This window comes from Lentilactobacillus diolivorans DSM 14421 (genome assembly GCF_001434255.1).
GTDB classification, from domain to species: domain Bacteria; phylum Bacillota; class Bacilli; order Lactobacillales; family Lactobacillaceae; genus Lentilactobacillus; species Lentilactobacillus diolivorans.
Genome location: NZ_AZEY01000090.1, coordinates 115,344 through 157,781, shown reverse-complemented (window position 1 = coordinate 157,781; position 42,438 = coordinate 115,344). Strand labels below are relative to the sequence as shown.

Sequence of the window (42,438 nt, the reverse complement as noted above, 5' to 3'; positions counted from 1 at the left end):
CAGCGACCTCTTGATTAACAGTCAATTATTCTACCACTGAACTACGGAGCAAAAATGGAAAGTCTTAAAAACGACATATATATTTATAACATATTTTCTCAGAACATGCAAACTAAAATCTCATTTAATTTAATTAGCCAATATGGTTTTCTCTCAAAATAATCTCAATTTCCTTTTGCATCTCAGGTGTTTTTTTCCATTCTTCAAAATGATCCATATCCTCAGTCGGCATCGTATAATTTTCGTTAATATAATGCTCGTATTTGGTAACGTGAGGTGAATGGGGAATATTGAGCTGCAATATCCTTACCTGCTTGATAAAGCCTCTATCCGCCGCTAATTCGGCCCGACCATTTTGAACCATATTGCTAATTTCGATATATTTACTGCCATCGTTTTTAGTAATTTCTTCAATCAAAGTTAATGTTTCGTGACTTTTCAAAGTACTCTCCCCTTTCACATTATTTTCACTAGTGGTTAATCACAAAATACCATTATACACAAAAAAACTGATGGATAAAAGCCATCAGTTTTTTAAGAGAGAAAGAGAATTGATTAGAAGGTATTTATTTAGTACCCAAAACTAATATATCTAATTCTGTAAGCGCTGTCAATAGGCTGATTGAAAAAATCATCATTTTTGGCCAATTAATGATGATTAATTCAAGGCAAATTATTTTATTCCTGGTAAGCGTAGAATGTTCGAGGGATGCATAATCAGAGATGGATCACTGAGAACATGCCCAACCGAGTAACCGGAAACATTCACTAAACAGAAGAATATAACAACTAACAGGACGGCCCACGTTAACAACTGATTCCAAACTGACATCTTTTCACTAATGACCGAACCATAAAAAAGTTTATGAATTTTAGAATGAATATCTTTCTCTTCAGGATGTTGACTCTGCATTTCCTCAGTAATCTGTTTTTGATAGTTTTTAATGCTAAAGTTCTTTTGGATGCTTTTCCGTTCAGTTTCAAAAGCATGTTTTTCTTTTTTACTAAGTTGTTTAAACCACTTGGTAAATTCACGGTATTTGTTAGTAACCGTTTTAGTCTCACCGACCATTTTTAATTCGCCATAATTGATCCAGGCAACTTTATCACAAAGCATCTCAATTTGCTTTAAAGAATGGCTGACAAAAATAATTGTTTTGCCTTCTTGTTTAAACTCGGTAATCTTGTCAACACATTTTTGGTAAAACGTATCGTCACCAACAGATAACGCTTCATCAATAATTAAAATATCGGGATTAATGTGAACCGCAATGGCAAAACCTAAGCGCGAGCGCATCCCACTTGAATAACTCTTAACAGGTTGGTCTACGAAATCACCAATGTCTGCAAAAGCAATAATATCGGGCATCATTTCATCAATTTGCTCGTTAGTCATTCCCTGCATTAAGGATTTTAGCCGAATGTTTTCACGGCCAGTTAAATTATTTCTTAAACCAGCATGAATTGCAACGATTGAGGTATCACCACGAACATCGACGTAACCGGTAGTTTGAGGAATAATGCCTGAAATAATATTTGAAAGGGTTGATTTTCCAGACCCATTAACACCAATCAATCCCAACGTTTCCCCAGGTTGAATCGTCAGAGAAATGCCCATCAACGACCAAAAATGAGGAACTCGCTTCTTTGAAACTGAAAAGAAAGATCTCAGTTTTTCTGATTGTGTCTTAAATAAATCATATTCCTTTGTGACATTTTCAACTTTTACTTTGTAATCTTTTTCCATTTTTTCTCTCCTACGTTAAGAGATTCCAATTTCACGTTGTTTATTATACCAAATATTCTGCATAAAATAAGAACCCGCAACAAACTTTGCGGATCCTTAAAAATTATTTCTTAATGATCGTTCTAATGGGTAAATTAAAATCATTATCAGAATCTAGTGAGCCCGGCTGGGAAACTTTCGGATCTTTACTGAAGACAAAATTTTTAACAATCGGTTGATTAATATTTGTTATTTTGGAGGGAATATTTTTGGCTTCAGACTTGGGTTGAACCTTAGTAGCTGTCCCGCCAAGCTGTTTCTTTAGCTGTCGTTCAATTTGACTGTTAATATCTCCTGAATCACTCGCTGCACCAGATTGCTCGTCCAACTTATCCAAGTGATACTTGGTGATTACGGCGTTAAGTTTATTGCCATAAGCCATATCAGTCGCATACGTAGATGATAGTGCCATTGCAGCATCGGTTGCTGTAATAGCAGTAGTTGTCCACGTTCCAGAATAGTAATCAGGATCGGTTAACGTCCCGTGTCTTAACAGATAGGCATTATCCTTAATTGAAGCCAGCACATTTGGGTACTTCTTAAATTGGGCAACAGTTACATAATGCTTTCCCTTTGAACTATATTCGCCAGTACTCATATTGACATACTGACCGTCGTAACTGCCCTTAACACCAAAGTAATTATTAGCCTGAACAGACAGCCCCGATTGGCCAAAATCGCTCTCAACAATCGCTTGAGCCATCATAACTGAGGGATAGAGATGATTCTGTCGACTGACTTTTACAACAGGTGCCCTAAGGTGATTGATAAAATCAGTTTCAACACTTGCATTTACTTGACCTGCGCTAAGAAAAGTAAAACTAATCATGGCAACAAAGCATGCGATTACTTTTACGAAAATGTTTTTCTGATGCATCCTAATTCATAGTCCTTCCTATTATCAATTGCTAAAGAATTATTATACATGGTTCTTAGGCAGATTCAACTAACGACACCAATCATGACAAAAATTTAGAAGAAATCCAATATTTGGTATCAGTGTTTGGACAAATAATTCGGTACCATAATGATTTATCTTTGACTTTATACCCCAATTTATCAACCTTAACTTTCGTTCCAGCTCTTAAATCAACCTGAGCAAGCTTATAATGCTTCTGCATCGTGATTGCAGTTGTTGCATTATTGTACAAGTAACTTGAGTTTGCGGCCTCAGAAATTGTCTTGGTACCATTGGCATTCACCATGGCAATACTTGACGGAAACGATAAAACATTTGTGCCTTTAATCCACCCTTTCGTTTTACCATCTGCCAACCGATACCAAAGAACCGGACCGCTCTTGGTGGATTGAAGTGCTGTCTGATTAACTGAATAATGCTTTTTAGCTTTAAGCGATGTGAGTTTCGTAGTTTGTTTCGACAATGTTGGCGATCCAAGGATGTGTGTATATAACGAGCCACTGGCTGTCCGGCTTGGAACTAATTTGCCACTAGCAGCACCATAATATGTTTTAGCAAACGAAAGTGCCGGCGCGTAAACCCAAAATTTTTTCGCCTTAGTCGTTGGGTAGAATCTAAAACGATACCACGATCCAGAAGTTCCCTGTTTGGTTGCTTTCATGTCAAGATATACTTGGACTCGGTTTTTGACTCCAAGTGACGTCCAAGAATATCGTTTTTCATTTTGACTTGACCCTTTTACATGATTATAAACGTAATACTTATTATACTTTGCTGAAAGCGGAACTAAGTCTTTTCCAGAACCATGTGAATAATTAACTGAAACGGCTGCTTTTGTTGTCTGACTATTTGTTAAATCCGGCTGATTCGTACTTGCGCTTGAATCTGTGCTCGAGCTAGTTGAAGCAGAATCCTGTGAATCAGAAGAATCGGTTGTTGCTGTTGACGATGATGACGATCCATCTGACCTGTTTTCACCAAATATCTGATCAAGACTGTAAGTCTCGATAATTTTTATTAACGATGTCCCGTAATTCGGTGCGGTGGCATACTTACCGGTTAATGCATTGGCAGCTGCCGCATAATCACCCGCATTTTCTTTCCAGGTGCCGGAATAATAGTTGGTATTCCAACTTGTCCCGTTTCGCAATGTCGATCCATTGTCCGCAAAAGAGGCATATGCCGTTGGATACTTTTTAAAGTTTGCGGTTGTATTAGTCATTTGACCATTACTATTGTACTCGACTGTCGGCATCGAAACCGACTGACCATTGTAAGCTCCCTTAATACCAAAAAAGTTATTGGCATCTTGAGTCAACTCACTCTGACCCCAACCACTTTCCAAGCCCGCCTGAGCCATCATTACTGACCCGTATAAATTATATTTCGTAGATGCTTTTTTGACATCACTTTTATACTTCGTAATGAAACTACTTGCCGTTGAGGCTTGTGCCCGGACGTATGTACTAGACGGAAGTATCGATAAGAGAAACCCCATCCCCGTAATAACGACGGCCATTAATCCACACTTTATTACCTTTCTCAAATTGTCCACCCCTTATTAATTACTTGCTTCAATGTTTAATATCTTGTTGTATAAGAAATCACTAATTTGTAATTAATTCATAATAACCTTTAGACTTTCTTAAACATTCAATCCACTAACAATCATATATTAACACGAACGCTAACACAAAAATATTGTCTTAAGAAAATAAAAATGGTCATATTAAACAAAAAGGTAACAAATTCTTTATGATAAAACTAACTCTGCGTTTAAACAAACTCATTGAACAGGTAACATACGCTCATGAGGAATTGTATTTTGAGCTTTCAAGTAAAAGACAAGCCAGAAAAATAGTTTCCAAATTATATAAAAGAGTGGAACGAAACGCGGTTAACTTCCTGCCCACATTTTTGCTTGGCAATAGTCGTGATTGCAAAAAAGGGCCGGACAAAAATAATTTTGTCTCAGCCCCGCTTTGTGTAATCACAATTATTACCAAGTGAAAACGTGCGCCAGCAAGCAGACCCCGGCCATATAAGCCCCCTAACCTAACATTCCAAGATCGGAAATATCAGGTTAAGGGGCTTATATTCTGGGGTCTAACCGCTTACTGGCTCACTCTGTTTATTTATATCATTTGAACTAAATCTTCTGACCCACTCTTTACTCTACAGTGACGCTTTTAGCTAAATTTCTTGGACGATCAACGTCAAGTCCCTTATTCAAACTTGTAAAGTAAGCGATCAGTTGCGCTGGAACCACGCTCAATAATGGTGTAATCAATTCATCAACATCTGGAATGATTAACGTATCATCATCCTGTGCTAATCCTTTGCGAACAATAGTAAATGTTGCCGCTCCTCGAGACATTGTTTCTTGAAGATTACTGCGTGTAAGATTGGCCGTTCGTTTTTGAGTAATAATCCCAATAACCGGCGTCCCATTTTCAATTAATGCAATTGTACCATGCTTTAATTCACCAGAAGCAAATCCTTCAGCTTGAACGTAGGAAATCTCTTTGAGTTTAAGAGCTGCCTCAAGAGAAACCGTTTGATCAATTCCACGGCCAATATAGAAAGCTCGATTAGCATGAACAAAATACTTCTTAGCCAGCTGTTCAATTTCATCTTTATCATCAATAATAGCCTGCATCCCAGTTGCGACAAAACCAAGTTGCTGGCGAATATCAAATTCCTCAGCAATCACTTGCTCCTTAGCTTCGCCAAGTGCTTTTGCCAAAATTGCTTCGACCGCAATTTGAGCAGTGTAGGCTTTCGTTGAGGCTACTGAAATTTCAGGTCCCGCATGCAATAACATTGTATAAGTTGCTTCACGGAATAACGTAGAATTTTCAACGTTCGTGATCGTTAAACTTTCATAATCGTTTGCGTTAACATTTACTAAAACTTCACGACTATCGGCGGTTTCACCACTTTGTGATAGGAAAATAAAGAATGGTTTCTTTGACAGTAATGGATTCTCATAAGCAAATTCAGAAGCAATATGAACTTCAGTTGGCACATGTGCCAACTTTTCAAATAATTTCTTACCGACTAATCCAGCATGATAACTGGTACCAGCACCAACGATATAAATTCGGTCAGCTTGTTTCAAAGAATTAATCAAATTGCTGTCAATATTAGTTTTTCCAGATTCTTCGGTATATAAAGAAGCTAATTTACGCATAACATTTGGCTGTTCATCGATTTCCTTAAGCATATAGTAAGGGTATGGACCCTTATCTGTTTCCTGAGCATCCATATCAACGTGAAAACTATCTCGTTGAACTTTATTACCTTCAGCATCCTCGATTTGAACTGAATGCGGTTTAACAGTGACAACTTCGCCATCACGAATTACCAAAAAATCATGCGTCACGTTTAACATTGCTGGTGCATCCGAACAAACCACATTGCAGCCATCGCCCAATCCAATCAACAAAGGACTCTTATTTTTCGCTACATACAATGTTTCTGGATCAGTGCTATCAACGAGCACAAAGGCATAAGAAGATCCCTCCAATAAGCTTAGGGTCTTAACAAAAGCTTGTTTGGTAGTCAGGCCTTCACTTTGGACGAAACGATCAACCAGTTGGACAACAACTTCAGTGTCGGTTTGACTTTCAAAAGTCGTGTTGCTTAGATATTTAGCCTTTAATTCTTTGTAGTTTTCAATAACACCGTTATGAACAAGGTAAAAACGGTGATCTTCAGAATATTGGGGATGTGCATTAGCTTCGCTCACAACACCGTGAGTTGCCCAGCGAGTATGACCAATCCCGGCTGACCCGTGAACTTCAGGCCCAACAGCTGCCTCTAAAGCAGAAATTCGACCCTTACGCTTGATTAAGTAGTCTTTGCCCTTTAAATCATTCACATAAATCCCTGCAGAATCATAGCCACGATATTCCAGTTTTTCAAGCCCTTCCAGTAAAATAGAAACGGCATTATCATTTCCAGTTACTCCAACAATTCCACACATAGTTGTATTCTCCTCAACGTTTTTAAAATTGGTATATACAAAATTCGCCATTAATATATTTATATAACACGTATAATCTACACAATTACAACGTAAATGTCAACAGAATATCCTTGAATGGTATAGGAAACTAAAGTGTCTTAATAAACAATTAATATATCAACGTTTTGAAAGCAAAATGAAAAGACTAAGCATTTTTACACTTAGTCTTTTCATCCACTATTAGCTAAATCATTTATGTTATCGATTGAACACTATCATATAGTTGCTACTTATCAATCCCAATTTCTTCCTGAACAACATCAGCAATTTGTTGAGTATACGCATTGACTAAGTCCTGAGTTGGGGCCTCAGTCATGACCCGTAGTAAGGGTTCAGTCCCACTTGGACGAACCAGTACCCGACCATCACCATGCATTTGCTCTTCAACTTCTTTAATAGCTGCCTGAATCTTTTCATTGGACAATCCGGATTTCTTATCACGAACTTTAACGTTAATTAATTTTTGTGGATATTTTTTGACTTCACCAGCAAGTTCAGAAAGCTTCTTACCAGTCGCTTTCATCACGGATAATAATTGTAAACTCGTTAACATCCCGTCACCAGTTGTATTAAAGTCAAGGAAAATAATATGGCCTGATTGTTCACCACCGAGGTTATAACCATCCTGGTTCATTTTTTCAACAACGTAACGATCACCAACCTGGGTCTTAACGCTGGTCATTCCTTCACGCTCCATGGCCTTATACATCCCCATATTGCTCATTACCGTTGTAACAATCGTATTTTTCTTAAGTCGACCACGTTCAGCCATATATTTACCACAAATATACATAATCACATCGCCATCAACCAATTTACCATTCTCATCGACAGCAATACAACGATCGCCATCACCATCAAATGCAATGCCAGCAGAAACACCCTTATCCACAACAAACTTTTGAAGCTGTTCGGGATGTGTCGAACCAACATGATCATTGATGTTTAAACCATCTGGAGTCGTTGCAAGTGTTTCAAACTCAATTCCAAGATCAGCATATAGCGTTGTCACCAACTTGCTGGTAGAACCATTAGCGGCATCGACACAAACCTTCATTCCAGATAAATCTTCAGAAATCGTCTGCTCTAAGAAATGAATATATTTCTGGCTACCTTCAAGATAATCGCCAGCAACCCCTAATCCATGCGCTGCCGGGCGTGGCAGAATATCTTCAGAACGTTCCAAAATTGCTTCAATTTCTTCCTCAAGTTCATCAGAAAGTTTATAACCGTCTCCCCCAAAAAACTTAATTCCATTATATTCAACTGGATTATGGGATGCTGTAATCATGACACCCGCATCAGCTTCCTGATTGCGAACCAAGTAAGCAACCCCTGGCGTTGTAATCACACCAAGGTTCAAAACCTCAATGCCAACGGATAATAACCCGGCAATCAAAGCTTCTTGCAACATTTGACCCGAAATCCGCGTGTCACGGGCAACCAAAACCTGTGGTTGTTTACGTTCCGAGTGATGGGTTAACACATAACCACCAGCACGGCCACATTGGAAAGCGAGCTCTGGGGTGAGCTCCTTATTAGCAATTCCACGAACGCCATCAGTACCAAAATACTTCATCAAAAATTCCTCATTTCAAATTATTTATTAATTATTCCTAGTGATCTTAACCGAAATTCGATCTGGATCAAATCCCTTGACTCCGTTTAGCTTTGAATCCAACTCAACTTCCTTGGTTTTAGAGGTCTTTACGTCACTCGTATCAACCTCGACTTCAACGGAGTTTAACTTTTTAAGTTCCGAATTTGTGCCGAACACCCGAACTCGTTTGGTTCTTGATGACAGTGAAAAGTTTTCGTTATCATCTGTAATTCCCTTAGCTTCAAATTTTAAAGGTAGTTCCTTACTATTCCCTGGTGTAATTGGCAGGGTAACATCAGCTGTTGCAGGCGTTATCACAACGTTAACCGTATTCTGTTTGGCATCCAGAGCCTCAACAATCGCTTGGCTATTAATTGAAGACTTTGCATTTTGAGGAACGTTCAATTGGGCTACCACAGATCTAATTCGATTAATCTGATCAGAAGCACCTGTAATTTTGACATTCTTTACGTCAGCTGTTGCATTCCCTGCTTGGTATCCAGATGCAATATTTCCCTTCTGATATTTCACTTGAAGTGGATAGGTAACCGTTTTTCTTGGCTGAATATCAACCTTTATTGTAGCTGGTTCAAAGCGATATCTCAAATCATTATTTAAGCCTTCCTGTTGAATGCGGACAGTATGGGTTCCCACCCCCAATTTTGATAAATCAGCATAGGCTTTAAAATTCTGCGTGTTGGCAGTTGTTGTCACAAGTGCTGACGGGCCTGACAAATGAACAGAAACTTTTTCCGGATAACCGGTAACAAAATATTTATTACTATTAACTGTTAGAGATAAAGGAACCGAAAACGTTTTAGCCCGGTTAGACGTCAACTGGGTAGAGTTACTATTGTCACTCACTTGGTTTGAGGGACCAGATTGGGTTGTCCCAACATACCAGAACAAGAGAATTGCCAGTACAAGTGAGAGAACACGATAGGCCCAATTAGTCAGAAGAATTTTTTTCATCACTAATGGCCCCCTTTGAAGTGATCATCAATGAACCGCGAGATCGTACTGATCAAACTATTGTGATTTTGTTGATCATCGCTGGTCAATAACTGATCTCTGAAATATTTCAGGTAATCGTCCTGGGTCATTCCCCGCAACAATTCGTTATTTTGAGTGATTGAAACTTCGCCTGTTTCTTCCGAAATAACCACAGTTAACGCGTCGGTTAATTCGGAGATACCGACTGCAGCCCGATGGCGAGTTCCCAACTCTTTGGGGATTAAATTACTTTGAGAGAGTGGTAAGTAAGCAGCGGCAACAGCAATTCGGTTATTTTTAATGATCACAGCACCATCATGCAGTGGCGTGTTGGGAATAAAAATATTAATTAATAATTCACCGCTAACGTCAGCATCGACATCAATCCCGGTTTCGATATATTCTTCCAGGCCAGTATTCATTTGAATCGTAATTAGAGCACCGATTCGGCGCTTGGACATATATTGAATTGCCCGGTCAAGAGAAGAAATCAACTTCTTGGCAGCTTCATTTTCTTTTCGGCCACGGACGAACAATGATCCTCGACCGACCCGCTCTAAGCCACGACGAATTTCGGGTTGAAAAATGACAATGATGGCAATAACACCCCAATTGATAACTTGATCAACAATCCAAGAAACAGTTGATAACCCAAGTAATGAACTGGCAATTTTAATGATAAAGATAATGACGATCCCTCGCAGCAGTTGAACTGCTTTAGTCCCACGAACCATCAAAATTAATTTGTAGATCAAGAACCAAACGACACAAATATCGATCAAGCTTGTTAAATTATGTAATGTAAAAATTCCAGACCAGTTCATGCATTTCTCCCCTAAAAAGTTTTTCAGCCATATTATATCATTCTCACTAAGTGAACAACTAATCATAACAAATATTTGAAGATGTTTAAATAATTTATAAAAAAGCAAATTAAATCGAACAACTAATAGCTTTTACTCACCAAAAATAGTTTAATTAGTGTTGGAAGCGATGGGAGGTATTTTTTGTGAGTCGATCAAGTAAATGGGTAGTCAGGGCATGTTTTGCCGGCTGGCTCGTTTTTATATACACATATTTGCAACGTCCTCCATTCAATTTTTTGGTTCTCAACACACTGCTGGCATTTATCCCAATCGAACTAAGCTTTCATATTGATGTTGGTAAACCTAAAAATATGATTCTTTTCTGGCTGTTGATCATCGTCTGGATGCTTTTCTACCCCAACACACCATACCTATTGACCGATTTGTTTCATCTTTCGCTATTAAACCCATATGGCGTTAACGGGCTGCTGAGATTGGACGACACCATGTGGTTAAAATTTTCTTTACTCCTTATTTCAACTATTTTTTCAACACTGCTAGGAATGTGGGGACTGGATCGAATTGCCGCGGCAATTTCCGCTCGCTTCAAAATGAGTGATATGCCCGTATTTAAAGACTTGGTAATTATTATCTTAACCATTCTATCGTCGATTGGCATTTTCATCGGTCGCTTTCTCAGGATCCACACTATTTATTTATTTTTAACACCAGAAATGTTTATTCGGCCTTTACTCAATATGTGGAGTCACAGTGCCATTGTCTTTATTGTTTTACTAACAGTCGTCCAATTGGTGTTTTATTACACTTTAAAATTAATTAGTAGTCAAAAGGGGCTGGGACAATAGTCATTTATCCCAGCCTCTATTCGTGTAAACACGATTGTTACCGAGCAAAAACGCGGGACAAAAGGCAACTTCCGGCCGTGTAACCGAATTATCCAAATATTCAAGTTCAGAATATTCGGATAATTCAATTACACGGCTGGAAGTTAACCGCCTTTTGTCCCGCTCTGTTTATATGAGCTTACTTTTGCCGTTAAACAATAATTGGTGAGAACGACGAAATTCGAGATTAGAATTGTGGCATAATTCGCCACACATCGTTTTCTAATCATCACTCTGATAATCCATAATTAACACTGTTTCCGAATAATTAATATATTGTCTTAAATGAGCGGCCATTGACCAATCAATATGTCCCTGCTCCAATAGTACCTGAACACCTTCCCTTTCAGCTGCCAAAGCTTTAATTCGCAGATGTTGGTACTGCATAGTATGATCCTTAATTTGCTTTTTGGAGTGTTCCTTTGCCAATTCAATTTGATTTCGGTAGTGAACAATCAAATGATAAACTGATTGACTGTCAAACCGCTGATTATCAATATCATCTCTGGCAAAATAACCTGAAAGTTCTTTGATAGCCCCCTTGGCTTGTTCACGCTGAACCAACGCAAGCTCATTTGAAATATCTTCGTGACTGCGCCGTTGAATCAACCATAACGACATTTTATTTTTCAATCGAATAAACTGCTGCGATGTGCCATGTCCAAGTCGAACTTTGCGACCAATCGAGCGAATCATCTGATTTTCCACTCGTTGAAGGCGTGCATTAGAAACCAGATAAGTTTCTTTTGAAATTTCATGATCGTCGAACAGACGCTGAATTGCAGACCGTTCTCCCTTCAATGCCACCCTTCTAAGGGCTAATTCATCCGAAATGATTGTCGCCATTTCTTTTTTATCCTGAAGTTTTAACTCGAGTCGACGAATCAAAAATTGATAATCCAGAATCAGATCATAAGCTTCCTTCTGGTTAAAAGGACGACGTTCCTCTTCAATCCGTTGAACAGCCAACTTCATAATATAAAGCCGAGCTTCATCTTCGGAGATATATTGACCGTCTTGCTGGTCTTCGTTTTCGTTTTCAATTTCGTCCGGATCGTTTGTAGAATTTGCTCGCGTCAACAACGGTGCTTTATCTTCCGAAATAAGTGGTAATGTCACGGTTGCAACAACCAAACTAATAATAATTACGCCGGCAGCCACAAAAAGGGCTAACGATCGGGATGGAAAACGATCACCACTCGCAACAGTCATTGGAATAGATAAAACACCAGCCATTGTCACAGCACCACGAACACCGGATAGACCAGCTAAAAGGGCAGCTTTAAAAGTGGGCATTTGTTTGTTCTTAAGAAACTTATTGCGATTTGAACGGATTGTGCTAACCCGCTGATAGCCATAAATCCACACAACTCGAATAACTAATAAAATTAACCAAGCAACAAACGAAAGTCCCAAAGCAGCAAAAGTGTTGATTTTATCATTTTGAATCACGTTAGTCATGGCAATTGGCAATTCAATTCCTAAGATTAAAAAGACAATACCGTTTAACGTATAGATAATAATGTCCCATGTTTTTTCACTGACCAATGTTAATTCGGGCTGACTACGATCTGGCGCTGTTCCATAAAAATGAAAAACAATTCCAGCTGCCACAACGGCAATGACTCCCGAAGCATGGATAAACTCCTCTGTAATCAGATAAACAACAAACGGGGTCGTGACCTGCAGAACTGTACTAAAGATCACATCGTTAATTCCCTGACGGTATAGCCAATTTTCAATCATCAAAATGATTGCAATGATAACAACGCCACTGATAAAGCCCATGATACTGATATAAACAAAATCTGTAATGGCATGTCGAAGCGAGAAGACACCGGTCACAGTTGCAGCAATCGCGTATTTAAAAGCAATCAGGCCGCTGGCATCATTGATTAAACTTTCCCCGCTAACAATGTGCAAAATACCTTCCGGCAACTTTGCACGCTTGGAAATTGATTGAACGGCAACCGGATCAGTTGGTGATAAAATGGCTGCCAATGCAAAACTGACCGAAAACGGCATTGTCGGAATAATCAGGTGAAATAGTAATCCGCCAAGCAGCGTTGTTAAAAAGACCAACACAATTGCGTTGGCTAAAATGGGCCCTCGAAGCTTCCAAAGTTCCCGCTTGGGAAACCGCCGACCATCATTAAAGAGTAATGGTGCAATAAATAGCAGTAAAAACCAATCAGTTTCAAGTGGGATTGATGTCTGCATGATCAAGGCGGCTCCCAGTCCCAAAACAACTTGGATCAGGCTGACTGGAATAGCAGGGACAAAATGATCGATGACATTTGAAAAGACAACCAATGTCATTAGTAAAATAACGGCTTCAAGGATGTGCAAAAATGACCAACTCCTATTTGTTTAAGATTTCGTCGCCAATAATTCGAACCTCAGTGTGTAAATGAACACCAAACTTTTTATAAACAGTTTCTTGAACATGGGAAATAACATTTAAATAATCGGTTGCAGTTGCGTGGTCAACATTGACAATAAAGCCTGCGTGTTTCGTTGATACTTGTGCCCCACCAACTTGAAAGCCTTGCAAGCCCGAGTCGTGAATCAACTTACCCGCAAAATACCCCTTGGGACGTTTGAAGACACTTCCACAAGAAGGTAAATCAAGCGGTTGTTTACTTGCTCTTAAAAAATTTAATCGATCCATTTCTTTTTGAATTTTGTCGGCAATTCCCGTCGACAAAGAAAACGTTGCCGACAAAACAATTTGATGATTTTCTTGAACACTAGAATGACGATAACCCAGATCCAATTGCTCATGATTCAAATGAATGACTTTATCATCTGAAGTCAAGACTTCGGCACCTACTACCACATTCTCAATTTCACCGCCATAGGCACCCGCATTCATGAAAACTGCGCCACCAACGCTGCCTGGAATGCCCGCAGCCCATTCAATGCCCGTTAGTGAGTGAGCCTGGGCTGCCTTGGTGACATCAATTAGAGCGGCACCCGCGTCGGCCACGACCAGGTTCTCATGTGAGGTAATCTTGTTAATCTTTGTAAGAATTATGGTAAGTCCACGAATCCCACCGTCCTTAACAATCAAATTACTGGCATTTCCAATTACAGTAACTGGTAATTGGTGATCATTGGCGTATTCCACCAATTCCTGACACTGTTTAACAGATGTCGGGAACGCCAAAATATCAGCAGGACCACCAGTTAGCGTATTTGTATAGTGAGATAGTGGTTCATTCAATAAAATGTCAATCTGAGGATAAGCTTTTAATAGTGTTTTATCAGTAATCATTAGTCCAAATCTCCATCTTTATAAACGTATATGATAATTCTACCACGAAATATCCGCCGGATGTGATTGGAGAAACGACGTCACAAATATTTCAGTGTGCGGAAGTAAAGAAAGTTGCCTTTCAATATAAATATTGTAAAATAAGGATATTATTGAGGTGAAAAAATATGAATTTTGTTGCAATGGACTTTGAAACAGCCAACGCCAAACGCGCAAGTGCCTGTTCGTTGGCATTAGCGATTGTTAGAAATAATCAAATTTCCCACGAATTTTATTCATTAATTAATCCCGAAGTTGACTTCAGTTGGCGCAACATTAATGTTCACGGCATCCATCAAGCCGATGTTGCTCAGTCACCAACATTCCCAGAACTTTGGACTCACATTGAGCCACTATTCACAGCTAATAAGCTTGTCGTTGCCCATAACGCTTCGTTCGATAATTCTGTTTTAAAACGAACCTTGGAACGGTATAGCATCCAACCACCACACTATTTAACGCTGGACACGTTACGAACATCAAAACAATTTTATCCGAATTTTATCAACCATAAATTAAATACGATGTGTGACAATCTGAATATTGAATTAGAACATCACCACAATGCACTGGATGACAGTGTTGCCTGCGCCAATATTCTCTTGACTCAGCAGCAACAGTTCGGTAGTGATGTCCTAAGACAATTTGTAAAAGCAATTTAATCCTTTTTTAAATCATTGGTGACAGTTTAGATGCTTTTCCAGATATCTAAAAAGAAGAGCCGAAGTAGATTGTTGTGTTGGACAACACAGCGACCTACTTCGGCTCTTCTTTTCTCTGCAGATCTCTTAAATTAAGCATCATCACCGGTCATTTTAAAGCCGGTAACCGCGAAACATTTGGTGTGACCGATCTAGCGGTTCAATCATGTCAAAACAGTGACTTCAATACACTACTTCTCCTCTTTGAGCTGCTTTAAATTCAGCTTCATTTCAATGACATCATGATCGTTAACCTGTTCGGATTTTAATTTTTCAAATCCTAATTTTTCATAAATGTGAATTGCCGGAGCATTATCAGAAAAAACTGTCAGTGTCAACTCATCCAGTGAGCTAAATGTTGCTCCCCAGTCAAGCGCCAACGCCACTAAGTTGGTTCCCAAAGTATAGCCTTGAAATGCCTTTAGAACAGCCACGCCCAGTTCACCGGTTTTTGGATCCGTTCCATCAACAGTCACAATACCAACCAAATCAGTATCAAATTCCGCGACTGCCAGTAAATTTTGTTTCGACCGACTAATCAGATCGATTTGTTGGGATTCCATTTCCGGTGTTAACTCTGTCAAATCAGAATCGACTAAAAAGGTGTTGGATTCTTTTTGCAAGATTTTTAACAAATTTAAAACTGCTTGGCCATCTTTTGCTGCTGCAAGGCGAAAACTCACTTCTTCTGCCATATCAATCTCCTAATAATTCTGAAATCATTTTTTTGAAGTGCGACCCTTCCGCTTGAAATGATAGCGTTCGAACGTTATCTCCCTGTGAGTCATCACGTTTGAAAATAATTCTTAAATAGTTATCAGGAATTTCAGTACTGACAAATTTAGACCATTCGACAACATTAACGCCATCCCCGTTAAAATATTCTTCCAATCCCAAATCATCACCACCACCTTCTTCAAGACGATAAGCATCCATGTGATATAGTGGAATCCGTCCGTCCTGATACTCACGAATAATCGTAAACGTTGGACTTTTAACGGGTCGTTGAATTCCCAATCCCTTAGCTAATCCTTTGGTAAAAGTGGTTTTTCCAGCTCCAAGATCACCGTCTAAAAGGATCAAGTCCTGGGGAATCAAATATTTAGCCAATCTTTCACCCAAGGCCATTGTTTCCGTAGCTGATTTAACAGTTATTGTATTATTCAACAGATCACCTGCTTTCAAAAAATGAAAAATTTTAACAATCCCTTAAAATAATAACACACAAAAGACTGGCATTAACCATTTCCAGCTTTTGTGTGTTAGTTTAATAAAAACAAATTGATTCTAATTTAACGTCTCGGCAGCAGTAATGATCGATACCTTATAAACATCATCTTCACTGGTTCCACGTGATAAATCATTAACCGGTTTATTTAACCCTTGAAGTAATGGGCCAAGTGCTTGGAAACCGCCCAGCCGTTGTGCAATTTTATAAGAAATATTTCCTGATTGTAATTCAGGGAAAATAAAGACATTTGCGTGACCGGCAACTTTAGAACCAGGTGCTTTCTTCTCAGCAACGGAAGGTACAAATGCAGCATCAAACTGTAATTCACCGTCAATCGGAATATCTGGTGCCATTTGTTGCGCTAATTTGGTAGCTTCCTGAACCTTAGTCACCATATCGCCCTTAGCTGATCCCTTTGTTGAAAAACTAAGCAGGGCAACTTTGGGATCAATATCAAAAGTTTTTGCAAAACGAGCACTTTCAACAGCAACGCCAGCCAACCCCTCAGCATCCAATTCAGGGTTAATCGCACTATCTGCGAACAAATAACGTTCATCATTTCGCAGAAGTAGGAATGAGCCGCTCAGCAACTTAATTCCTGGCTTTGTCTTAATAATTTGCAAGGCTGGTCGAACAGTATCACCAGTTGCATGGGCAGCTCCTGAAACCATTCCATCGACTTTATCCATATAAACCATTGTGGTCCCAAAATAGTTAGGATCTTTCAACCAATTACGTGCTTTAGCTTCATCGGTTTTACCTTTTCGACGGGCCACAATTGCTGAAACCATCTCATCAACTTCTTCTTGAGGTTGATGCTGATAATCAACAATTTCGATGTCCCCCAAGTCAATGTCCGCATCTTTAGCAACCTGATTAACCTCATCCTTATCACCAAGAATAATTGGTTTGAGCAATCCATCTTTGGCTAGCCGGCTTGCGGCACCAAGAATCCGGACATCGTTACCTTCAGGGAAAACAATTTTGATATCTTTTCCGCTGATTTTTTGCTTGAGACTTTCAAATAGTTCCATGACAAAATCCTCCAATTCCTGCAAAGTTACTTTGTATTAAGATGTCTGAGTGACCTTTTCCGGCAACTGCCAGTTAATTGGTTCTTCCCCCATTGCAATCAAAGCTTCATTAGTTTTAGAGAATGGTTTAGATCCAAAGAAACCCCGATTGGCTGATAACGGACTAGGATGAGCAGACTGCAACACAACATTGGTGTCAGTATCAATTAATGAAATTTTATTGCGGGCCGCCCGACCCCAGAGAATAAAAACAACCGGTTTTTGACGAGCCGACAGCTTTTGAATGGCTGCGTCGGTCAGCTCTTCCCACCCTTTACCTTTATGGGAAAAGGCTTGACCATTACGAACCGTTAAAACTGAGTTTAACAGGAGCACCCCCTGTTTTGCCCAACTCGTTAAACAACCATGATGAACTGGTTTAATTCCCAGATCGGATTGAAGCTCTTTATAAATATTTTGTAACGATGGTGGCACTTTAACACCAGGTAAAACTGAAAAACTTAATCCATGTGCTTGGTGCGGCTCATGATAAGGGTCTTGACCCAAGATCACAACTTTAACCTTGTCAAATGGCGTCAGCTGAAACGCTTCAAAAATATGGTTCATATCGGGATGGATATATTGCGTTCGATATTCTGATATTAAAAATTTACGTAACTGCTGGTAGTAAGCTTTTTCAAATTCTGGTTCCAAAACATCCCACCAATCATTTTTTATAAACGGTTTCATTCCCAACACCTCACGTTTTATTCTACCATATCCATTTTCAAATAACATCAGCGTAATTCATTGCGTTCCGTGGTAAAATGAAAATAACAAACGAAAAGGAAATGCATTTATGAGTCGAAAAATCCAATTAAACTTAACGGAATTAGATCACACAAGATCAACCCGAGTCACTGATGAATACAAAGACACTAAATATTTAATCGTTGGAAAATGGGGACTCATTTCTGATATTTTTTCGCTGTATTCAATTACCGGAGAATTGTTGGCAAAAGTCCGTCAGCAATCTATGGGAACCACACCACGCTTTGATTTGTACTATTTACATCAATTTGTTGGTAGTTCAATTATTCACTTCACATTACATTATACGACAATTTACATCAATGGCATCAACTGGTTAATTACCGGAAATCAAGAAAAACAGTCCTACACGATTAGTCATGGCCGTGAAAAAATTGCAACGATCAAATCTTACAACCAGTCTGATCAGGTTGTCCGAATTATCGATGTCGATAAAACCGATCATGAACCGCTGGTCATCTTAATTGCGGCCATCTTAAATCATCCATCCCTTGTCCATTCATCAGTGGTGAAATTACCTTCACTAGAAAAATACTCGGAAAGATTGTTGCCCAAACCAGGGACAGCAAGTTCATTCAGCCGGTTACAATCGAAACTGTGTCCGAAAAATCGGCAACAAAATAAGGGTCAGTGACAAAACATACCTGTTTTGCTCACGAACCCATTTTTTATTGGCTTATTTTCACATGAATGTCGTCAACTAAGGACTTAACTTTGGTTGCGTTGCCCATCTCACCTATTTCTCTAGGTTAGTTGGTGACTAACAGATTAGTTCCAAACAATGAATACTTATTAATAATGCTTCATTACGCGATCGATTTGCCGTTTTTGATCACGACGCTTGATTGTCTCACGCTTATCATACTCACCTTTTCCTTTGGCGACACCAATCAGCACCTTTGCAAAGCCATTTTTTAGATAAACTTTTAACGGGATAATAGTAATTCCTTTATCCTGAGTGCTTTGTGCTAATCGCCGAATTTGTTTCTTGTGCAATAACAATTTTCGATTTCTGAGCGGATCATGATTAAATTGGTTTCCTTCAGCATATTCGCTGATGTGAACATTTACCATGTAGGCTTCATCATTCCTAATTTGCACAAACCCATCTTTTAAATTGATTCGGCGAGCCCGAATCGATTTAATCTCAGTTCCCGTTAAAACAACCCCTGCCTCAACTGTTTCGAGAATTGAGTAATCATGACGGGCTTTTTTGTTTTGGGCCATTAAATTATCGTTACTATGTTGCTTTTTTTGCTTGGCCATACAATCACCTTACTTTTATCGCTTGTTGCGATTATGGTTACCACCACGGGAATTATTTGACTTTCCGTGCCGATTGTTCGAGTGAAAATTATTGGAATTAGAATTGGAATGGCCATGACGATCGTTATTCCGGTGATTATTATCGCGATGTTGGTACGAACGCTTTGGCAACATGTTACTAGTTGGCGTCTCTTCCGGGTTAACCACATCAAAATCAACGGCACTTTGTTCAACATCAACGTTAACAACCTTTACCCGAATTGGTTGTCCCATCTTATATGTTCGACGAGTATTTCGACCAACCAAGGCCATAAATTGTTCAACGTACTGGTAGTAGTCATCGTCCATCCGACTAATATGAACCAAACCTTCAACCGTATTTGGTAATTCAACAAACAAGCCAAACTTCATAACTGAACTAACAACACCATCGAATTCTTCGCCAAGATGATCATTCATATACTCAGCTTTCTTCATTGAATCAGTATCTCGTTCAGCATCAACAGCTCGTCGCTCGTATTCGGAAGTAGTTGTGGAAATTTCATCCAAAACAGTCGCATATTTCTTCTTTGTTTCACTGTTAATACCATTATCTTGATAGTAATGGATTAACCGATGAACCATCGTATCCGGATATCGACGAATTGGTGACGTAAAATGCGTATAGAATGGCGCAGCTAGGCCAAAATGACCAAGAGATTGGTCGGCATAACGAGCTTGCTTCAAGCTTCGCAATAACATAACCGAGACCATCATTTCTTCAGGCTTACCGGCAACTTTCTTTAAGATGTTCTGCATGGTCTTTGGTTGAACATGTTCTGGATCACCCTTGACAGTAATTCCAAAAGCCGTCAATGTCTCAAAAAAGGTCTTAATTCGGTCAGCATCCGGCGTTTCATGCACCCGATAGATAAACGGAACGTGTTTTTCGTAATAATGCTTGGCAACTGTTTCATTAGCAGCCAACATGAATGATTCAATCATTCGTTCGGCCAAACCACGAACCCGAAGCTTAATGTCGATGGGATGTCCTTTTTCATCGACAATGATCTCGGCTTCGTTATCATCAAAATCAATGGCACCGCGAGCTTTACGATGCTTATACAAAATTTTATGAAGCTCGCCCATCTGTTCAAACATCGGGACTAATTCTTTGTACTGATTCATTGTTTTTTCATCGTGGGATTCCAAAATTTTATTGACAGCTGTGTAAGTCATCCGCGCCTTTGAACGCATTAAACTGGGGTGAATCCGATGCTTAATAATATTGCCGGACGGATCAATTTCCATCTCACAACTCATACATAAACGCAATTCGCCCTCGTTTAAAGAACAAATACCATTTGAAAGTCGACGTGGCAGCATCGGAATAACACGGTCAGTTAGATAGACTGAAGTTCCTCTTCTAAAGGCTTCCTTGTCAATTAAACTCCCTGGCTTGACATAATGACTAACATCCGCAATATGGACGCCTAAATGATAATTCCCATTCGGTAACTTCCATGCTGTAACCGCATCATCTAAATCTTTTGATGATTCGCCATCAATGGTTACCAAGTTTTGCTTGGTAATGTCTTCACGGCCTACTTTTTCAGCTTCGGTAACGTGATCAGGAATCGTATCTGCTGCCTGAAGAACTTCTTCTGGAAATTCTGCAGGAATGTTATGGGCATAGACTATTTCTAGAATATCAATTCCAGGATCATCAACGGAGCCAATTACTTCATCAGCAATGCCGACCATGTAATCAGGATGCTTGGCATTGGGATATTCCGTGATTTGCGCGGTGATCACTTCTCCAGGCGTCGGGTGCAAACCAACATCGTTAATGTAAAATTGATATTTGGCAATTTTTTTGTCGGTTAACTTAACCTGGCCATAATAGCCATTGTCATCATCCGATTTAGTAAATGGACCGACTACCCGCTTATATTTGCGATCGGTAATTGCCGTTACTTTTCCCTCTGGTCCCTTGTCGGAACCGGGTTGAGCAGGCCGGACAATTTCCATGTCAACGGTATCGCCATTCAATGCGTTCATCGTATTATCAGGTGCAATATAGGCATCTGGAGCAAGGTCGTCATAGGCAACAAAGCCAAAACCTTTATCATTGGCATGAAAAATGCCGGATAATTTTTGCTTTTCTGGATTTAGCTGAAACTTACCCTCTTGAGTCACAACGGCAACACCATCACGTTCTAGGCCTGCAAGCTCTTGAACAATCAGCTTAAAAGCCGCTGAACCATGGTATCTTAAAACATCGGCAATTTTTTCGACAGTGAAAACATTCTCGGGATATGTCCGCAGAACGTTTTCAATTTTATTTTTTAAATCATTATCTTGCAATCTGTATTCCTCGTATTATTCATAAAGTTTGGTTAAAAATTCGCTTAAATCAGCCTCCAATTGCTGATGAGCTGAATTAACGGTAATCATATGAGTGGCATTTGGATATTCATGATAACTAACATCACTATTCACCAACTGATCTCGGACTTGTTTGGCACTGGCGGGATTAACAATCTCATCATTTAAACCTTGGCCAATAAAATAGGGCCGCTTAATTTTTGGAAGATCATCAGCAACACCCGCACTAAATGCAGAAATTTTAGCTAACAACTGGTCAATATTCGCATCTAACCAGTCTAGTTTAGTATTCATAATTGCCTCGTTAGTTTTATATCGAACAAAATTAGCTTTCGCCATCTGCATAAACGTATTGTGAACGCTAAACTCTCGTTTCCGAACAATCGGAGACCCTAATGAACCCCCGCCAACTAAATCAGAATCGTTTTCAAGCGCCTTGGCAGCAAAAATGCCGCCTAACGAAATTCCGAAAATGCTGATTTGATTAATGCCCTTGTCATGCAAAAATTGAATGGCGTTTTGGGTATCCTGCCACCATCGTTCCGGAGATCCTTGAAGAAGAATATCACTAAAGTCAGGTGTCCCGTGACCAGTCAACAACGGTGCGTAGATTGTGTAGTCGCTGCGCTCCAATCGTCTGGCCAACAATCTAACATCAACAGGACCACTGGCAAACGCATGCAACAATACAATTCCTTTGGGGCCATGTTCGAAATAAAAAGATTTTGTTGGAGATTGCATAGTGCCCATCCTTTCTGTTTCACAACCTCAATTATAATAAAAATCCCCCTGCATTTAAACAGGAGGATAGAAATACTAATGAGATGATACCCAAACTAATCCAAGTGATAGTGCAAAGAAAATTATCCCAAGAATAAGCGTGGTCTTCTGCATAAATGCTTCGAATCCACGAGGCTTTTGTTTAGCAAACAAGTCATCAGCGCCACCAGTCAAGGCAGACATTGCGTCATTAGTCTTTGATGGTTGCATTAAAACTGCGATTGTGATTAAGACACAATCAATCAATAATAATGTTATTAATAGATTGTACACTTTAGTGCCTCCTACCGTTAAATCGGCTTAATACTACTCCTACTAAGTTAACACATTATGCGTAAATCCGCCACCCTTTTGCGACCAAGTTTACTTGGCTAGCATATTTAATTGTTGAATGAGCTGAATTCGATTTTGAGCTGACACATTAATCACCAACGTGTCACCCCAACGCAAAACGGTGTGACCAGACGGGATAGTCTCAGTGTCGCCTCTTTGAATATTTGTCAGTAAAGTTCCTGTTGGCCATTTAACTTCACTAACCATTTTACCAGCCATCGCTGAACCAGAAAAAATCGTGATCATAATTGGGACGGTCTGACTTTGACCAGTTGTCCGTTTAACATGCAGCAGCTGCTGCAACATTGAGTGATAAACAGGCTGGCCACCCAATAGGTCCAAAGCCCCATACGCAACCAACGAAACAGTCGCTAAACCAAGTAAATGAGTGAGAGTTCCAACCATCTCAGTGATCAACAGAATAGCCGTGAATGGCGCTTTACTGATTGCAGCGAAGTAACCGGCCATTCCCATAATGATAAAACTGGAAAAATAAGTAGCATTCAATAAATTCAAATTGATTGCTGATTGCCCAACAATTGCTCCGATTAAGCCACCCAGACAAAGAATTGGCAAAAAAATACCGCCTGGTAATCCACTTCCATATGAAAACATTGAAAAAACAAATCGGATAATCAAATAAAGAATGAGGATTGCCACTGGATAGCCGGCAGCATTCAGTTTTAAAATAATGACACTCCCGCCACCCAACAGCTGTGGAAAAACAACCCCCAGAGGAATCACCAGCACGAGTGGGATTAACCCGTTTAGCCAAGCAGGCAGCCGACTAAACTTTTGATACCAGCGACCCACTCGTAAAATAATCAACTGATAGCCGCGGCCTAAGACACCAAGAACTAGGCCTAAGAAGACCACCCAGCCAAAGTATTTAATTGGAAGCGGCGTACTTTTCATATATAAAACGGGTTTCATTCCAAAAACATCCATTGCCACCATATCAGAAGTAATTGCCGATGTTAGTGAAACCACCCAAATATTGGTTGAAAAATTATGATAAATCTCTTCAAGGACAAACAACGTGCTGGCAATCGGTGCGTTAAAAGCCGCGCTTAATCCGGCCGCAGCCCCGGCAGAAATCAGCACCTGTCGATCCAAGCCCACTTGCTTTGTTATCAGGGCAACTCCCTGACCTAACGTGGAACCCAGTTGAATGGATGGTCCTTCACGTCCTAAATACAAGCCACTGCCGATTGCCAGAATACCACCAACAAATTTTCGCCATAGAACAGGCCACCACTGATAATCAAGATCGCCCAACAGCTGGCCCTCAACTTGAGGAATTCCTGATCCTTTAATATCGGGTTGTTGTTTTAAAAGGAACGCGACAATCAGTCCAATGGTTACGTTGACTGCCAAACAACCAATAATTGTCCAGGGATGATCTGCCACTTGTCCATAGAGCCTTTGCATTAAAACCATCAAATGCTGAATTGACCAACGAAACATTGAGACGGTTGATCCTGCCAAAGCACCGATTATTACGCCGCTAAAAATAATTTTAATTTGCGATAACTTATAACTTTCATGAATTTGCACATCGAGACATCCTTCTAACTAATTCTGCTGATAATCATAGCATAACTAATGCAGCCATTTAAAACTCTTTTGACAAGCCAACCCAACTAACAGCAGCCAGCCAAACAAAAGCGTTTGCTTGGAATGGCTCTCACCGGTTTGAGGTAATTGCTTTTGGTTAGTCCTTTTCTGACGCCGATTAGAATTCTTTACAAAAGACTTGCGGCTATTACGACCAGTTTTCCGACGCTGCTTTAATAATTTATCTCGCTTTGCTTGTTTCTTTGGCCGTTTTTTGGAATGAACCAGTTTAGACTTACCGCGTTTGCCTGGCCGACCCTTATTGGTTTTACGCTGCTTTGTTGAATCTGTTTTCTGAGTATCTTTGGTGTTGCTCACGGGCATTGCAACTGATGGTGTTAATTCCTTAGCATCGCTAATTACTCCTGACATCTTTTGTTCCTGGTTGGTAAGCTGGGATTGCGGATGATCAGCCGATCTCGGTGATATCACCTCTTTATGATAACTAACATAGATGTCTGGCATAAGTAAATGATCAATCTGGATTGACTGGGTTTGATCCACAGCACGGTACCCATCAATCTTTTGAGGTGTTATGACTAATTCCGTACCATAATCTGCCTGAACGTCTCTGGATGAAATAATTTCACCATTTTCATCAATATTAAAGACTTTCAGGGTAAGCTTTCGCGGATGATAATGTAGCGTTAGCATATTCAGTTTGGGGTCGTAATCTTGGGTATCCAAATCATAACCATAGAATTCGATATCTTTATGGGTGAAGTGGCTCAAATTTGTGCTTAAGACCTTAACATTTTTATCAAATAAACGCCGGCCATCACTATTAACCCCCTGCATATGAACTGTAATTCGTTTCTGCCTTAATTTAGAATCTTTTTTAGATAAATTCGTTTCCCGTCGGTTTACGCCATCTACTCCTGTTGGCTGAGAAGTAATACAACCTTTGTCACCATCAGACATTGAATCATGCTCAGTTTGGTTTGGTTCGTTAATTAATTTCTTTGAAGTTTTCTGTTCATCAACCGATGAACTCCGACTAGATTCAGACTTTGCTTCTTTTAAGTCATGATTTGATTCCACTTGGTTTCTAACCCGTGATTGAATGTCGGCATCGTCCTCATGGCTCTTTTGACTGATCTTTTTAGACTGGTCTGTCATATTTTTATTAGTTTGAAGCGTTGTCGATTGGGCCTTCTGAGCTTCTGTGGCATGCAAAACCGGGTCAGTCTTTTGATTAACGGCGCTAGCTGAAGATGATTGACTGGCCGCATCATCAGCTTTACTTTTCGGTAGTAAGGTGGGACTTGGTTTAGTTGATTTTTGGTGATCTTCTTTAATCGTGCCTAGACCTTTAACCTGTGACTGCGGTATAACAGGTGATTGAGATTGGCTATTAGTGATTGTTACCGACTCTGCCACCGTTTTCTGCATAACTGATTGTTTTGAATCACTATTCGGTTGTAACAATGGCTGTTGCACGATCACTTTTTCAAATGATTTTTCTAAATGATTCGTCCTTTGGGAAAGCTGATTGCTGACAGGTAAATGCTGCCCCGATTTTTGATCAGTAATCGACTTGGCATCATTTTCTTTTTTATACCTCAACGTAATGACCTGGTTTGGATCCGTAACAATGTCAGAAACATCCGAGCTGTTTTGCAATTCATATCCTTTAAAATGTGGGATAAATTCTAAACCAATATCATATTTTAGTACGCTTCCTCTTGGACGTACCGGAACATTAATCGTTGGATGAACGTCGTGGCCAGCTTCATCAATAAATCTTGCTGTGATGTGTGTGTCTGATATTGGTGCGATTTGTTGATGTGTTTCCAAGTTCTTCGTGGGATCTGATTTCTGTTGACGAACATTTTGAACTTTTTGAACTGTATTGTTAGCTTGGATCACTTTCTGCTGCAGCAACGGTACCAACCCGACAATGCCGACTGATAGTACAATGAACTTTTTCAAAATTAAAACCTCCGTATTTTTGTTTGATATTAAAGACTCATATATTAGCTACGCAAAATACGGAGGTTTCTATTTGACAAGTTGTGATTGATAATAACTATTTTAATTGTGATCCCGATATATACCAATTTCAGGTGATGGCATACAAAAAACACCAACCGAAATGAAGGTTGGTGTTTTCAAGTTACATATCAAAAAGTCTATCAAGTTAAGTGATTAAATCATCCCAACTTGTTAACTATTAACTTTAATTACTTGTTTAGAATATCGTTTCGAGCTTGTTCTGACAAGTTATAGAATGAATGAACACCCTTGTATTGAGCAACATCGCCAAGTTGGTCTTCAATTCTCATTAATTGATTGTACTTAGCAATTCGTTCGCCACGGCTCATTGAACCAGTCTTGATTTGACCAGCATTCAAAGCGACAACCAAATCAGCAATGGTCGTATCTTCTGTTTCACCAGAACGGTGTGAAATGATCGCAGTGTAACCTGCTTCTTTAGCCATTTCAACGGCTTCAACAGTTTCAGTTAAAGTACCGATTTGGTTTAATTTGATCAAGATAGCGTTGGCAACACCCATCTTGATACCCTTACGAAGGTAGTCAGTGTTCGTAACAAATAAATCATCACCAACAATTTGAACCTTCTTGCCAAGACGTTTAGTAGCCATTTGCCAATCTTCCCATTCGTTTTCATCAAGTGGGTCTTCGATTGAAATAACTGGGTACTTGTCAACAATGCCTTCCAACAATGAAACAAATTCGTCAGCAGTATATGACTTACCATCACCCTTTAAATCGTACTTCTTAGTTTCAGTATTATAGAATTCAGAAGCAGCACAGTCAAAAGCAATCGCAATATCCTTACCTGGCTTGTAGCCGGCACGTTGAATTGCTTCAACAAGGATTTCGAATGGTTCCTCATTGTTCTTTAAATCAGGTGCAAAACCACCCTCATCACCAACAGCAGTTGAGTAACCGCGTTCGTTTAACAAGTTCTTCAAATTATGGAATGTTTCAGAACTCCAACGAATGGCTTCTTTAATGCTAGGAGCACCAACTGGCATAATCATGAATTCTTGGAAATCAACCTTGTTGTTGGCGTGCTTACCACCATTGATAACGTTCAACATTGGAGTAGGCAACAAATGAGCATTGAAACCACCAAGATAATTATATAGTGGCACTTCAAGTTCATCGGCAGCAGCACGGGCAGCAGCTAATGAAACACCAAGAATCGCATTGGCACCTAATTTACCCTTGTTTGGCGTTCCGTCTAATTCGATCATTGCTTTATCAATTGCCAATTGATCAGTCACATCGTAGCCAACAATTTCTTTAGCGATGATGTTGTTTACATTGTCAACGGCCTTGGTAACGCCTTTACCCATGAAACGATTCTTGTCACCATCACGGAGTTCAACGGCTTCGTGTTCACCAGTTGAAGCACCTGAAGGCACGATCCCACGGCCCATTGCACCTGCTTCGGTATACAATTCAACTTCAACAGTTGGGTTACCACGAGAGTCCAGAACCTCACGAGCATAAATATCAGAAATAATTGACATATTTTTTCTCTCCTTAACGAAAGTTGTGACCTTTTGTACAAGGTTCACTCTAATTCTATTAGTTTAATGCCGAAGTTTCAACAAAAAACTGACATTCTTATTATTTTTGTAGAAAGTTGGCAAGCTTAAGAAATGAATCCGATTTCAAGCTGGCACCGCCAGCAAGAACGCCGTCAATATCCGTTTGAGCCAGAATTTCATCGGCGTTATCATCGTTCACACTGCCACCATATAACACACGAACCTGATTAGCCAAGTCATCAGAATAAAGATCGGCAATGGTTTGACGAATCAGATAGCATCCCTCTTCCGCCTCGTCGGTACTGGCTGTTTTACCACTTCCAATGGCCCAACTTGGTTCATAAGCAACAATGATATGTTTGGCTTGTTGGGGATCAATCGACTTAAGTGCGTTAGTTACTTGGCTGACAACCCACGAAATCCGATCGGAAGACTCACGGCGACTCATCGTTTCATCACAGCATACAATTGGCGTTAAATGGTTGCGAAAGGCAGCATGAACTTTCTTATTAATGATATCATCCGTTTCATTAAAATACTTGCGTCGTTCCGAATGACCGATAATAACGTGAGTAACACCCATTTCATGTAATGCTTTAGGACTGGTTTCGCCAGTATAAGCCCCTTCATCTTCATAAAAACAATTTTCAGCAGAAATTAATAAAGACGATCCCACATTTTCCTGAATCATGCTTTCCAGAAACAACGGCGAAGCAGCAATACAAGTTTCGGTAACCTTAGGATCCGGTAATTTACCCTTAATATCTTGTAAAAATTTAACAGCTTCATCAACCGATAAATTCATTTTCCAATTACCGGCAACGAACGGAATTCTCATAACAAAATCATTCCTTTACATTTTTTGACTTAATGCCATTGTAACCAAAAATAATTTTAAAAGCCATAAATATACTAGACCAATCGCAAAAAAGGCCTGCTAATCGCAGGCCCTTTCACGTTTATTTATTATCAATAGCGGCAATACCAGGAAGTGTTTTACCTTCAAGATATTGAAGCGATGCACCGCCACCAGTTGAAATATGAGTCAATTTATCAGCAACACCTAATTGCTTAACGGCAGCAGTTGAATCACCACCACCCACAATCGTAGTTGCATCAGTTAATGAACCAAGAAATTCACCAACTTTAAGGGTTCCTTGAGCAAAGTTTGGCATTTCGAAGACACCCATTGGGCCATTCCAAACAACAGTCTTGGCATCCTTAAGCACTTTTTCAAACTCATCAATTGACTTAGGACCAATATCAAGAGCCATCCAGCCATCATCAATGTCGCCTTCAACAACTTTATGTTCAGCATCGTTACTGAAACCTTTAGCAACAACGTTGTCAGTTGGCAAAACAATCTTGTCGCCACCCTTTTCAAGGATACTCTTAGCAACATCAATTTTATCTTTTTCGATCAACGAATCGCCAATTTTGATACCTTTGGCAGCATAGAACGTATATGTCATTCCACCACCAATGATAATCTTATCAGCTTTACCAAGCAGATTATCAATCACACCAATTTTGTCAGAAACTTTGGCACCACCAAGAATGGCAACAAATGGACGTTGTGGATTGTTAACAGCTTCACCCAAGAATTGGATTTCCTTTTCCATTAAGAATCCGGCAGCAACCGGCTTGCCTGATTGATGCATAGCTTCGGCAATACCGACGTTCGAAGCATGCTGACGATGAGCTGTTCCAAAAGCATCGTTAATATATTCGTCACCTAATGATGCCCAATATTCGCCAAGCTTAGGATCATTGCCTGATTCGCGTTTAACATATTCACCATTTACAACATCTTCATAACGAGTATTCTCAACTAAAAGGACACTGCTGTCAGCCATCTTACTAATGGCATCTTCAAGCTGTTGACCCTCAGTAACCGGAACAAAAATAACCGGCTTGTTGAGTAAATTAGAAAGGCGTTCTGCAACTGGGCGTAAAGAAAGTGCCTTTTTGTCCTCTTCTTTTTTAATTCTGCCTAAATGTGAAAACAGAATTGCCTTTCCTTTATGATCCAAGACATATTTGATTGTTGGTAGTGCAGCTTGAATTCGGTTGTCATCACCAATGACACCATCTTTGATTGGAACATTAAAGTCAACGCGCATTAATACTTTTTTGCCTTCAAGATCCAAATCAGAAACTGTTAATTTTGCCAATTTTGAAACCTCCTACACAATTTTATTTGTGATTTTCAGATTCTTTATAGATAACAAAAGACGGAGAAGACGCCCTCCTCCGCCAATTGCATTGATTAATTATTAAAGTGAAGCAAACTTCAACAAGGTACGAACCATGTTGCAAGTGAAGCCCCATTCGTTGTCATACCAAGCAACGGTTTTAACAATTTGGCTGTCACCTGAAGTTGTAACTTCAGTTTGAGTTGGGTCAAATACTGAACCATGATTGTCATCAATGATATCTGATGAAACAATTTCATCATCATTGTAACCAAATGCAGGGTTATCAACAGTGTGCTTCTTGATTGCTTCGTTAACTTCGTCGGCAGTAACCTTCTTGTCAAGGATTGTGATCAACTCAGTTAATGAACCATCAATAACGGCAACACGTTGTGCATGGCCTTGTAATTTACCAGCAAGTTCTGGAATTACCAAACCAATTGCCTTAGCAGCACCAGTTGAATGAGGAATCGTGTTTGCTGAAGCAGTTCGGTTATTACGCTTCTTCTTAGTCTTAGGACCATCAAGAATTTGTTGTGAGGCAGTGAAAGCATGAATAGTTGTCATAGTTCCAACCTTAACGCCAAATTCTTTGTTCATGAAGTAAGCCATAGGTGCCAAGCAGTTGGTTGTGCATGAACCAGCTGAAACAATGACATCATTTGAGTTCAAGGTATCCAAGTTAACACCTGGAACAACCGTCTTAATCTGACCAGCAGGTGCTGAAACCAAGACACGCTTTGCACCAGCTTTGATATGAGCTTGTGATTTTTCTTCTGAAGTGTAAAAACCAGTACATTCAAGTACATAGTCAACACCATCATTAGCTACCCAAGGAAGGTTTGAAGCATCTTTTTCGGCATATACAGGATATTCCTTACCGTCAACAACGATACCCTTGTCAGTTGATGAAACTTCACCAGGGAAACGTCCATGGGTTGTGTCATACTTCAATAAATAAGCCAACATTGATGGAGTGGTTAAATCATTAATTGCGACAACCTCAATTTCGTCGGAGTGCAATTCATGAATTCGCTTGAATGCCAAACGACCAATTCGGCCAAAACCATTAATACCAATCTTTACAGTCATACTAAGTTTTCCTCCTTTAGGAAATAGAAAATATAATTAATAGTACAGATACAATCGTACCACTAAATGAAAACAAAGTCAGCACCCTTGTGAACCAAGGCTCAAAGTGCGCCTCGAGTAAACATTATTTAATTACTCAAATTCGAGTATAGCAGACCATTTTATAAATGCAACGCCCAGAATTTAGTAAACGTTTCCATATGACACTTTTTATTACACCTTGAAATGTAATCGATTTTCTAGTATATTTATATAGTAAGTTGCGCTCGTAGTGTAATGGATCGCACGTAAGATTCCGGTTCTTGAAATGAGGGTTCGATTCCCCCCGAGCGCATTATTAAATGATGTTTCTAAAGATAATAATAAACGTCTTTACTAAATATCTTTATGAGTTTTACATAGAACATTTACCTCAACAGTTATTAAATGAGTCATTCACAAACCGATGGTTCATTTACCATAAAAAGAGCAGGCAGCTTGGACATTTAATTTGTCCAAGCTGCCTGCTCTTTTTATGGTAAATACTCATTTTTAAGTTTGCCAATCAGCACAGCTGTTCTGAGTTGATGCTTAACTATCGGCCTCAACTGTCGGTTGATTTACGTGAAAGCTGATACCTTGTTCTGCATAAAAGTCAACAATTTCCTGCCTTTGAGATTCAAATTTCGGTGGCAGCGATAAATCCTGGCCCATCGTTAAAATTGGTTCCTCTAAACTAAAACCGGGGGCCAACGTCGCCAACTCAATTCGATTATCGCCCGGATCTCTGACATACAAGCTCTTAAACCAGCCACGATCCGCATATTCCTCAATGTTTATATGAAGTTCCTTTGCTTTATCCCAATAACTAAATAAGGTCGGTTTGTCTTGCACCGCCAAAGCAATATGATCAATACTACCACGGCCAAATCGCGTCTTAACATCGTGGTTACCTTGGAAAAGTTCAATTGATTGGCCATCTTCGAGAGCAACTTGATTATTAACAATTGGAATCCCCAGCCAATCATGGAAGAATGCTGCCGTCTTTTGCGGACTCGGAACATGCAATTCAGTTCCGAGCATTCTGGTGATTTGATATTCAGCGGGAATGTCATTGCCTGGTACAACCCGCATATCAGTCAAGACTTCCGCAGTTTGAAGTAACTTCACTTCAACATTATCGGGATCGACAAATTGAATGCCATTATCAATATCAATCACGTCAATGCCACGTTCGCCCAACCTCTCCTTCCAAAAATCCAGACTGTTAGTTGGAACAGATAATTTAATGTTGTTGAAAAAATGGCTGCCGTCAGTTCTTCTACCCAACATTGGAATCACAAAAAACGTTACAACAGTTCCAGGCGTCCCCAAATAATCACCATAAAATAAATGGCGAATCTGAATGTTCTCTTGGTTAACTGTATTTTTAACTAATCGCATTCCCAGTACCTGGGTATAAAACTTAATGTTAACTTCAGCATCTTTTGCCAATAAAGAAATATGATGTGTCTTCATAACGCACCCTCCTGGTTCGAACGGTTTTAAAAAAGAAATTAATAATCTTCATATGATACATTTAATTATTATTAGTATATCATGAATGAAGCCGCTTTCTTAATAAAGCGACGTTTCTCTTGAAAGCCCCCATGACCACCTCGAAAGTAATAATTACAATTCATTTTCTTATTTTTGAGTAGCTATTTGGGATTAAATACCGATTTAAAAAGAAGTTCATAATCATCGATGATGCTAAAATAAATGTCAATTTAAATTGAGCAAAACATTTGACCTTTTTTGACCAATAAACTAAACTGTTAACATGAACTTGGCAAAAGCCATCTATCATAAAACCTATAAGGAGGCATTCTAAATGAATTTAGTGCCAACTGTCATTGAACAATCCGCTAATGGTGAACGTGCGTATGATATTTATTCACGTTTACTAAAAGACCGCATTATCATGCTTTCTGGTCCAATTGAAGACGATATGGCCAATGCAATTATCGCCCAATTACTCTTCTTGGATGCTCAAGACTCAGAAAAAGATATTTACCTTTACATCAACTCTCCTGGTGGTGTGATTACCTCAGGAATGGCAATTTACGATACGATGAATTTCGTAAAAGCTGATGTCCAAACCATCGTAATGGGAATGGCTGCATCGATGGCTTCTGTTTTGGCTTCATCTGGAGCTAAAGGAAAACGCTTTGCATTGCCTCACGCCCAAGTCTTGATTCACCAACCATCTGGTGGTGCTCAAGGTCAACAAACCGAAATTGAAATTGCTGCTGAAGAAATTCTCAAAGCACGTAAGATGATTAATAATCTCTTAGCTGAGAATTCTGGTCAGCCAATTGAAAAAGTCAACAAAGATACTGAACGTGATAATTACCTTACCGCGCAAGAAGCTGTTGATTATGGTTTGTTAGATGGCATTATGACAAACAGTGCCGAAAAGAAGTAGTTTTTTACAATAAACTTATTCATTAACATCGCTAAAAAGGGACTGGGACAAAAGTAATTTTGTCCCAGTCCCTTTTTGTGTAATCACGATTATTATCGAGTCGAAACGTGAGATAAAAAGCAACCTCCTGCCGTATAACCGAATTATCCCACTATTCAAGCCCGAAATATTCGGATAATCCAGTTGTACTCTGGAAGTTAACCGCCTTTTGTCTCACTCTGCTTCCTGGATTTAATTTCATCAAGCCATTGTGGCTAAATAAACCAAGTTAATTAATGTTTTTTAGATTTTCTTTGTCAATAAAAAATTTGACCTCGCCAGTTTGAGTATCAACCTTCGCCAACACTTCAGCAGTCTTAGGAAAAACCGAATTCGAATCGACAATGATTTTTAAGGGCATTTTATTTCCATATGTTTCTGTTTTAAAGATTCTTTCAGTCATCTTAACTCCCTCTTTCATAGATAACTTTCATTTGCTAAAATAATATCACTAACCATCAAGTTAGTCACTACTAATTTAACTTTTTCAATCAGTGATTGAAGGATGAGAGGAGTCGGCAAAAGCCGCAAGAAAAATGAAACTAATTATTTCGCCAGCCAAAAAGATGATTGTTAACACGGATGACTTTGAAGCAACAGAACTGCCCCAATATTTGGAAAAGACTCGTCATATTTTACTCGCGATGCGCCAATTATCTTATTCTGAACTCCAAACATTATGGCATACCAGTGATAACCTCACCCAAGTGAACTATGACCAATTACAAAAAATCAATCTAACCAAGCAATTAACACCCGCCGTTCTCAGCTTTACAGGAATCCAATATCAATATATGACACCAGATCTTCTAACCGCACCGGCACTTGATTATCTTCAAAATAATTTGCGAATTCTCTCCGGCTTTTATGGTATTTTAAAACCATTTGACGGCATTTCTCCATACCGCTTGGAAATGCAGGCTAAGTTAGCCATTGATGGCAAGAAAAATCTGTATTCATTCTGGGGTGACCAATTATACCAGGCCATTAGTTCCAAACACGAGCCAATCGTTAACTTGGCATCAAAAGAGTACTCAAAAACGATTAGTTCTTTCCTGCAGCCTCAGGATCAATTCATTAATATCGTTTTTGGCCATTTTATCGATGGTAAAGTCAAAACTCGAGCCACTTTGGCAAAAATGGCCCGTGGGGAAATGGTTCGGTTTATCGCTGAAAACCAACTTCAAAAGATTGACGATTTAAAATTCTTTGACTCATCTCACTATGAGTTCAGCCAACGTCATTCAACCAACACCCAACTCGTATTTATTGATCGCTATAAATAAGCTAAACGAACGACAGCCACTTGGTTGAAATATCTGCGCACTAAAATCTTTGATCACATATTTAAGTCTGGATTACCTTAATTGCTAAACGGCCCGGAACCGATTAAAATGAACCTGTAAGTTAAGAATGAATAGATGCTTAACAATTGGAATCGAGGCCATTTAATTTATGAAACTTGATAGTACAAGAACACCTGAAGAAACTGTCAACGTGAACGCACCAGAATCAATCCCAACGGAAATGAAGGCTTGGGAAGTTGTCAAACCAGGACCAATCGATGGTGATCCTTCACCACTCCGATTTACAACAAAACCAGTTCCTAAACCAGCCCGTGGTGAAGTTTTGGTTCACGTCATTACTTGTGGTGTTTGTCACACTGACCTTCATGTTACTGAAGGCGACTTGCCGGTTCATAAAGATCACGTTACCCCAGGTCATGAAATTGTTGGCCGGGTAGTTAAAAACGGGCCTGATACTAGTCGATTTAAACTTGGAGACCGAATTGGCATCCCATGGTTACGTTGGACCTGCGGTGTTTGTGAGTATTGCCGGGCTGGAAAAGAAAACCTCTGTCCGAACTCCCTTTACACTGGTTGGGATCATGACGGCGGTTATGCAGAATACGTGACCGTACCAGAAGGGTTTGCTTATCGAATTCCTGAACGATTTGACTCAGTCACCGCTGCCCCATTACTCTGTGCCGGCATCATTGGTTACCGAGCCTTTGAACGGGCCAATGTTCCCGCAGGCGGTCGGCTTGGCCTTTATGGTTTTGGTGGATCAGCTCATTTAACAGCACAAATTGCAATGGATCAAGGAATCGAAGTCCATGTGCTGACCCGTGGAAAAGATGCTCGCCAGTTTGCTCTTCAATTAGGAGCCGCATCTGCCAATGGTGCTTATGATTTACCGCCGGTTAAATTGGATTCGGCGATTATTTACGCACCCGTTGGGGATATCGTTCCAAAAGCTCTTGAGGCATTAAAACCAGGTGGCACATTAGCTATGGCCGGGATTCATTCAACCGACATTCCACAATTATCCTACACTGATCACATTTTCCATGAAAAGAACTTAACCAGTGTTGAAAGTAACACGCGACGCGATGGTGAAGAATTCTTAACCCTTGCTGATCGTTTAAAGATTCATCCAAAAACCACTGAATATCCATTGGCACATGCGGATGAAGCCCTTAAGTACGTTTCCCGCGGTGATATTGAGGGTGCTTGTGTCTTGCGGGTTAGTGAAGGCTAGTTTCATCATTATTAGAGATAATCAAGACGTATGCTGATGATTAATTAACTTCTCCAAAATATTGTCAGAAAAAATAAAAGGAGGCTGGGACAATAGTCATTTATCCCAGCCTCTGTTCGTGTAAACACAATTGTTACCAAGCGAAAACGCGGGACAAAAGGCAACTTCCGGCCGTGTAACCGAATTATCCAACTATTCCGTTCAGAGCATATTCGGATAATTCAATTACACTCTGGAAGTTAAACGCCTTTTGTCCCGCTCTGCTTTTTCAATTTGAACAATGATTATCTTAGTAGTCAGCCACTAATCAGATTTTTTAAATCACGCGCTTTCACTTTCATCAAGTTTTTCCGCATACTCATTAATCTTTCTGAGACGATGATTGACGCCCGACTTAGAAATTGGCCCACCTTCAACTAGTTCACCAAGTTCTTTAAGACTAACCTCAGGATGTTTCAACCGGGCCCGGGCAATTGAAGCTAATTTAGGGTTTAATTTGTTTAACCCAACCACACTATCAATTAATTTGATGTTTTCAATTTGTCGACTAGCAGCATTAGCGACCTTATTAAGATTGGCATTCTCGCAATTAACTAATCGATTAACCGAGTTACGCATATCTCGAACAATTCGAATGTCTTCAAACTTCAACATTGAACTCGTTGCACCGATTAACTGCAGGAAATCCGCAATTTTTTCAGCTTCCTTCAAATAAGTAATATAGCCACTGCGACGCTTGGTTGTCCGTGCTTTCAGCCGATACTTATTCATCATTTCGGCAATCATATCATTATGATTTTCGTACAGTGAATAAATTTCCAAATGATATCTGGATGTTTCTGGATTGTTAACCGATCCACTAGCTAAAAAGGCGCCCCGTAAATAAGAGCGAATTTGAGCATCTTCGGTGAGCATCTGGTTTGGAACCCGCTCAACGATAGAAACACCATCAAAGATTCCTAAATCATCTAATAACATAGTTGCTTTATTTTCAACTCGCAAAATGTACAAATTGTTTTTCTTAAGTTTCATTTTTCGACGAACACTCAATTCACCAGTGATGCCATAAAACTTAGAGAGTAATTGATACATTCGTCGTGCAATGGCAGGATTTTCTGATGATACATTTAAAACAAAATGGTGATTAGAGATTGATAAAGATCCATTTATCCGAATTAAGGCCATTAACTCAGCTTTTGCATTATCTCTGTGAACAGTCAAGGACGTTAATTCTTTTTTAACCTCACTTGCATAGGACATTTAATCCCTCCTTGCTTTGGGTAATTAGCCAGCAAATAGTCCATGACTAATTTGCATCATCAAACGAGCGGCCAATTAAATTCAATAACTCATCGGCAACTTCCTGACCATTGTGAAACGCCCCTCGATCCTTTAGCTCAAGAAAATCAGCAGAAATCACACGACATCCCATCGCTCGTAGACCAGCAAAATCATGTTTAACGGGTTGAGAAATTTCGTTCCATTTTTTGTGGTCAATATATTCAGCCGGAACTTCTTTAATATTAACTAAAACTGTGTTAATAAAGTTCATCCCCAAATGTCGATTAAGAACGCGAACATGATCAGCCTCAGTGAAGTTTTCAGTTTCACCCTTTTGCGTCATAATATTGCATATGTAAACAATATCCGCATCGGTCTGGCGGAGTGCCTCGCCAACATTTTCGATCATTAGGTTGGGAAGAATGCTTGTAAATAAACTTCCAGGTCCCAAAACAATTTGATCAGCATTCATAATAGCATCAATGACCTGTTCAACAGCCTCTGGTTTATGGGAATCATCATTTGTTTCAACCCAAACCCGCTTAATAAGTTTACCAGCCGCTGTAATTTCTGATTCCCCACTCAAATGAGAGCCATCGCTAAATTCAGCGTTTAATTCCAGTGGTTCGTTAGCCGCCGGATAAATGTGACCATCAACTCTCATGATCTTGCTTAAGATCTGAACAGCATCAAAAATTCCACCCTTCATTTCGGAGAGGGCAGCAATAATCAAATTGCCAATCGCATGGCCGGCAAAAAATTGATCTGAACTCGCAAATCGATATTGAAATAAATCCTTTTCCAAATGTGGCAGGTCCGAAAGTGCAACCATGACATTTCGAATATCACCAGGTGGCACAACGTTAATGTAATTTCGTAGAATTCCAGACGAACCACCGTCATCTGCGACGGTGACAATTGCTGTAATATCAACATGTCGATTTCTTAGATTTCTCAGGATAACTGGAAGTCCGGTACCACCACCTATAACAACAATTTTGGGCTGATGGGTATGAAGTGCATCAATCATGATCAGTTACCCTCCTTGGTTTTATGACGATCAATGTCCCGGTGTGTAATATTGACGGGGTAACTAGCCTTCAAATCTGAACCTAATCGTTGTGCAATCGCAACAGAACGATGTTGGCCACCTGTACAACCAATGGCAATCGTCAGACTGGCCTTCCCTTCCTTTTTATACGCGGGCAATGTAAATTTCAGCATATCTAATAATTTTTTGTAGAATTCTTGAGCACCCTCGGAATTCATCACATATTCCTCAACTGGTTTATCAAGACCAGTTTTAAAGCGCATGTTTGCATCATAATAAGGATTTGGCAGAAAGCGAACATCCATCACGATATCAGCATCTAACGGCAACCCGTATTTAAAGCCAAATGACATGACTTCAACGTGGAACGTGTGGGTTTCATCAGTTGACTCAAAATTATGAAAGACTTCCTCGCGTAAACGTCGTGGTGACATATTAGTCGTATCAACAACCAAATCAGCCGCTCTTTTGACGTTAGCAAGCAGCTCCCGTTCTTTTTTAATACCGTCAATCACACGACCGTTACGAGCAAGTGGGTGAGCTCGTCGAGTTTCTTTATAGCGAGATACCAACTTCATATCAGAGGCGTCCAAAAAAATAATATCAACATTATTATCATCGTTCCGCTTAAGATCATTGAACATGCCGATAATCTCATCATAAAAAACCTGTGATCGTAGGTCCATCACAAGCGCAATTTTATTAATATCACGCTCCATTCGAATCAATTCCTTAAACCGGGGAAGAAGTGTCGGGGGCATGTTATCAACACAAAAATAACCTAAATCTTCAAAACTTTGCATTGCCACTGTTTTACCAGCACCGCTCATACCAGTAATGATCACGAATTGGTTGTTCACTGCCATAATGATTTCCTTTCGTATAACAAACTCTATAAAGTATAACATACCAGGCGTATCATTTTAAGAGGAAAGATAGTTCCTAAAGCTTTCTATGGGATGATAGTACAGTAAAAGCCTGCCGGTTACCTGTCCAGCCGTCATTCAAGCCTTACTTTTGCTCAACGTTAATTCCAGGCACCAAAAAAAGCTACCTGCTTTTAGCCGCTAAAAAGGGATTTAAGCCACCATTGGTCACAGTGACTTAAATTACCAATTGTTTCTGATTAATACATTTTGATTATCAAAAAAAGAAGCTGGGACAATAATCGTTTTGCTCAGTCTCTGTTAGTGTAACCACTATGATTACCAAGCAAAAATGCGGGACAAAAGGTAACTTCCGGTCGTGTAATCGAATCATCCAAATATTCAAGTTCAGAATATTTAGATAATTTGGTTACTCTGGAGGTTAAACGCCCTTTGTCCCGCTCTGATAAAAATCGATCATCAATTTACGCCTTGCTACTCATCTTTTTCGCAGACGCTTTCTCTTTTGCCTGTTCAGTTAGCTTTCGATCGCGCTCCAAGACTGGCTTAAGATACTGACCCGTGTAACTTTCCTTAACCTCAGCGACATGTTCGGGTGTCCCGGTTGCGACAATTCTGCCGCCGCCATCGCCACCTTCTGGGCCAAGATCAATCAAATAATCCGCACTCTTTACGACATCTAAATTATGTTCAATGATTAACACTGTATTGCCTTGATCCACTAATTTTTGTAAGACACCCAACAATTTACGGATATCTTCAGAGTGAAGACCAGTTGTTGGTTCATCCAAAATATAAAAGTTGTTGCCACTCGACTTTTTGTATAGTTCAGAAGCTAATTTCATTCGTTGCGCTTCCCCACCAGACAAAGTTGTAGCCGGTTGGCCTAAAGAAACGTAACCTAAACCAACATCTTTAATGGTCTGAAGTTTTCGACTAATTTTTGGAATTGCATTAAAGAAATCCAAGGCTTCATCAACCGTCATATCCAAAACATCAGAAATATTCTTACCTTTATATTCAACTTCTAAAGTCTCGGCGTTGTATCGTTTCCCGTGGCAAACTTCACATGGGACATATACATCCGGTAAAAAGTTCATTTCAATTTTTAAAATACCGTCTCCATGACAGGTCTCACAACGACCCCCTTTGACGTTAAAACTGAAACGGCCCTTTTTAAATCCACGGAGCTTGGCATCATTTGTATTCGCGAATAATCCTCGAATGTCATCAAAAACACCCGTATAAGTAGCCGGATTGCTTCGTGGTGTTCTGCCAATTGGCGTTTGATCGATATTTACAATTTTTTCAATATTCTTATAGCCGGAAATTGATTTGTACTTTCCAGGTTTCTCTGAATTATGATTTAACTTCTGAGCTAACGCCCGTTTCAAAATATCGTTAACCAACGTTGATTTACCTGAACCAGAAACTCCAGTTACAACAACAAATTGACCAAGTGGGAAATCAACCGTTAAATTTTTTAAATTATTTTCAGCTGCACCCGTCAATCGTATTTTCTTACCACTACCCTTACGACGCTTTTCAGGGACTGGGATAAACCGTTTGCCTGATAAATATTGGCCGGTAATTGACTTTGGCGATTCTTCAATTTCCTCAGGAGTTCCAACCGCCATCACGTGGCCACCCTGTTGGCCTGCCCCGGGACCAATATCGATAATATAATCAGCTGCCCGCATCGTATCTTCATCATGCTCAACAACAATCAGTGTGTTACCCAAATCCCGCATCTTTTTTAACGATGAAATGAGTCGATCATTATCGCGCTGGTGGAGCCCGATTGACGGCTCATCCAAAATATAAAGAACGCCGGTCAAGTTAGATCCAATTTGTGTCGCAAGTCTAATTCGTTGTGCTTCACCACCGGAAAGTGTTCGAGCTGACCGGGATAAAGTTAAATAATCCAAACCAACATTTTGCAGGAAGGTTAATCGATCCACAATTTCTTTAATAATTGGTTTGGCAATCATTGTATCTTGCTCACCGAATGTCAGAGAACGGAAAAAAGCTAGTTCAGCGGAAACATCTAATGCCGAAACTTCGGCAATGTTTTTACGCTGCTCACCCATTTTAACTGCCAATGCTTTTCGATTTAGACGATATCCATGACACGTTTGACAAGTTAATTCAGTCATATATTGGCTTAAATTGTCCCGGGTCCAGTCACTACTTGTATTGTGATAACGACGATCAATATTATTAATCACACCTTCAAATGGCCCATCGACATCCCGAATGCCACCAAAATCACTTTCCAAAACGAAATGAAAGTTCTTTTTAGAGCCAAACAGAACAAAATTCTGTTGCTTTTTTGGTAATTGATTAAAGGGTGTATCCATGTCAACGCCCTCAGCTTTGCACGCTTGGGCAAGCATGTTTGGATACCATTTTGAACCACTTGGATTCCAAGGCGCTAAAGCACCCTCATTTAGTGTTTTTTCTCTATCGGGAACCACCAGATCAGGGTCAACTTCCAACTTCATCCCCAAACCATCGCAGTCGGGACAAGCCCCTAATGGTGAATTAAACGAAAACAGTCGCGGTTCCAACTCACCAACCGTAAAGCCGCACACCGGGCAGGCATAATGTTCAGAAAACAACAACGGGTCTCGTTTTCCCATAAAATCGGCAATCGCATAACCGCCACTCAAACGTAACGAGGCTTCCAATGAATCCGATAATCGATTGTTGATCCCGTCCTTAACAATAATCCGGTCAACCACAATATTAATATCATGCTTTTTATTTTTATCCAACTCAATTGGTTCATCGATGTCGTAAGTTTCACCATCTATTTGAACTCTGACAAAACCTTCACGCTTAATCTTTTCAAAGATCTTTTTGTGTTGCCCCTTACGACCACGGAC

At 39.7% G+C, this 42,438-nt stretch carries 36 protein-coding genes and 1 tRNA gene (1 of these 37 cut by a window edge); 7 read left to right on the top strand and 30 right to left on the bottom strand.

The window, feature by feature from the left end:
* Positions 1-133 precede the first annotated feature (133 nt).
* From FC85_RS10315 to cdaA, 8 genes are all read right to left on the bottom strand, one after another.
* A complete protein-coding gene (locus FC85_RS10315) occupies positions 134-442 on the bottom strand; it encodes a hypothetical protein (protein ID WP_057865453.1) in 309 nt (102 codons plus the stop codon).
* Between the two features lie 231 nt (positions 443-673).
* Positions 674-1,747 (bottom strand): ABC transporter ATP-binding protein, encoded by a 1,074-nt coding sequence (locus tag FC85_RS10310; protein ID WP_057865452.1) that lies wholly within the window; start codon positions 1,745-1,747, stop codon positions 674-676.
* A gap of 103 nt (positions 1,748-1,850) precedes the next feature.
* Complete coding sequence (locus FC85_RS10305; protein ID WP_057865451.1) at positions 1,851-2,663, bottom strand: glycoside hydrolase family 73 protein; 813 nt, start codon at positions 2,661-2,663, stop codon at positions 1,851-1,853.
* Positions 2,664-2,745: 82 nt separating this feature from the next.
* Entirely contained in the window at positions 2,746-4,203 is a 1,458-nt protein-coding gene (locus FC85_RS10300; protein WP_371862977.1) for a glycoside hydrolase family 73 protein, read from the bottom strand.
* Positions 4,204-4,875: 672 nt separating this feature from the next.
* Positions 4,876-6,693 carry a glutamine--fructose-6-phosphate transaminase (isomerizing) gene (gene glmS / locus FC85_RS10290; protein WP_057865448.1) on the bottom strand — a complete coding sequence of 606 codons (1,818 nt, stop codon included), beginning with the start codon at positions 6,691-6,693 and terminating at the stop codon, positions 4,876-4,878.
* A gap of 268 nt (positions 6,694-6,961) precedes the next feature.
* Positions 6,962-8,314 (bottom strand): phosphoglucosamine mutase, encoded by a 1,353-nt coding sequence (gene glmM, locus FC85_RS10285; RefSeq protein WP_057865447.1) that lies wholly within the window; start codon positions 8,312-8,314, stop codon positions 6,962-6,964.
* Between the two features lie 27 nt (positions 8,315-8,341).
* On the bottom strand, positions 8,342-9,307 hold the full coding sequence (locus FC85_RS10280; protein ID WP_057865446.1) for a CdaR family protein: 966 nt from the start codon (positions 9,305-9,307) through the stop codon (positions 8,342-8,344).
* A 2-nt stretch (positions 9,308-9,309) separates the two neighbouring features.
* On the bottom strand, positions 9,310-10,152 hold the full coding sequence (cdaA, locus tag FC85_RS10275; RefSeq protein WP_057865445.1) for a diadenylate cyclase CdaA: 843 nt from the start codon (positions 10,150-10,152) through the stop codon (positions 9,310-9,312).
* Between the two features lie 185 nt (positions 10,153-10,337).
* On the opposite strand from cdaA, the gene FC85_RS10270 reads away from it, so the two are divergent.
* Complete coding sequence (locus tag FC85_RS10270; protein ID WP_057865444.1) at positions 10,338-11,000, top strand: DUF1361 domain-containing protein; 663 nt, start codon at positions 10,338-10,340, stop codon at positions 10,998-11,000.
* Between the two features lie 261 nt (positions 11,001-11,261).
* Here FC85_RS10270 and FC85_RS10265 read toward each other — a convergent pair whose 3' ends face one another.
* Positions 11,262-13,388, bottom strand: a complete 2,127-nt coding sequence (locus FC85_RS10265; protein WP_057865443.1) for a cation:proton antiporter — start codon at positions 13,386-13,388, stop codon at positions 11,262-11,264.
* A gap of 13 nt (positions 13,389-13,401) precedes the next feature.
* Complete coding sequence (gene murB / locus FC85_RS10260; RefSeq protein ID WP_280597281.1) at positions 13,402-14,313, bottom strand: UDP-N-acetylmuramate dehydrogenase; 912 nt, start codon at positions 14,311-14,313, stop codon at positions 13,402-13,404.
* A 170-nt stretch (positions 14,314-14,483) separates the two neighbouring features.
* Between murB and FC85_RS10255 the strand changes: the two genes are divergently transcribed.
* Positions 14,484-15,017 carry a 3'-5' exonuclease gene (locus FC85_RS10255; RefSeq protein ID WP_057865441.1) on the top strand — a complete coding sequence of 178 codons (534 nt, stop codon included), beginning with the start codon at positions 14,484-14,486 and terminating at the stop codon, positions 15,015-15,017.
* 230 nt (positions 15,018-15,247) lie between these two features.
* Here FC85_RS10255 and FC85_RS10250 read toward each other — a convergent pair whose 3' ends face one another.
* The 4 genes from FC85_RS10250 to FC85_RS10235 form a co-directional block, all read right to left on the bottom strand.
* The gene (locus FC85_RS10250; protein WP_057865440.1) at positions 15,248-15,751 is read right to left on the bottom strand and encodes a GNAT family N-acetyltransferase; all 504 of its coding nucleotides are present in this window, start codon (positions 15,749-15,751) and stop codon (positions 15,248-15,250) included.
* 1 nt (position 15,752) lies between these two features.
* The gene (tsaE, locus tag FC85_RS10245; RefSeq protein ID WP_147008467.1) at positions 15,753-16,223 is read right to left on the bottom strand and encodes a tRNA (adenosine(37)-N6)-threonylcarbamoyltransferase complex ATPase subunit type 1 TsaE; all 471 of its coding nucleotides are present in this window, start codon (positions 16,221-16,223) and stop codon (positions 15,753-15,755) included.
* A 120-nt stretch (positions 16,224-16,343) separates the two neighbouring features.
* A complete protein-coding gene (gene pta, locus FC85_RS10240; protein ID WP_057865439.1) occupies positions 16,344-17,321 on the bottom strand; it encodes a phosphate acetyltransferase in 978 nt (325 codons plus the stop codon).
* 36 nt (positions 17,322-17,357) lie between these two features.
* On the bottom strand, positions 17,358-18,050 hold the full coding sequence (locus FC85_RS10235) for a uracil-DNA glycosylase (protein WP_057865438.1): 693 nt from the start codon (positions 18,048-18,050) through the stop codon (positions 17,358-17,360).
* Between the two features lie 109 nt (positions 18,051-18,159).
* Between FC85_RS10235 and FC85_RS10230 the strand changes: the two genes are divergently transcribed.
* Positions 18,160-18,765 carry an LURP-one-related/scramblase family protein gene (locus FC85_RS10230; RefSeq protein WP_225427551.1) on the top strand — a complete coding sequence of 202 codons (606 nt, stop codon included), beginning with the start codon at positions 18,160-18,162 and terminating at the stop codon, positions 18,763-18,765.
* Between the two features lie 158 nt (positions 18,766-18,923).
* Here the strand turns inward: FC85_RS10230 and smpB are convergent, their stop codons facing one another.
* From smpB to gap, 10 genes are all read right to left on the bottom strand, one after another.
* Complete coding sequence (gene smpB, locus FC85_RS10225; protein ID WP_057865437.1) at positions 18,924-19,397, bottom strand: SsrA-binding protein SmpB; 474 nt, start codon at positions 19,395-19,397, stop codon at positions 18,924-18,926.
* Between the two features lie 15 nt (positions 19,398-19,412).
* The gene (rnr, locus tag FC85_RS10220) at positions 19,413-21,743 is read right to left on the bottom strand and encodes a ribonuclease R (RefSeq protein WP_057865436.1); all 2,331 of its coding nucleotides are present in this window, start codon (positions 21,741-21,743) and stop codon (positions 19,413-19,415) included.
* A gap of 15 nt (positions 21,744-21,758) precedes the next feature.
* Positions 21,759-22,505: an alpha/beta hydrolase gene (locus FC85_RS10215; protein ID WP_057865435.1), complete on the bottom strand. Its 747-nt coding sequence runs from the start codon at positions 22,503-22,505 to the stop codon at positions 21,759-21,761.
* A 75-nt stretch (positions 22,506-22,580) separates the two neighbouring features.
* Positions 22,581-22,817, bottom strand: a complete 237-nt coding sequence (gene secG, locus FC85_RS10210; RefSeq protein ID WP_057865434.1) for a preprotein translocase subunit SecG — start codon at positions 22,815-22,817, stop codon at positions 22,581-22,583.
* Positions 22,818-22,907: 90 nt separating this feature from the next.
* Positions 22,908-24,434 (bottom strand): ClC family H(+)/Cl(-) exchange transporter, encoded by a 1,527-nt coding sequence (locus FC85_RS10205; protein ID WP_057865433.1) that lies wholly within the window; start codon positions 24,432-24,434, stop codon positions 22,908-22,910.
* Positions 24,435-24,479: 45 nt separating this feature from the next.
* The gene (locus tag FC85_RS10200; RefSeq protein WP_057865432.1) at positions 24,480-26,426 is read right to left on the bottom strand and encodes a MucBP domain-containing protein; all 1,947 of its coding nucleotides are present in this window, start codon (positions 26,424-26,426) and stop codon (positions 24,480-24,482) included.
* Between the two features lie 251 nt (positions 26,427-26,677).
* On the bottom strand, positions 26,678-27,997 hold the full coding sequence (eno, locus tag FC85_RS10195) for a phosphopyruvate hydratase (protein WP_057865431.1): 1,320 nt from the start codon (positions 27,995-27,997) through the stop codon (positions 26,678-26,680).
* Positions 27,998-28,097: 100 nt separating this feature from the next.
* Positions 28,098-28,856 carry a triose-phosphate isomerase gene (gene tpiA, locus FC85_RS10190; protein ID WP_057865430.1) on the bottom strand — a complete coding sequence of 253 codons (759 nt, stop codon included), beginning with the start codon at positions 28,854-28,856 and terminating at the stop codon, positions 28,098-28,100.
* Between the two features lie 121 nt (positions 28,857-28,977).
* The gene (locus tag FC85_RS10185; protein WP_057865429.1) at positions 28,978-30,192 is read right to left on the bottom strand and encodes a phosphoglycerate kinase; all 1,215 of its coding nucleotides are present in this window, start codon (positions 30,190-30,192) and stop codon (positions 28,978-28,980) included.
* 102 nt (positions 30,193-30,294) lie between these two features.
* Entirely contained in the window at positions 30,295-31,305 is a 1,011-nt protein-coding gene (gene gap / locus FC85_RS10180; protein WP_057865428.1) for a type I glyceraldehyde-3-phosphate dehydrogenase, read from the bottom strand.
* 262 nt (positions 31,306-31,567) lie between these two features.
* Between gap and FC85_RS10175 the strand changes: the two genes are divergently transcribed.
* Positions 31,568-31,639 (top strand) — tRNA-Arg (locus FC85_RS10175).
* A gap of 236 nt (positions 31,640-31,875) precedes the next feature.
* Here the strand turns inward: FC85_RS10175 and FC85_RS10170 are convergent.
* Positions 31,876-32,802: a VOC family protein gene (locus FC85_RS10170; protein ID WP_057865427.1), complete on the bottom strand. Its 927-nt coding sequence runs from the start codon at positions 32,800-32,802 to the stop codon at positions 31,876-31,878.
* Positions 32,803-33,157: 355 nt separating this feature from the next.
* Between FC85_RS10170 and FC85_RS10165 the strand changes: the two genes are divergently transcribed.
* A complete protein-coding gene (locus FC85_RS10165; protein ID WP_057865426.1) occupies positions 33,158-33,751 on the top strand; it encodes an ATP-dependent Clp protease proteolytic subunit in 594 nt (197 codons plus the stop codon).
* A 268-nt stretch (positions 33,752-34,019) separates the two neighbouring features.
* Here FC85_RS10165 and FC85_RS15750 read toward each other — a convergent pair whose 3' ends face one another.
* Entirely contained in the window at positions 34,020-34,193 is a 174-nt protein-coding gene (locus FC85_RS15750) for a hypothetical protein (protein ID WP_157051290.1), read from the bottom strand.
* Positions 34,194-34,326: 133 nt separating this feature from the next.
* Here FC85_RS15750 and yaaA point away from each other — a divergent pair, with 133 nt between their 5' ends.
* Complete coding sequence (gene yaaA / locus FC85_RS10160) at positions 34,327-35,076, top strand: peroxide stress protein YaaA (protein ID WP_057865425.1); 750 nt, start codon at positions 34,327-34,329, stop codon at positions 35,074-35,076.
* Between the two features lie 169 nt (positions 35,077-35,245).
* Positions 35,246-36,331: a zinc-dependent alcohol dehydrogenase family protein gene (locus FC85_RS10155; RefSeq protein WP_057865424.1), complete on the top strand. Its 1,086-nt coding sequence runs from the start codon at positions 35,246-35,248 to the stop codon at positions 36,329-36,331.
* Positions 36,332-36,652: 321 nt separating this feature from the next.
* On the opposite strand, the gene whiA is transcribed toward FC85_RS10155, so the two are convergent.
* The 4 genes from whiA to uvrA all read right to left on the bottom strand — a co-directional run.
* Positions 36,653-37,591: a DNA-binding protein WhiA gene (gene whiA / locus FC85_RS10150; protein ID WP_057865423.1), complete on the bottom strand. Its 939-nt coding sequence runs from the start codon at positions 37,589-37,591 to the stop codon at positions 36,653-36,655.
* Between the two features lie 46 nt (positions 37,592-37,637).
* The gene (locus FC85_RS10145; RefSeq protein WP_057865422.1) at positions 37,638-38,642 is read right to left on the bottom strand and encodes a gluconeogenesis factor YvcK family protein; all 1,005 of its coding nucleotides are present in this window, start codon (positions 38,640-38,642) and stop codon (positions 37,638-37,640) included.
* A 2-nt stretch (positions 38,643-38,644) separates the two neighbouring features.
* A complete protein-coding gene (gene rapZ / locus FC85_RS10140) occupies positions 38,645-39,529 on the bottom strand; it encodes an RNase adapter RapZ (protein ID WP_057865421.1) in 885 nt (294 codons plus the stop codon).
* A 485-nt stretch (positions 39,530-40,014) separates the two neighbouring features.
* Positions 40,015-42,438: the 3' portion of an excinuclease ABC subunit UvrA gene (gene uvrA / locus FC85_RS10135; RefSeq protein ID WP_057865420.1), read on the bottom strand. Its footprint extends 468 nt past the window's final position; the window shows 2,424 of its 2,892 coding nt (coding positions 469-2,892); the start codon falls outside the window, past its right edge; it ends in the stop codon at positions 40,015-40,017.

Bases quoted from the DNA above. Each gene is read 5' to 3' on its own strand.
- FC85_RS10310 (WP_057865452.1), bottom strand. From the start codon at position 1,747: ATGGAAAAAGATTACAAAGTAAAAGTTGAAAATGTCACAAAGGAATAT.
- FC85_RS10305 (WP_057865451.1), bottom strand. From the start codon at position 2,663: ATGCATCAGAAAAACATTTTCGTAAAAGTAATCGCATGCTTTGTTGCC.
- FC85_RS10300 (WP_371862977.1), bottom strand. From the start codon at position 4,203: ATGGGGTTTCTCTTATCGATACTTCCGTCTAGTACATACGTCCGGGCA.
- glmS (WP_057865448.1), bottom strand. From the start codon at position 6,693: ATGTGTGGAATTGTTGGAGTAACTGGAAATGATAATGCCGTTTCTATT.
- glmM (WP_057865447.1), bottom strand. From the start codon at position 8,314: ATGAAGTATTTTGGTACTGATGGCGTTCGTGGAATTGCTAATAAGGAG.
- FC85_RS10280 (WP_057865446.1), bottom strand. From the start codon at position 9,307: ATGAAAAAAATTCTTCTGACTAATTGGGCCTATCGTGTTCTCTCACTT.
- cdaA (WP_057865445.1), bottom strand. From the start codon at position 10,152: ATGAACTGGTCTGGAATTTTTACATTACATAATTTAACAAGCTTGATC.
- FC85_RS10255 (WP_057865441.1), top strand. From the start codon at position 14,484: ATGAATTTTGTTGCAATGGACTTTGAAACAGCCAACGCCAAACGCGCA.
- FC85_RS10250 (WP_057865440.1), bottom strand. From the start codon at position 15,751: ATGGCAGAAGAAGTGAGTTTTCGCCTTGCAGCAGCAAAAGATGGCCAA.
- pta (WP_057865439.1), bottom strand. From the start codon at position 17,321: ATGGAACTATTTGAAAGTCTCAAGCAAAAAATCAGCGGAAAAGATATC.
- FC85_RS10235 (WP_057865438.1), bottom strand. From the start codon at position 18,050: ATGAAACCGTTTATAAAAAATGATTGGTGGGATGTTTTGGAACCAGAA.
- FC85_RS10230 (WP_225427551.1), top strand. From the start codon at position 18,160: ATGAGTCGAAAAATCCAATTAAACTTAACGGAATTAGATCACACAAGA.
- smpB (WP_057865437.1), bottom strand. From the start codon at position 19,397: ATGGCCAAGCAAAAAAAGCAACATAGTAACGATAATTTAATGGCCCAA.
- FC85_RS10215 (WP_057865435.1), bottom strand. From the start codon at position 22,505: ATGCAATCTCCAACAAAATCTTTTTATTTCGAACATGGCCCCAAAGGA.
- eno (WP_057865431.1), bottom strand. From the start codon at position 27,997: ATGTCAATTATTTCTGATATTTATGCTCGTGAGGTTCTGGACTCTCGT.
- tpiA (WP_057865430.1), bottom strand. From the start codon at position 28,856: ATGAGAATTCCGTTCGTTGCCGGTAATTGGAAAATGAATTTATCGGTT.
- gap (WP_057865428.1), bottom strand. From the start codon at position 31,305: ATGACTGTAAAGATTGGTATTAATGGTTTTGGCCGAATTGGTCGTTTG.
- FC85_RS10170 (WP_057865427.1), bottom strand. From the start codon at position 32,802: ATGAAGACACATCATATTTCTTTATTGGCAAAAGATGCTGAAGTTAAC.
- FC85_RS10165 (WP_057865426.1), top strand. From the start codon at position 33,158: ATGAATTTAGTGCCAACTGTCATTGAACAATCCGCTAATGGTGAACGT.
- FC85_RS15750 (WP_157051290.1), bottom strand. From the start codon at position 34,193: ATGACTGAAAGAATCTTTAAAACAGAAACATATGGAAATAAAATGCCC.
- yaaA (WP_057865425.1), top strand. From the start codon at position 34,327: ATGAAACTAATTATTTCGCCAGCCAAAAAGATGATTGTTAACACGGAT.
- FC85_RS10155 (WP_057865424.1), top strand. From the start codon at position 35,246: ATGAAACTTGATAGTACAAGAACACCTGAAGAAACTGTCAACGTGAAC.
- whiA (WP_057865423.1), bottom strand. From the start codon at position 37,591: ATGTCCTATGCAAGTGAGGTTAAAAAAGAATTAACGTCCTTGACTGTT.
- FC85_RS10145 (WP_057865422.1), bottom strand. From the start codon at position 38,642: ATGATTGATGCACTTCATACCCATCAGCCCAAAATTGTTGTTATAGGT.
- rapZ (WP_057865421.1), bottom strand. From the start codon at position 39,529: ATGGCAGTGAACAACCAATTCGTGATCATTACTGGTATGAGCGGTGCT.